The following is a 55,705-nucleotide window of genomic DNA, read 5'->3' as shown; positions in this document are numbered from 1 at the left end:
CGGCAAACGCTTTTAAGACCAATGACTAAGATTAGATTTCAAAACAATTGTTATTAAAGTGAATTTTTTTCATTTCGAATTTTATAGTTTGAAGATACTTTGCAAGCCATTGAAGTCATAACTATTTTTGCAGTTGCGTTTATAGTAATTCTATTAAAACGCGATCTTTAATATCTTTTTTTAATTACACACCCAATCTTATTTCCGCCATTGTGAAATTCTGTGAAGTTCATAGTCCGATTTAACAAACTATGACAGATAAGCTAAGTAACGAAACTAGGCAACACATACAACAGGAGCAAGTAAGTCACAAAAACCAGGTTTACTGAGACGGCAAAGATTCGCTGAAATGACTAATTACTATTTCACTGTTAAGCACGTCACATTCAGTAACCTATCGAAAAATATAAAGAACCAGAGAGGCTGTCTTATGAAGAGACAAAAACGTGATCGTTCTTCAGTACTTTTCAACCGCGGTTTTCAAGCCGGGCTCGTCGGTAAATCAAGAGACGAGTGCCCAGTCAATATTCTAGACCTACGTAGCCACTGGATGAGTGGTTGGCGAGAAGGTCGGGAAGCCCACTGGAATGGTCAATCGGGTGTCTCAGCTATAAACATTAACCCATCTCTCCACTAACAAACCCACTTTAATTTGGGAAAGAACAAAGAAGAAAGGCTCCCCAGGGAGCCTTTCTTACATTGGTAAAAGCTCCACTAAACTAAGCCTTGGCATTAAGCTCCGCAATCGCTTTAACCGATTCGGTGATCAGCTCGGGGCCTCGGTAGATAAATCCAGAATATACCTGCACCAAGGAAGCGCCAGCTTCTATCTTTTCAGCAGCATCAAAGCCATTGGTAATACCACCCACACCGATAATAGGTAGCGCACCATCCAACTCACGGGCCAACACCCGTATAGCCTTAGTCGAAGCATTTCGTACCGGCACGCCGCTCAAACCACCCGCTTCAGCGGCAACAGGAGAGTCTTCTACACCTTCACGTGACAGCGTGGTATTCGTCGCGATAACACCATCCATCTCATATGATTTAAGCGCGGAAGCGACCAGACCAAACTCATCTTCACTCATATCCGGTGCAATTTTGACCGCCACAGGAACATACTTACCGTGAAGCTGAGCCAGCTTTGCCTGCTCTGTCTTAAGTGCCGCCAACAATTCATTCAGGGAGTCCCCGAACTGCAAGGAGCGAAGTCCCGGTGTGTTAGGCGATGATACGTTAACCGTAATATAGGAAGCTTTATCGTACACTTTGCGCATACAGATCAGATAATCATCCGTAGCATTTTCAACCGGGGTATCAAAGTTCTTACCAATATTTATACCCAGAACACCCTGAAAGCGACTTTTTTCGATATTCGCCAGCAGTGTATCTACACCCTGATTATTAAAACCCATCCGATTGATAATGGCCTGATGCTCGGGAATACGAAACATTCTTGGTTTAGGGTTGCCTGGTTGAGGACGCGGTGTAACGGTACCCACCTCAACAAAACCAAATCCTAATGCCCCCATGCCATCGATGGCTATGCCATTTTTATCCAGACCCGCAGCCAGACCAACCGGATTAGGGAACTGAATCCCCATCACTTCAACCGGCGAACTGAGCTTTTTGCTTGAACAAAGAGAACTCAATCCCAGATTAGCCATCAGGTTCAGGCTATTCAAAGACAGGTCGTGGGCCGTTTCTGGATCGAGCTTAAATAACAAAGATCGGGCAGCTTGATAGAGCATGGGATTCCGTTAGTCGAATTAATGTGCGGGCATTATATGCAAAGCGGCAAGCCCTGTAAAAAAATCAGAGCCGCTCAATGCTATTGAATTTTCCAGAATCGGTAAAACTTATCCGAAAACTACCTTGAATCCCGTTATGCAGGAGGTAGGGTTGCAACAACGATGAAGGAAAGCGAACTCGCCTACCATCCCGGCTTATCGCAACAACATCACGTACCTGTTGCCGATAATGGGCCAAATATTCATCTGAAGACAAACTTATATCAACGACAATGTGCTGCATATTTTAGATCTGATTAGAATTGAAAGATGACACTAAGCCCGGGTATAACCAAAGCCCCCGGCACTTAGAAAGCAGTCGGCAGTATTCTACTGGCAGCTTCGCCCCAATTCCACCAATTCAGCAATAGTTACTGTATACATTGCATAATCCGGCTTCTCTGCAGCTTTAAGCTCACTGATAAGCTGCAGCCAGCGCGCAAGCGGTTGTTCATGCTGAGCAGCCCAACTCTCAAGAACATCATCCCCGGCGGCATATCTGAGTACAGCAGACACGATAATTCGTTGCTGGTTATCAATATCATCACGGAAGGACTCGCGCGCCAGTGACTGCCACTGATTGCCCCGTTCCAGTTCGTTCAACCGGCTATTCAACCAGTGTAGATGTAACCTTTCCCCAACCTTGAACATAGTTTCGGTTACACGATCAACCGGCTGATCGTTTGCACCTGCCACATCGATGATATTCAAAACAGTATACAAACACCGGTTTCCAGCAATCATAGCGGCCAGATCCTCAGGCACACCGGCATCCACATAACGCTCATAAGCTTCATGCCAGTCCTGCTTTGGCTGGCCACAAAGGTAGCGCCCTAACTGACCGGCAATCTCACTGATAGTCACACGATAAAGTTCGACCTCTTTCTCACAGATCGTTTCATTTTCACTGCGATTGACCACGAACCACCGTGTTGCCCTACGCACCAAATACTGAAGTTCATTCATCATCGCCAGTTGTATGTTGGCTTCCACCAAATAGTCTAACGCTTCTATCCGTAACCAAATATTCTGAAGATCAAAAACCTCCCGGGCCAGTACATACGCACGCGCAATACGATCAATTCCTGAACGGGTGGATGAGCGCAAACGATCGACAAATTTAAACCCCATGTAATTAACCATATTATTGGCTAACTGGGTCGAAATAATCTCCCGTTTCAATGGGTGCTGTTGCAGAAACTCCTGATAAGGTTTGATTAAACGTTTGGGAAAAGCGGTCGCCAACTCTCTACCCATATATGGATCATCGGGGGTCTGTGAATCCAATAACTGTTGTTTCAGCTCCCCCTTACTGTATGAGACCAGAACCGCTAACTCTGGACGGGTGAGACCTACCCCTTCAACCTGTCGCTCTGTCAGTGCCTCATCTTCAGGAAGAAATTCAAGTCGACGGTTTAACTGCCCTCGTTGCTCAAGATCCTGAATGTAGCGACGATTTTCCCCCATCCCGTTCACCGCATGGATCTGCTCCAAGCTGATTGCCTGAACCTGACGATAATTATTAATCAGTACTAACTGACTGATTTCACCGGTCATCTCGAAGAGTAATTGGTTACGCTGTTTTTGTGTAAGATCTCCATTCACAACAACATCGTTAAGCAAAATCTTGATATTGACCTCATGATCGGAACAATCAACACCTCCTGCATTATCAATAAAATCAGTATTCATCCGACCAAAAAAGCGCGCATACTCCATCCTGGCCCGCTGAGTAACACCAAGATTCCCACCCTCTCCGATAACGCGACAGTGAAGAGTCCGGGCATCGATGCGTAAACTATCATTAGCCTTATCTCCAACCATCTCATGGGTTTCATCGCTGGCTTTGATATAAGTACCGATACCACCGTTCCACAATAGATCTACCGGGGCGCTAAGCAGACAAGATATCAGTTCATTAGGGGGCAGACGATCCTCTGTAATATCAAAGACATGTTTCATCTCAGGACTAATCTGAATCGATTTAGCAGTGCGATTAAAAACACCACCGCCTTTAGCAATTAATTTCTTATCATAATCATTCCATCCTGATCTCGGCAGATTGAACAGCCGCTCGCGCTCTTGCCAGCTTTGGGCTGCATCTGGAGCAGGGTCAACAAATATATGCAGATGGTTAAAGGCAGCCAGCAAACGAATGTGCTTTGAAAGCAACATCCCATTGCCAAACACATCACCGGACATATCCCCCACACCGATGACGCTAAAATCAGTCTGCGAAATATTGACACCTAACTCCCTGAAATGGCGTTCAACTGAGACCCAGGCCCCCTTTGCCGTAATACCCATTTTCTTATGGTCGTAACCTTGGCTGCCTCCAGATGCAAACGCATCATCTAGCCAGAAGTTATACTGTCGGGCGATCTCATTAGCTATATCAGAAAATGTAGCTGTCCCTTTATCTGCAGCAACCACCAGATAAGGATCATCCTCATCGAAACGTACGACATTGACGGGTGGAATGACTTCTCCATCCACCAGATTATCGGTCAGATCCAGCAGCGCACTGATAAACTGGCGGTAACACGCAACGCCCTCTGACTGCCATTCCTCCCGGCTCATCTGTGGATGAAGGCGTTTGGCAACAAAGCCACCTTTGGCTCCCACTGGAACAATGACTGAATTTTTTACCTGCTGCGCTTTTACCAACCCCAGCACTTCTGTACGGTAATCTTCGTAACGATCGGACCAGCGCAAACCACCCCGAGCGACCTTGCCTCCCCGAAGATGAACCCCTTCAAAACGAGAAGAGAAAACAAATACTTCGAACATCGGACAAGGTTCAGGGATATTGGGGATTTCAGCCGGGCTCATTTTTAACCCAAGATAAGGTTTCGCCTTCCCTTGACTATCTAATTGATAAAAATTGGTACGCAGAGTCGCTTTAATCAACGCAATGAGCTGGCGTATAACTTTATCATCATTCAGGTTTTCAACCTGATCAAGACTCGTCAGTAACCGCTGTTCAAGCAGTAAGGAATCAGTTTCACTCTGCTTCTCAGGATTAAATTTAGCATCAAACAGTGCGATCAACTGCTCAGCAATTTCACTATGAGCTGTCAGGGTGTTACTGATCGCGCTACCTATCAGGGGAAAACGTATCTGTTTCATATAGGCGGCATAAGCCCGTAACAGATCTACCTGTCGCCAGGTGAGCCCTCCCATAAGAACTAAACGGTTAAACTTATCATTTGCGGCATTACCAGCCCAGATCTGCATAAAAGCATCCTGGAATACCTTTTTCATATCTTGTGGGGCATGTCGGATAGCCATACTGCTCTGCAAACTGAAGTCATGTATCCAGACAGTGTCCTGATGGCTATTTATTGCATAGGGATGCTCATCAATAACCCGTAATCCAAGGTTTTCCAAAATGGGTAAAATATCAGAAAGAGGTAAAGGGGCTCCAAGATTAAACAACTTACAATTGTAGCCACTGGTCTTTTTGTCTAGCGCACTGTAAAAACTAAGTGACAACTGGCGATCACTATTCAGCTTCTGCATATGTTGTATATCGACTACGGCAGTCCGGGCAGGAGAATCCTCTTTATAACTGGAAGGAAATCCCCGACCGAACTGATTAAACGCAACAATTCCCCGCTCCTCTCCCAGAGTTTCAATAAGCGAATCATACAACTCATCTGACCAGCTTCTGGCAGCCTGACGGATCTTTTGCTGCAGAGCATCCACATCAATATTCTCAGGAATCGTCTGATCACTGCGTAAAATAAAGTGAGTCCGAGCTAAAATAGATTCAGAGAAATAGGTATTAAACTCAGCACGATTACAATTCAGTTCAGCCAGAAGCATCTGTTCAGCCCGTAATCTAAACTCGGTGCTGTAAACATCACGCGGAGCGTAAACCAAACAGGAAACATACTGACCAAACTTATCCCGCCGCAGGAAAAGGCGAATCTGACGACGCTCGTGAATATGAAGAATGCTTATTGTTGTTTCATAAAGCTCATCAATGCTCGCCTGAAACAGATCATCTCTTGGATGAACTTCGAGAATCTGCTGCAGTTCCTTCCAGTCATGTCCGTTCTTATGCCGTTCAGAGCGGGATAAAACGGCTGTTACTTTCTCTCTAACGACAGGAATCTCACGTGAATTACCGAGATAGACATCTGATGTATATAGTCCGAGAAAGCGACTTTCTCCTGTCACCCTTCCCATATTATCGAAACGTTTCAGAGTAATATAGTCAGGATAGGCTGGTCGGTGAACACGGGATTTACTAGGTGATTTAGTAAATGAGAGCAGCTCGGGAATCAATGAAAACTGAGCTTTTTCGCGAAGCGAATCATCAACCAGCTCCGCCCGACAATATTCATCGCAGTATTTCAGCAGCCCCTGCTGGCTGCCCAGAACGACTTCTAACTTTTTACCGCCCTTTCGAGTGAGCTTATACTCATCATAGCCAAGAAAAGTAAAATGCAATTTAAGCCAACTAACAAACTCCCTTGTTTCCCCTAGGCCTACAGGGCGCTTTTCAGGTTGAATCTGATCATACATCTTCAACAATTCATCAAGGCTATTCTCCATTGACTCAAAATCGCTAACCACAATCCCCACCTGGTACAAAACATCATCCAGATCGATTTGTAGATCATTGAGTAACTCAGCCCCGGTATGGCGATCAATCTCCAGGGTGATAAGGGTTTCATGATGCACACTTTTCGAGCGACTGGTATTACTAAGAAAGCCAGAAAAGAGATTGCTTTCATCCCGTTTCAGACTCAATACAGAGTTATGGACTCCGTGAATACCCAGGTGTCGACGACTTAGCTCAACCCGGAGAGAATCCATCGTAAAAGGTAAATCGTCACTCAGAACCTGAACAATAGTGTGGACAGACTGCCAGCCATGCTGTTCAACATCAGGATTGAATACCCGAATTTTAGGTTGCCCAGAAGAGTATTCCTGGAGAAACTCCCAGGCAGAGAGAGTAGAACCATAGAGGTCGTCACTACGCCAATTAAAAATATCTTCATCGGCTAAGGTGGCATAAAAATGGTCTGCAAAAGCCTGCACCTGAACCGCTCGTTTACCCTGCAAACGGGTTTTAATCTGACGGGAGAGTGTTGCTAATATTGCCGTTCGTGTTTCTCGAATTCCCTGAGCCATGTATACCCCTGAATAAAGACAACCGAGTAAGTTAAAGAGATCTATTTGAGTATAGTAAAAACAACGGCTTATGAAGGCCTAAAATATATCTTTTACCCATATTGTTCAGTTATGCTAGGGTAGCAGCAATGAACACCAAGCCCTGATTCAGAGCGAAAATGTAACTGTTGCCTGTTGTTGATAGTGCTTACCAGAGAAAAACCCGCTTATGTCGTTTCAGTTTCACTCAGTCCGTACCATCACCGCCGGTTTTATTGCACTCATCGCGCTGCCGGTTTTAGCCCAGGTTAGCGTTTCTTCAGACCGTTACTCGGTGGCTGAAGGTGAAGCGCTACGCCTTACCGTTGAAGTAGACCAAAGGGCTTCAGGCCGTCCGGACTTTTCCCCCCTGACCCGCGATTTTCACTTTCTCGGCAGTAAGCAGATGACCGTTTCCAGCTTCGCTAACGGGGCAAATCAATACACAACCCGCTGGAAAATCCTCCTAAGACCTCGGCACTCAGGTGAGCTCCAAATCCCGCCCCTTCAGTTTAATAATGAGTTTAGCCAACCACTGCTAATCAGTGTTGCAGGAGATACGGGAGCGGCTGCAATCATCAGTAAGGATGCTTACTTAGAAAGTGCAGTGGACGGCTATGAGGTCTACCAGAACAGCCAGTTACTCTATAGCCAACGACTATTTCATCTCGACGACCTTCCGCCGATGGCCTCTCTCTCAGAGCCCCTGATCAGTGGAGTAGTGATTGTTCCGCTAGGCGAAAAACTCCAATACACCCGTGAGATTAACGATCAGACCTACAAGGTTGTCGAACAAAACTACGCGCTCTTTCCCGAGCAAGCAGGCCAACTGTCAATTCCAGCCGCTCATTTCAGTGCCGGACCAGGCACCCCTGAGCTAAACTCAGACCCTATCCAGATTGATGTTCTACCCCTGGTGAGTCAAAAAATTCGTGGCTACTGGCTTCCAGCAACCAGACTGACGCTCGAAGACCTGACAACAGCACCCAATAATCTTGCCTTAGGTGAAAGTCAGACCCGTACACTAAAAATCAGTGCCGAGGGTCTATTGGCAGAGCAGCTACCTTCGCTCATTTCACTTCGCAATGAATTGGCCAGCATAGAGATTGAAGATGTCAGTCTGGAACAAAAAACCACTCCCAAAGGGATAGTCAGCAGCCGCACAGAAACTATTCGTATAACACCCGCTGAGCGCGGAGAAGTAACACTCCCGGAGATCACAATTCCCTGGTGGAATATCACTTCGGATAAAAGTGAAAAAGCCAGCCTGCCTCAGATAGTGCTTCGGGTTGAGCCAGCTTCCCCGAAAGCTATCGTAGCCGTTACTCCCGCAGCTCTGGCAACAACAGAAACGACGACCATAACTGAGACAGGTCAGGCTGTGATGGAACTACCGGCAGATAAACCGGCACCGATTGAAAAGAGTGGCAGCATTCGCCTACTAGTATGGTTATTGGCATCGGTAGCCATTATCACATCCCTCGGCTGGCTCTATAGTTTTTCATCCCAACGACGTAAGCAGCTGGCGCCTAAAGTTCAGCAATCTCAACCTGAAACCACCAAAGACAACAGTCCGGTAAACGAGAGCCACAAACTTAATCAAATGATTCAGGAAGAGCAACTTGCCTTCAGTAAAGTGGTGGATGCCTGTAATAAGGATATGCCGCTGGAAGCACGGCTATTGATGCTCGACTGGGGCCGATTGTTCTGGCCCCACAACCAGTTCAACGACAGCCTCGACCTGAGCGACCTGAATAACAGTAAGACTCTGGAGCTGCTGCTGATTGATATGGAAGGTTATATCAACGGTTCTGAGGCAGGTCACTGGTCTGGTGACCTTTTGGCGTCCGCATTGATGCATATCCGGGAAAACCAACTTCAAGAGGTTGTTCAGGAGTAATCACGCCCCGAGCTTAATCCCGCTCCGTTGGTTCAAGCACCTGATGCAGAGCGGATGGCAGATCTGGGAAGGCAAACTTATAACCTGATTTTAACAACCGCTCAGGGTGGACTCTCTGACCTTTAATCAACAGTTCGCTGCCATCCCCCATCAGTAATTCCAGCATCGCAGCCGGTACACGAAACCAAGCTGGACGACTTAGCGCGGAAGCCAGCTCCCGGGTAAATTCATCGTTAGTCACAGCCCCCGGAGCGGTCAGATTATAGGCCCCGGCATACTGTTGCTGAGCCAGCATCGTACTAATAACTTCGACCTGATCATCAATATGAATCCAGGACATCCACTGCGTTCCACGGGCAATCGGCCCTCCAAGACCTAGACGGAAAGCAGGCAGCATCTTTGATAACGCTCCCCCCTCCCCCAATACAATGCCAGTTCGAATCAGACAGACCCTGACGCCGAATGCCTGAGCCTTAAGCGCTGTTGTTTCCCAGAGTTTGCATAGCTGATGAGTAAAATCATCGACGACCTTACCCCGTTCATCCAGCTGAACATCATCACTGCGACAACCGTAATAACCGATAGCAGAACCGCTGATTAGCACATCTGGATTCCGCTCCAGCCGTTTTATCAGATCCATCAGTGCTTCTGTGGTCTCAATGCGACTATTTAATATCTCTTCCTTACGTTCCACATTCCAGCGTTTATCAACCACTCCCTCACCGGCAAGATTGATAATTCCATCAATCTGATCGCCACTGTCTATCTGCTCAAGATCAGTAATAACCGTAACTGAGTCGCCGAACAATTTTCTCGCTTTACTATCAGAACGTGCCCAGATAACCAATTCATGGTTATGTTCCTGAAGCCTTGATACAAGGTGACGGCCTATAAAACCTGTTGCACCACTGATAAGAACCTTCATATTCACCTTCCTAAACATTGCAATCAACGCAATCTGCCTCTATAAACATAGCCCAGTCAGGTATTAACAGGAATAATTATGTTCACCGGTATTGTTCAAGGCACTGCAACTGTTGTTACGACAGTTATTAAAAATCAGTTCATGCAGTTAACGCTAGAGCTTCCAAAAAAGCATTGCGACAACCTCCAAACCGGCGCCAGTATCGCGGTTAATGGTACCTGCCTGACAATCACAGCCTTTACCGACAACCGGGTAAAGTTCGATCTGATTATGGAAACCCTGAAAGTGACAAATTTGGGTGTATTAAAATCCGGCGACAAGGTAAATTTTGAACGTGCGGCCCGGATTGGCGATGAGATAGGCGGACACCTTCTTTCCGGACATATTCACGGCCAGGCAGCGATCAGTAAAATTGAGCAACCTCAGGACAACCGTATCATCTGGTTTGAAGCTGAGCCAGAGCTGATGAAATATATTCTGCCTAAAGGCTTTGTCGCTCTGAACGGTTGTAGCCTGACCATCGGCGAAGTAAAAGACACTCTGTTTAATGTTTATCTGATACCGGAAACCTTAACGGTAACCACGTTCGGTGCATCTTCTCCAGGCGACATGATCAATCTGGAAGTTGATAGTCAAACACAGGCTGTCGTAGATACGGTTGAGCGTTATATGCAGCAACGAGAAAGCTGACTCGTTGCTCGTTGCTCGTTGCTCGTTGCTCGTTGCTCGTTGCTCGTTGCTCGTTGCTCGTTGCTCGTTGCTCGTTGCTCGTTGCTCGTTGCTCGTTGCTCATGATTATCAGCCCCTGCCCAACCAACTCAACAAATTCCTTACAAAGCTTTGATCTATCTGGTATTTCTACATTCAATAAAGAAGGCTTTTATCGAGCAACGAGCAAGTCATGCTCTTTGTGACGGTCGAGCTACAAGTCACGGCTGTTAAGGTTCGAACCACGAACAACGGCTCTTATACGTTCGAACCAAGAACAACGGCTTTTTAAGCTACGAACTACTGCCCTCAACAGACTTTCGTCTTTATCGTTAAGGGTTATTCTCAATACTTGACTCAGATCAGTCTGTAGCCCGTCTTATCACTTTAGAATACCTACTTTGTGATTCGTTTTTATATTAAAAATAAATATAAATGTATCGCTTTAAACAAAGTGAGGAGTTTACCCTTGAGCGCAACACAACCGATTCAGCAGGATCAGCGTCAGTTTATTTCCGGTAATGAAGCTGTGGCTCAAGCCGCACGTGATGCCGGATGTTCAGTTGCATCAGCCTATCCCGGTACTCCTTCAACTGAGATTCTCGAGTTTATTGCGGCATACCCCAATATTTATTCCGAATGGTCGATTAACGAAAAGGTATCACTCGAGGTCGCTATCGGCGCATCTCTGGCTGGAAGCCGCTCACTTTGCGCAATGAAGCATGTGGGTGTAAACGTAGCTTCCGATGCGCTGATGACTCAAACACTGATTGGGGCGGTAGGCGGCCTTGTCCTCGTTGTCGCTGACGATGTTGGCCTCTCCTCTTCCCAGAATGAACAGGATTCCCGTTACTGGGGCCGGTTTGCCCATCTCCCAATGCTAGAGCCCTCCGACGCACAGGAAACTTACGAAATGACGCGGCTCGCGTTTGGTCTGTCAGAACAGTATGAAGTCCCCGTTATAGTCCGACTCACTACCCGTATTTGCCATGTTAAAGGCGTGGTGACTTGCAGTCCCGCAGAATCCTATGAGCCTAAAGGATTCACCAAAGACCCTTCTCGCTTTGTCATGGTTCCTGGTAATGCGAAGAAGCGAATTCCGCTCATGATGGCCCGCGATCAAACGCTTAGTCTGGTCAGTGAGGCACACTCTCTTAACTATGTTGAGAGCGGTAGTGACCAAACTGTCGGTTTTGTCACATCAGGCGCTGCTTACTACCATGTAAAAGAGGCTTACCCCGACGCGCCTGTTTTTAAACTCGGTTTCAGTCACCCTGCACCGATTGAAAAAATTCGTGAATTTTCTGCCACCGTTGAGAAACTGGTTGTCGTAGAAGAGGTAGAACCACTGCTTGAGACCGAACTGAGAGCGGCTGGCGTAAAGGTCTACGGTAAGGATATTCTGCCCCGAATAGGTGAACTGGCCCCCCATGTACTGACCCCTTGCATCGACAAGCTACTTGGAAAAACCTGTAAAGGCGAACTAATTCCAGTTGATGAACTGTTTCCCCGTCCGCCAACGTTATGTGTTGCCTGCCCTCACCTGGGCATCTACTACTGCCTGTCACACATAAAAAACACCATCATTGCCGGAGACATCGGCTGCTATACCCTGGGAGCAGGACATCCCTGGAATGCGCTGGATACAACCATCAGTATGGGCGCCTCCCTCAGTGTTGCTATGGGTATCGACAAAGGGCGCAGTGCTGCAGATGAAAACAAGAATGTATTAGCAGTCATTGGCGATTCAACCTTTATGCATATGGGAATGCAGGGGTTGTTGGATATCACCTATAACAAAGGAAACGTCACTGTTCTGTTGCTGGATAACCGAGCAGTAGGTATGACCGGTGGTCAGAATGCCCCTTCTTCAGGCTTGGATCTTCATGGCGAAGCAACCATGCAAGTCGACTTCCGTAAACTCTGTGAAGCGCTGGGCGTTAAACCGGAACGAATTCACGAGGTTAACCCCTACGAGCTGCCAACCCTGTTTAAAGCGCTGCGCAGCGAAACTAAGGTTAATGAACCTTCAGTCATCATAACCAATCAGCCCTGCGTACTGACCGAACGCTACAGTCAACTTCCTCCTCTGAAAGTAGATGATGATAAGTGTACCGGATGCAGTAACTGCCTTGATGTCGGTTGCCCCGCCATTCTGGTTACCCGTAGAGAAACAGTCATCAAACCCAACGGTAAAGAAAAGGAGCTGTCATTTGTAAACATTGACACCGCCGCCTGTACCGGTTGTGATCTATGTACCAACACCTGTGCACCCGATGCGATCGTTCCGGCATTCAATGTCAACAACATCAATGCTGTTGAGGTGAAATAATGACTGTTGAAAATAAGACAGCTGAACTGAATACGGACATCGTCACCAATATTTTGGTAGTGGGTGTCGGCGGACAGGGCGTGATGACGGCCGCCGACGTATTGTCACAGGCGGCTCTGGCACTCGGGTACGACGTTAAGAAAACCGAGGTCGCAGGAATGGCTCAACGGGGTGGCGTGGTAACTTCCCATGTGCGCTTCGGTAAAAAAGTTCTTTCGCCCTCAATCAAACCCGGCGACGCCGATATGATGATCGGTTTTGAACCGGCTGAAGCGCTACGCTGGCACAGTCACCTCAAACCCGGCGCAGTCGTCATGGTAAATGACTATCCGTTGATACCACCTGTGGTTTCAATCGGCCTGTTTGATTACCCCGAAGACCCACTCGGTCAGCTAGCAAACAGTGCCGTTGAATTGCATCGCTTTAACGCTGGAGAAGCGGCAATAGAACTGGGCGACCGACGACTGGTTAACTCTATCATGCTCGGGGCTATCGCCGACCACCTACCTTTCCCTCCGGAAACCCTGGAAGCGGCATTGCTGAACCGTTTTCAACGCAAAGGAGAGTCGCTGGTAGAACTTAATCGCCAAGCGTTTGCGCTAGGGCGTCAGGCATTCAACCAGGTTGATGAATTAGAAACGGTCTGAACTGGCAGACCATCTCTTAATAAACAGCCAGGTCATTTCTGGATAAACAGAAAGGTCGTTTCGGCCTTTTTTCATAGCCCCCATTGCTTAAAAAAAACAGCGATCTACAATAGCCGCTCTTTTCCTGTCTTATGAGGTTCCATTGATGGAAACCCGAAATATCCGTGCAGATCTGACTCTACTCCTGGTCGCTGCAATCTGGGGGTTTGCCTTCGTTGCCCAGCGTCTGGGCATGGACTATCTAGGCCCGTTCGGATTTAACGGTAGCCGTTTCCTGCTAGGTGCTGTTTCACTACTACCACTACTGTTAATATTTCGCCCTAAACCTGGATCTACCGAACCCAGAGCGATGATACGGGGAAGTATAACTGCGGGTATCTTTCTATTTCTAGGGGCCTCTCTACAGCAGGCAGGCTTGCTGTGGACATCTGCCGGCAACGCAGGATTCATCACCGGACTCTACATCATTATAGTGCCGCTAATGGGGCTACTGCTGGGCCATGTGACCCGTCTCAATACCTGGCTCGGTGGCCTGTTTGCAGTAGTAGGATTATATTTTCTAACCGTAAATCAGTCTGCCGGTGAAAGCTTCAGCATTAACACCGGTGACTTGCTGGTATTGGGCAGTGCATTCTTCTGGGCCGCACACGTGATCGTTATCGGCAAGCTGGCCAGTCAGCTGGATAATCTTCGCTTGGCTATTATCCAGTTTTTTATCTGCGCGCTCCTCAGCTTTATCGTCGCTATTATGTTTGAACAAGATACGCTTTCATTAGCCAATATAGCCCTGGCCTGGCAGCCAATTGCCTATGCGGGTCTGCTCTCTGTTGGCGTTGCATATACTCTACAGGTCGTAGCCCAGCGTGATGCACCCGCATCCCATGCAGCGATCATAATGAGTCTGGAAGCGGTATTTGCCGCTATCGGCGGATGGTGGTTGTTGGCCGAAGATTTCAGCGACCGGGCTTTGATAGGCTGCAGCCTAATGCTGGCAGGTATGATTCTGTCTCAGTTGAATCTTTTTCGTGGCAAAAAGTCATCCAAAAAATCGGTTCATACAACTTCCTAGAAATCTGTCGGACTTAACCAGTCGTAGCGAGGGATAGACTGGGCCTATCAGTTTTTACAGCCGATTGAGGCGAATAGTCATTCTATTTAACGAAATGGCCTGTGAAAAATGACTGACTCAGGCTTTTCCGCAGTAGAGTAGAGTTGCGTTAAGCCCGACAGGCTCCTTCCCCCTCAGGCAATACTTCAAATAACCGACAGTAAAATATAACCGCCCAGCAGTAATAGGGCGGTAAAAAACACCTTCCTAAACAGCTGCTCTGATAAGTGGCTTCGAATGCGTTGGCCAATTAACATCCCTGCAATCGCTGGAATTAAGCCCAATGCAGAAACCATCATCTGCTTTTCTGATAGCAGCTCATTGCCACTCAGACTAACACCCAGTGCCAGCGTCGACAGAGTAAATAACATGCCCATTGCCTGAATTAACTGGGTACGATTAAGGCCTATCCCTTGCAGATAGATAACACCCGGCACAACAAAAGAACCCGTCATCCCGGTCAGTATTCCGTTTACAGCGCCACAAAGTGGTCCTGCCCAGCGCTGCTTATTCTCATCAATAATTAGCTTTAGACCGAGCAGACTTACTGCGGCATAACCAATCAAAACGACGCCCAACAGGGAGGATAGTAAAGAGGCGTCGATGAACGAAAGTGACACGCCTCCCAAGGGGATAAGAAGCGTTGCAGGTAAGAGAAATGCCCAACACCGCCGAACAACAATACCGACTGCGCCCCCACTAAAGGCTTGCCAGAGATTGGTACAAAAAGAGGGTATGAGCAAAAGGCCCATCGCCGTTGGCAGATCTAAAACGACCGTAAGAATAGCCAGAGTCACCGTCGGCAACCCCATGCCCGTAATGCCTTTAACCATTCCAGCCAGCATAAAGGTCAGGCTAATAGTTAAGAGCATCAGCGGGTCTATCGATAGCATCAGCGGGTCTGTTAATGGCATCAATCGGTCCTCTTACAGCAACATCTGTCATCGAATGAATATAAAGCCAAAAGCCTTTATTTAAAGACGCCCAGAAGCCTTCACCGTGAAGTATTGATTTACCAGTGCCACCGGCAGCTGTTTTGCCAACAGATCCATTGTCAGAGCCCCCTGATGACGTAACTGTTCATGGTGCTTGCTACGACTTTCCAGGTAATCTTGTACCCCATGAAAGCGCAGGGCTGAATCCAGGTCTGAAACCCGTGCCGCCTGGGCCTTATCCAACGCCTGCTCACGTAGATCGGCCACCACCACCAAGTGACGACGTGAGAGTAACCTCACTGCCGTTGCCAGATCATCACTGTCCTCATCCCGGGTATTAGTAACCAGTACGACCAACGCCCTGCGGCGTTGCAGTGGCATCAACTCACGGGCCGCTTCAAGATAGTCTGCCGCCTCCAAAGTCGGTTCAATATCATAAGTACCCGCGATCATCTGCCTTACTACAGTGCCCCCTTTGACCGGAGGAAACCAGCGCTGTACACCACCGAAGGTTTGAAAACCCACCGAGTCACCCTGCTCTGCTGCCACATAGGCCAGCAATAGCATCGCATTCAACGCCTGATCAAGATGCCCGGTATCGTCTTCCAGATGGCGCATCCGCCGACCACAATCCAACATAAAGAGAATCTGCTGGTCCCGTTCATCCTGATACTCACGGGAAATCAGTTTATGGTAGCGAGAGGTCGCTTTCCAATCGATTTGGCGCAGAGAGTCACCGCCCCGATACTCCCGCAACTGATGAAAGTCACTACCTTCACCCCGGCGCAAACGCTGCTTGATACCCAGTTGACTCAGATGATGATCCGTTGCCAGCAAAGTGTACTGACTGACGGTTCTAAAATTCGGGTAAACCTTCACTGTCTCCGGCAGAGATAGATACTGCTTTCGCTGCCACAGGCCGAACGGCGACACCGTTACCAGATCGACCCCCTTAAACTCACCATCACCACGCTGATTTGGACGCAGTCGATAAGTCACTCGAGCAGTCCGATCAGCCGGAATAGTTAACTGTGCAGGTAATCCTTCAACCGCATAATTCGATGGATGATGATCATGAAGACTGAGCCATTGGGGTCTGCTACCTAAATTAGTAACCTGCAGTTTCACCTCACTCCATACCCCAACAGGAACACTACCTCGTAGCTCCCGTTTAATTTCGGGCACAGGCTCACGCCGTTGCAACAACAGATCAAGTAACAGCGCGCCTATCACTATTGCGGTAATCAGATCACGCAATGGCGTCAGCGAAGGCCAGAACTGAGTCAGTAACGCCAGCAACAGAATCACTGTGGCTAACAACACTGCTCTGCGAGACGGGGTCATACCCGAGGCGCCTCCACATTACTAAGAATATCCTTTAACACATCATCCGGTTGATAACCTTCAATCTCAAGATCTGCACTGAGCTTAATCCGATGACGCAACACCGCCGGAGCCACCGCTTTAATGTCATCCGGGGTAACAAAACGACGACCCGACAAAACCGCATTAGCACGGCCTGCCCGAAGCAGAGAGATACTTCCCCGGGGACCACTGCCAGCGTCAATGCCACTCCAATCACGGGTCGCTCTGACTATGTTTACCGCATAAGCGATAATCTGCTCATCCACTTCCAGTTTAGAGGTATAGCGCTGCAGACTAAGAATCTCTTCAGGTTGCAGCACTTCTTGGACTGCGGAGACATCCAGCTTATCCGCCACCGCATCACAAGTAATCTGCTGCACCATCTGCAACTCTTCATCCATATCCGGATAATCGATAAAAACCTTTAGAAGAAAACGATCCAGCTGAGCCTGCGGCAACGGATAAGTGCCTTCCTGTTCAATAGAATTTTGCGTTGCCAATACCAGAAACGGCAGGTTCAGTTCAAATGACTGCCCCTCAATAGTTACCTGTTGCTCCTGCATCACTTCCAACATTGCCGACTGAGTTTTGGCGGGTGCCCGGTTGATCTCATCGGCCAGCAGGAAGTTACAAAAGACGGGGCCTTTACGTACCCGGAAGGAGTCAGACTTCCGGTCAAACATAATATGGCCACTAATATCACTGGGCATCAGATCAGGGGTAAACTGAACTCGATTAAACACACCGCCCACGGCAGCGGCCAGACTGCGTACCAGCAAGGTTTTACCCAGCCCGGGCACTCCTTCTACCAATACATGACCACCCGCCAGCAAGGCAATAGTGACATCCCGTATCACCTGTCGTTGACCGATGACTGCCCGGCCGATCTCCTGCTCCAGCTGCCCGAGTTTGCGCAGCACCTTCTCTGACAGCTGATCCTGTCCCTGCGAATCGTTCATCTTAATCCCCGCTGTTTTAACCCACTGGCCAGCTGCTGCAGTACCAGTGATGCTTTAATAAAATCCTGATCTTTATCGATCGAATGATAGAGGCTGCGCTCAACTGCCTGCCCAGCCATACCGGTTTTTTCGCCAATCCATTCGGCCCGCTGACTGTTATTCATCGAGTTCAGACCCGGATGGCGTTTACGCCAGGCTTGCTCAAGTGCCTGACGGTTGCTTTCAAACAAGCTGTAACCTTTATCGATGCGCCAGGCATAATGTGCCGACGCATCAATGTGTTCCATTAGGTTACGCCGCTGCTGATTCTGTAAGAAGAGTCGAGGACCGGTATAGAGAAATAATCGCCAGCCCATCAAGATTAATAACAGGGCCAAAGCCGTCACCAGAAACGGCATCCGCTGCCATAGCAACAGCGGTAGCGGTAACATATCAATACTGTATTGCAGCCAGACTTTACGACTATTACCTACGATTCGACTCAGCAGATAAGCATGATCCAGCTTACCAATACGATCGTTGGTAAACAGCTCTAAATCACTTAGCACCACCACAGAACCCAGACCTGAATTAAATTTCAGATAATGATCGCCAAACTCGGAACTTATCCGTTCTGTCGCCCAGTTATCCGTATCTACCAGGTAGCGATCTCTGCGTACAGAAGCCTTAAGCGCGTCAGTTTCACCTACGACGGATAATGAAATTTGCAGATAACCTGATTCTTCCGAGTCATCTGCGGCTGCATTCTCTGATAGACCACCTGACGCTTGACCTTCTACAACCGACTCTTCTAGTGCAGATTCATCTAGCTCTGTCTCATCAACATCAAGCGCGTACATGCGGATTCCCAGATCAGCTAGAAAACGATCCTGACTCTCCAGATTCATATCCGCTTCATCACGGCCATCAGCGTAACTGTAATGCTGAGGCGACACTATCAAGACCCCACCCGCTTCGATCCAGTCATTCAGGGTATAGAGCTGATCATCGGTGAGGTTCGGTTGCATCCGACGAAGCAGCAGTGCATCTCCCGGTGGTGGCAGATCTGAGATAAGATCGCGCGCCTGAAAGCTCTCCGCCTGATAATCCAATGCCTTCAAATAGTGTTCGGCGGCCAGAAAACGGTTGCGCAGAGCTTCCGGGGAGACCTCTACCCGCTGCTCACGAACCTGTCGTTCGTAGTTGTTAAAAAACCATACCGTATACCAGGACACCCCTGCTATCAGTAACGCCGCCAACACCCAGAGTAAGATACGGTTAGCCATCGACATTGCCGTACACCTCCTGCCATCGATCACAAAGCGAAAGCACGGGCTCTGCCTCAGGTGTTATATGCCCATACGCCATCTCTAACCAGTGTCCGGTCAGGGTGTCGAAATAATCAGCCTCTCCCATGCTACGACTGGCCTTAACTAACTCAAGACACTCCCCCTCGGTGGCACTGACCGGTATATCCAACTGCTCCTGCATCACCAGATAAACCAGTGCGCCGCGATAAAGCAAACTCAGCGCTTCACGAAAAGCGCCCTCAGAGGCTAAACGGCGCGCTTCTACAGCCAGATTTTCCGGTAACTGCTCAGGACGTAGATCCAGACCAAAGAGCTCAACCGGTTGTTTACTACCGCCACGTACAGGTCTTCGCTGGAATCGTCTAAACCATTGCGTATTGCCTGCCACCCGATATAACAGATACACCACCAACGCTATTCCGATAATCCAGATCAGTATCTTGCCAATCTCTGCCGTACCCTCAAAGAAACCTCCCAATCGCTTGAATAATCCCTCTAGCAGGTCGATAAACCAGCGGTTATCTGCATCATTTTCAGCCTCAGGTTTACCGATGTACTTCCAATATTGAGTCTGTTCATAGCGACCAAAGGCCTCATCCTCAAGCACCTTTTCGATAATAGGTTTAGCATCGCTGGCACTCACTGGCTGGGCCGCCTCAACGGGCGTACTTGGAAGCATGAAGCCCAACAGACCCACAAGCAGCAAAGCGACACTACCGTTACGGGCGTGACTTCGGGCTCTTTTTCCTGTCCGCTTTGTCCGCTTAGTGCCACCATTCTTAACTCGTTCGCTGGTTCGGCGAAAATTTATCTCTATATCCCAGCCTTCCAGTTCACTACGACGATTCAGATACAAAGCAAATCCGGCAGCCACATAAAAGGGGGCGATCAGTGACATACACAACAGCCCACCGACTAACTGAAGCCACTCACCAATCCGTCCGGGAGCAAAGATAAGATCGTTAAGATTAGTCCAGCGCAGGTCTTCTGGGACCAGCATGAAAACCACCGCCACAAACGCGGTCTCAAGAATAGTTTCAAGATGAATGCCGATGACTGTCAACCAGGTAGCCGCATGCTGATTTTTCCCCAGCGTCCGCAAACGATCCCGTCGAGGTTTGCCCCGCAGCTGTTCAAGAATAGCCACCGGCAAGGTAAATGACCGGGAAGGATTAAATCGGCGAAAAGTCAGATTAAGCAATAACTGAGGTCTGACTACCGTCCACCACTGACGTAGTACCGTTTTAACCGACAGCTGCTCACCAAATACCGCCCGGCTCATCCAAAACATCAACGGTGGTTCATAGAGGGGCTTGAACCACCACACCAGTAATATCAATAACCAAAGTTGGTCGTGCAACAACAGAAACAGCATCACCCCTAGCGGTGCAGCACTGGCCAGCCATAACAACCAGAGGGGCATGAACCAGCGGCGAGCTAGAGCAAAGCCCAGGTCAATTGCTTCCCAGGAGGTTCGCCGTCGGAGATTAATTTCGAGTTTATCGAGTTCCACCTGTCCCCCTGCCAGCAAAGATAAAATAGAGAATCATCAGGGTCCAAAGAACAGCGGCAGCCAGATATTTAATCAGATTAGGCAGATCGCTGGCAGACCAGAACGCCTCAATAAAGGCGGCCGCCAGCAGCATCAGTCCCGCCCCCATCACCAACGGAACGGCTCTACCAGCCTGCAACCGTATTGCATCGAGCCGACCGTAACGGCCCGGAGTGATAACTCCCCGCCCCAACATCAATCCAGAAGCACCACTAATCACAATAGCGGTTAGTTCCAAAGAGGAGTGACCGCAGACAAAAGGCCAGAAGGTATCGTAATAACCAAGGCTGGAGAGATAACCGGCTACGCCACCGATCACAAGACCGTTGTAAAAGAGTGTGAATACAGTCCCGACACCCGCTAAAATGCCCATCGCAAAGGTGCGAAAGCCGATACCAATATTGTTAAAGATATAAAAGCCAAACATAGCAAAATCAGATTCTGCACTACGCTCAATAGTCCGCCCGGGACGGGCATTGTCCGGTTGATACATCTCAGCCATTTTGCTGACTTCCGCATCACTCATCAGGCTGTAAATGAGACTGTTATCAACGAGACATAGCCCCCCCACCAGCAGTGCAGGCAACAGAAACAGCGCTAATGCGGTCCAGAAATAACCAATACTCAGCCGCAGACTGACTGGAAAACCAACCGCAACAAAGGAGATAAATCGCCACAACCAGGCACCACGACGGGTATAGAGCTGTTGATGGCCTCGCAATACCAACCGATGCAACAGCTCTACCAGTTGCGGGCTATAGCGTCTGGCCCGCGCCAATGCGTAATGGTTACATGCTTGGCGATATAGCCCAGGCAAGTCCGCAGGCAGCTCGTTTGATCCACGTCGAAAGCTAAACTTTTCTAATACCGCCAGTTGCTCTTCTAAACTGTCCCAGACAGATTGATAGCGCTGTTCAAACTGATCCTGCCTCATCGATGCCCTCGCGTCAGCCAGGTCGCATAGCCCAATATTTCTCGTACGCCAGCTTCGCCACGCTTTCCAGTAACAGAGTACAACTGGGCAGCTAATTCAATCTGGCGTTCAGCTGATAGCTGAGAACTACGCTCGGCAAAACTAATCAGATCACGCTGCTCATCCACACTAAGATCAACTGGAGGACGCACTCCCTCTACTTCAGGAAGCTTAACCCTTACCAACTCCTTATCCCGGTACACGACTAAGGTTCCGGCAGCCAGATCGCCAAGCCGCTGAAAGTTGCGATTCATCAGCATCGATAGCAACCCGGCGGCATACATAAAAGGAAGAAAATCAGCCGTACGTAATAGGTTACGGATGAATGAGGAGGAGAAGGAAACCGGTGTACCATTATCATGAATAACCACCAGCCCCATCGCTTTCTTTCCCGGAGAAGAGCCGTTATAGAGCTCAAAGAGCACCGGATAAAACCACTCAATCAAGAAGAACATGATCAGCATTACCGCAGTACCCACACCGCCAAAGAAAGAGAACACAGTGGCAATCAGGCCATACAGAATAATCCTGATTAGCATGTCTATGCTCCAGGCACAGGCACGCACAATAGGACCGGCTAACCGGAGCTCAAGACGAATACCTTCAGGGGTTTCGTGAGCCCTGACAGTATCCGTCAACGGGCTCAATTCATTTTCTGCCGACATCAGTTACAGCCTTAGCTGTAAAAAATATCACGGTAAGAAGCGTACATTGAGGCAACAATCATAGGTATCACCACCAACAACCCCAGACCAAATGGAATCGATCCAATAATAAATAGCAGGATCATAATTAGACCATAGAGCAAAAACGGCAGCATATTTTTCAGACAAGCACTGAAGCTCATTTTCATTGCAGTGATTGCTGATATATCGTTAAGCGCTACCAGAATCGGGGCAAACCAATAGGCCATCAAAACGGGGAAAATAAACAGACAGCCAATCAGTATCGGTACTATCATAGCCGAAGCCATATCCGGCCCCATACTATTGAGTCCATCGCCCAACATGAAGGCTGCGCCGCCTGCAAACATGGCGATAACGACAACCACAACGATCATTGATACCAGATAAAGCAAACCGACTAACACCAGCTGCCCAACATTATTACTGAAACCACTGAACAGATGGCCTATACGAAAATCCCCACCCTCTTCCTGCTCTCGACATCCGAGCATAAAACCCGCTGAGATAACGGGAGAAAGCAGCGTAACCGCCAATGAACCGATTAATGGAATAAAGCTCAGTACCGTCGAAATAATCACCCAGACAATCATCGCAACAATCCAGGCCACCGGGTTTTGCTTAAAGTGACCAAAACCTTCTTTCAGCCAGACCCAACCCCGGGATGCCGACACAGAAACCGGCCCGCTCAGATCACCCTCTTCATACTCTGGCGTCAGATCCGCTTCAGGAGCCTGATAAGGGTTATCTGAGGATTCCACAGGGGCACTGTCATCAACGCTCGCTGAAGAGGATGTGTCGGATGATGCTTCTGCGTTGTCACTGGATGTAGGAGCGGTAAATGCATGCCCGCTTTCCTGTATTGCCAGGTACTTAGAAATGATGATTTTACAATCCAGGCAACGATCATCAACGACCTGTTTAGAACCACATTTAGGACAGGCGGATACAGCAGCATCAGCGGAGTCTTCAGCATCGGAAGCGGGAGACTCACCTTCCATCTCAAAAGCAAACGAAGGTTTAACCACCGGCTGGAGTGCAACCAGCTCTACCTCTAACCCCATAGCGATCAGGATCGTTTTATACTTTTCAGCTTTAGTCTTTTCCAGATCACTCTTAATCAGGGTTTCTTTTCCTGAGGTGACCAATGCGCGTGCTTTCGCTTCACTGCATTTAAACTTCTCAGAAAATGCGGCAATGATACTTTCAAGCTCACGATCGTCTGCAAGCTTACCTGTGAAAACAACTTTATATTGATCCGACATTTGCAAAAGTCCCTGTTGCGCCCGGTTAGATAGGAAAGCTCATTCTAACGCTAACAGAATAATTAACAAGGACTCTACACAAGCAGACAAAAGCATGAAGAACTCATGAAATCAGAGAGTTACTGACTATAACCCTCAGATTCAACGCTGAAGAAGAGTTGATACAGATCACCAAAACAGGGACAAAAGAAACAATTAGTCTGCCACATATTAATCAGGCAAATTGATAGTGAAAGATTTCCCGCCATAGCCATGAACCAGATCATGTGCACGCACAGTCACCGACTCAACTCCAGACTCTATTCGCACGCCTGAAAGGCTGCGGGTAAAGGGTTGCTCTCCTACATGGGGATGATGCAATACCCGGGTACTGAGCACTTTCCCCTGAGAATCAAGAACCTCCCACTTATTGGCGTAATGATCCCAACCACTGTCTTCATGTAAAACAGTGACACGAAATCTGTAGAGGTCATTACCGCTTTTACTGACTGACACATCCACCACATCAGCCTCTCCTGCATAAGAACATAAAGAAAAGGAAAATGCAGAGAGTGTGAGCAGGGATAACAAAACGGAGGACAAAAAATTATTTTTCATAAGACTGAATATAGCGCATATACTTTGAAAATGATTTAAAAACGGATGCAGTAGAGACAAACATACGACCTTTATCAGGCCAATATAATCCGACGTCGATAGGCAACCAGTATCAACAAGACGGTGCAGGCTGCAGCGATTGACAGGGGAAATAGAACAGTGGTGACTGAGTAGGCTTCTAACGCCATAATAGCGAAGATATTTCGTAACATGAACGATAGAAAAAACAGCTGACTTTCCTGATGAGGAAAGGCATGAGCCTTACGAATTGTCGGGCCAAAGCCTAACAGATCGATAACCGTCAAAAGCACTACTGTCCATAGTGGGTCCGAGGTTAAATACCAAAACGGCAACGATGCCAGTGCGACTGAAAAGAACAGCCAATCGGTCCGGGTAATACTAATGTCAGCCCGTTTATAGAATGCCAGAACGGCGACGCCCACGGTTATAGCGCCAGAAATACCAATAGGCCAGGCACCGATACCGCCGTTAGCTTCAAGCTGAGCAAAAAATACGATGACGGTTGTGATTCCCCAGATAAACCATGAAAAAACATGGGGACGCGTCTTTCCTCTGATTATCGAACGTATATAAGGAACAAAAGCAACGAATGTCAGACCGATTGCCAGCCCGCTAAACATCAGCTTAAAACTCGTATCGATCATAAAGCTGACTTCCCCATATTATTCCTTATCACTCAAGCATCTTTGATAACTTAAGGCATTAGGTCAATGCCCATTAACGACAACATAGCCGGCGATATTGACGAACCGACCCTCAAGATCATCGGGCAAGAGATGAGTAACTATCGCTTTCGCTTATCATTACAGCAGATACAAGATACTTAGTGCGTATTCTCGACCCATAACAGGCTAATTGCTTTATAGCAGGGCCGTCCTTAAAACGACATCACTCAAATCCCTGACCTGCTTTTTAAGCATCCTTTACAGCGGATATAAAGCAACCAGAGACAAGCTATTCAGATACCAACTAACTAATGTTAAAGACTTGAGTCACTCAGCCTATATTTGTCTGGTGAATCATGCGCTCTCGTGCATCCCTTGCCGTATCAGGGTCATCCACAGACTTTACTGATTCGATGCTGCGTAAGTAGTCAGGGGATAGCCTCGCCTCTCTGGCACCGATAACAACATGATTCAGATACCAGCCATAGGGCATAAGAGCATCATCAATCTGCAGCGCGTAATAGGTGATCGCCTCAACGCTATCACCACTTTCACTCAGTAGTTGAACAACTTTTTCACCGTAACCGACACCCAGCCCTTCTGCTCGATCCAGTTCCGGCTTCTCAACCGAATCAATTTCAAACAGCACACCGTAGACCCTATCCTCTTCACCCGTATAAAAGACGTCACACTTTGCAGAATTATCCTGACCAGACTTATGGAACCGAAGTGAATGCCCATCGAGAAAATAGATACCTGAGACACGGGCGCCCGGGACTCTTTTCCTCAACCGGGTGACAGACATGTTTGAGCCGTAAGCGAAGTAGTTAATCAACATAATTAATCTCTTAAACCTCCTTCAGAAAGCCAATATCCTCATGGGAAAGTGACCTTACAGAAACATTGAAAATCAGTATAGAGGATACGAAAAGTAAACATAAACCTATGAACTGGCCAAGACCAGATGAACAAGCTTTGAGCTTTCAAAGAAGTTAAAGCGGCCAAACTAGTAGCTAAATTATTGGGGCTTAGCTTGCGACGGAGAGCAAAGCCAGCTTTATCTGTTCCGTTGAATTAGTTGTTATGTTTTTGCCATTGAGCATAGCTAGCTAACGCATCAATACTTGACGAAGATGGTTTCGATGTAAAGAAAACATCACCCTTTTCAAATGCCGCTTTCATCTCATTATTATCCATAGAGGAAAGTACATTTTCATATTCTTTCATGAACCAATCAGGTACTTCTTGAGAGTTAATTACAATCTGATATTTGTTTAATGCAAGACCACCACTTCCAGCTAGCGAAGCACCGCTCTCTTCAATCTTTTGCTTCAAACCCTCTTGGAAAGCTTTACCCGCAGCGATGACAGCCTCATCAGAAACCTCAAGCCCTTTAGTCGACCAAGCCTGGACGGCGTTGCTACCCAGTGCCATTAAACCGAGCTTGTACATACCGTTTTCACCCGTGAAATCGACTAACTCACCGCCTTTTAACTCTGCCAACATTTTTGATTTTGCGGCTTCACTGATCTGTACGCTGTCAGCGTTATCCTTCTTAACCGGTAAATCATTGCCACCTGCGACGGCAATACTTGTACCAGCATCTGCCTGCTGGCTCTGACTTACTGCGAACGATTGCCCGTAACTATGTATCATCATATACACTCCCCCCTATGCTCATCTAAGGTCAGCAATATACATGCCATAGGGAGTGCCAAAACCTAGTACATATAAGGGGTCACATAACGGAGGCAGAGTAGAATGGCGCTAAGGAAAACCTGTCTTCAGCACCTCAGCTTTAGCAGGCTCAGTTACAAGAATTTTTTAAGCGACTCACGCAACCTCTAAAGCTTCCAAGAAATCATCCCGAATAATATCAAAAGACTCTATCCCAACAGAGACTCTGATCAAGTTGTCTTCTATGCCCAATTTCAAACGTTCGCTGCTATCTAGTTCACGATGGGAAGAGACGGCAGGTACGATCAACATTGTTGCGACATCGCCAAGCGATGGTCCATAAGGGATGTTTTCGGCGGCTCTTAAGAAAGTGTTTAAGTTTTCATACCCTCCCTTCAGCACAAAACTCACCATGGTGCCAAAGCCACCATTGAGCAGCTCTTTTGCTATCGCATGATCAGGGTGTGTTGAAAGCCCAGGATAGTGAACTCTAGACACCTTTGGGTGTTCGGATAGAAGACGTGACAGTTTGCTAGCATTGTCTTGTGCTTGTTTCAGGCGTAAATCAAAGGTGTGTAACCCTCTTTCTGCCAACCAACAGTTGTGTGGGCTGGCGTTTAAACCCAATGTTGAAACCGTTTCGTCTAGCTTGTTTAAGAGCGTTTTGTCATTTGCACCGATATACCCAAGATTCAGGTCACTATGTCCCGAGAGCATTTTAGTAACCGAATGTATGACCATGTCTGCGCCATGATCAAGTGGGTTAAATCCGGTGGGCGTTGTAAATGTATTATCAATCACCAGCAATGCACCGACATCCTTGGCGGCCTTCGCCAACGCCGGGAAATCAGTCACTCTTAACATTGGGTTTGATACAATTTCAGCTAAAATAATTTTGGTACCGGGGTGTATCGCATCGGCAAAAGTACCTGAATCTGAAGCATCGAAGAAGGTAGTTTCGAACCCCAGATGCGGCAGTACCTGAGATGTCATTTTCAAAGATTGACCATACAACTGCGTTGCAGCCGCGATGCTGTCACCCGCCTCTAATAAACCCAGAAAAACGGCAGAAATGGCTGACATACCAGAAGCTGTCATCACCCCTCCTTGAGCATTTTCCATCCATGATATTTTGTCAGCCATCACCGCAGAGTTGGGGTTACCATAGCGGGCGTAAGTAAACCCCTTAGCCTTTTTCTCATACACAGCTTTTAATTGATCGACATCTGAATAGTGATAAACCACTGATGAATACAGTGGTGTAGTGAGTGGACTACCAATATTTTCAGGTTCGTTGCTTCGCCTGACTACCGAACGACGTTTATTGCTCATATGCAGATTCGCTCACCAATAATATTTCTCTAGTCATACTTAGATCGAGATTATTAATCTTGAATTAGAAGCTGCCTAATTCATTCTGGATTACGTCTTATCTCTCAAGTTTTCTAGCCTAACGCCTCCATGATGCTAGCAAACTGGTGACCGCCCTAATTGACGTGTTGTTCAGTGGGTTTATCCCGATTCCACAACAGCCATTTTAAGCATGAATACTTGATGGCGCACAGATCGATACCTCTACTCTAGTCTAAATATACGAAACAAGTATTAGAAGATTGCCATGCCTGAACTAAGGAAGCGATTGATCTCTCACGAAACAATGCCCCGCTAGTATATATATCTAAAATAACGGCCTATGAGCAAGCCACCTTATCGCCCTCCCACAATTAGCAATAATCAACGTACCGCAACCCAAACCCTTACTGCTATAATGCGTCCTACCCCCCTTATGACGACCTACCCGAGCCTCTATGCCATTTTCAAACCTTGGATTATGTAATCCGATTCTACAAGCTATCGAAGAATTGGGTTATACATCGCCTACCCCTATCCAGAAGCAAGCTATCCCCATCATTCTTTCGGGTAAAGACCTTATTGCCACCGCTCAAACCGGTACCGGCAAAACCGGTGCGTTTGTTCTGCCGATATTAGAGAGATTTAACCAAGAACGTACCTTACGTGGTAAACGTATACGCGCGCTTATTCTGACCCCTACACGGGAATTAGCCGTTCAGGTTGCTGCTAATGTTGCTGAATACAGTAAACATCTAAACCTAACCTCTATGGCTGTTTATGGCGGTGTTGATTCCGAGCCACAAAAAGAGCGTTTAATCGAAGGCGTTGATATTTTAGTGGCGACACCGGGCCGGTTGATTGACCTGGCTCATCAGCGTGCCCTGCATTTTGATGAACTTGAAGTACTGGTATTAGATGAAGCCGACCGAATGGTAGATATGGGTTTTGTGGGTGATATCAATAAGATCGTTGATCGCTTACCCGAAACTCGCCAGAACCTGCTGTTTTCGGCCACGATGTCCGACGACGTTCGCGATATCGCCGATAACTTTGCAGATAGCAAAGTAAGTAACCCAGCCGTTGAGATATCCGTTTCACCTAAAACCAAAGCGGCATCCACTATCAATCAGTGGTTAGTCACAGTCGATAAAGACACTAAATCTGCATTGCTGAGTCATCTGATTAATGAGCAACAATGGGATCAGGCGCTAATTTTTATCGAGAAAAAACACGCTGCCGCCAAACTGGTCGTCCAGCTTGCTAAGCGCGGTATTGTAGCGGAAGCCATTCACGGTGATAGAAGCCAGGTCATGCGTGAAAAGATTCTGGCCGATTTCAAATCGGGCAAGCTAAAGTATTTAGTCGCCACGGGGGTTGCTGCGCGGGGTTTAGATATTGGTGAACTAAGTCGCGTTGTGAATTACGACATGCCTTTCAAGCCAGAAGATTACATCCACCGCATCGGCCGAACCGGTCGTGCTGGCGCCACCGGTGAAGCGATATCCTTTGTCGCCATGGGCGATTTCAAAAACCTATGCGCCATTGAAAGCCGCCTAGATCAGATAATCGACCGTAAAGAGATTGAAGGCTTCCCGGTTCGAAAAGAGGTTCCGATCTCTGTTTTGAACTTTGTCCGCACCAGCAAGCCACCCATGCCTAAGGCTCGATCAAAAACAGCCTCGTCAAATACCCGAGGCAAAGCCCCCAACAAGACCTCTGCGAAGAGACCTTCAGTCGATAAAGATGAGAACAGACCGAACAAACATATTTGGGGCTAAGGGAGAGTGAGGGAGCACATTGCTCCCTTGATGGAACACGCTTCGATAATCGGCGAGAAAAAACGGCCAACGTGATGACCCTGTTCACCGGTTGTGACTTTAGAGCGTAACGCTGCTAGTAGTGTATTTCACGCGCGTAGTGCGGATCACTATGCAACGCCCAATATCTATCTTGCAACTCCTGAGTAATCGGCCCCAGGCTTCCGGTGCCAACTGTCTGACAGTCAATTCTTGTGATCGCCATTATGCCTCCCGCAGTACTTGTAGCAAACAATTCGTCAGCTGAGCGGGCCGCCTCTGGGGTGAGTTCGCCCTGTATGACTTCGTAGCCAAGCTCATTGGCAATGTCTATTGCGGTCTTGCGAGTAATCCCTTCAAGAACGCCCTCTCCCGGCGTGGTGAGAACTCTATTTTTTACAGCAAATATATTAAACCCGGGGCCTTCGGCAATATTCCCTTTTGCATTCACAACCACAGCGGTTTCACCGCCTTGGTCGTAAGCTTCAAACTGCCCCATTACCAGATCAAGCCAATGGTAATTTTTCACAGTCGGATTAACTGACTCTGGAGGTATCCGTTGCCTTTGGCTCACGATGAGATCTAACCCTTTACCAGGAGGGGTAATCCAAACGAAAGGGACCGCAAAAGCAAAAAAGTGATTTCTACAGGTTCTCGGATCTCGCGAGCCAGGTTCTGGGAGCCCTCTGGTTGTGATCATTTCAACATAGGCGTCCTGCAATCCACTCTTACTGACACAATCGCTTAAGATGCCAGACAGCTCTTCACGGGTGTACGGAATAGACATGCGAAGCGCCTTCATACCGGAAAAGAAACGATCGAGGTGATCATCGAGCCGAAAGAACTTCCCATCGCGGACATGGACCACGTCATATGTCGCATCTGAGTGAAGAAACCCCCAATCAAGCAGCGAGATCTTCGCCTCAGATATCGGCACATACTCTTCATCAATAAACGCAGATCCCTTAGAAAAATCCGGCATGATATTTCTCGATAGTTATTGTGATGGATTCAGCTAAGGGCGCTTAAGCTCTACGCATTCAGAGATTAGGCTATAGTGATCTCCACCCATCTTCCCTACTGAATCAATTAGTTGCTGATTTATTATTCCATTTTCGTACAAGTCATCCTGGACATAAATGGACTTCACATCTAAAAGAACAACGGTGCCGCCCATCGGTAAATCACTAATAGAAATAACTTCTCTTAACGTGCACTCGTAACGAATGGGAGAGTCTTTAACCGAGCGAGGCTGAACTTTATCGCTAGCACAATGGCTGACGTCAGCGAAATCAAATTCGCTTTCATCCATGTTAAGCGTGGTGCTGGTAAGGCTCATTTTTTCTAATAAAGCAGCATTGACTATGTTAACAACGCACTCACCCGTTTCAATGAGGTTTCGTAGTGTATCTTTTTGTACCCCAGTTCGCGGATTTACCTGGGTGTAAAGCAGCACAGGAGGGTTGCAGCTGGCAACGGTAAAAAATGAATACGGCGCTAAATTATCAATATTATCGCTTGAGCGTGTACTCACCCATGCAATAGGTCTGGGAGTAACTCCGCCATTCAGGAGGCGATATTTTTCTTGGTTCTCTAAGTCTGAAACATCAAAAATCATTTGTTTTCCATTTTAGTAATACTGAACGTTGCCGGTATAAACTCCACGCCTTCTTTTACAGCTAAGATCGCCAAAAGCGGCCCAGTGGAACCTAGCCAAGGGTAAAAGCCCCACTTTATTCTTTGTTGAGTATTCGGTTGTTATATTCCGGGTCAAATGCGGTAACTTTCAGCGCAATTTTGAGTATCTTAGCAGTGCCTTCAATATCGTTTTCATCAATATAAACAGTACTTCCGTCAACTAATTGAACCTGCAGTTTCCGATATGGTTTTTCTTTAAGCCATTCAAGGAATACCGACACGAGATTCGCAATCAGAATTTCACTGCTATCAGTACTGACAACTTCAACAGTCTCGTCCATAGCCACCACAAACTGTCGTGTTGCCGGCACCTTTCGGTATTCTATATGTCTCTTTTCAAACAAAGCAATCAGCGTATTTTCAGGGTCAAAAAGGGTTAACTCAAATAGCGTATTTTTATTCATGGATATGACTCGGTAACAATATGATTTAAACATAACCTGTAGAGGCACAAGGCGCGAGCGGTTCAGTTACTCGCACAACTCACTTTGATGAGTTTCACTCAAACTCTTGGTATTCCGGCAAGTCATTTATGATTGAATACCAACTGGCCTTTTGGGATACCCATATATGATTCGCTTCCCTGCTCATAGGGTCGGTATCCAGAGAACCCAAACGCAATATCAGATGTTCGGTACCTTCTCGCTTGGCATAAACCTGAGTACCACAGCAAGAACAAAAGTGACGCACTTTACCAGGAGACGACTCATATGAACTTAGTGACGCCTGACCGGACAAATTGAAGTCACAGTCTTTAACCGCTGCCACACTTGAAAACGCCGCCCCATGTGCTTTTCGACAGGTTTTACAATGGCAATGAACAATATCGCCAACCTCCCCTGTGATCTCATATTTAACCTTACCGCATAGACAACTACCGGAAATCATATACACCTCGACTGGGGTAACTCACACTCATAACAATCAATAACAAGCCGGGCCGCAACCAGCTTGCTTGCAGAGGCTCAGGCCCGAAGAACCTAAGTTGAATGATTTGTTATACCTCTACATAGCAGACTGCCTGTAATTTATTGCCGTCTGGGTCTCTCACATAGGCTGCGTAATAGTTTTCAGCATAATTGTCTCTGATGCCAGGCGCACCTTCATCGATACCTGAATTTGCCATAGCGGCTGCATAGAATGCATCTACTTCAGTGCAAGACTCCGCCAGGAATGCGACATGTGTTCCGTTACCCCAGGTTGCAGGGCGGCCATCATACGGTTGATAAAGATAGATGTAAGGCATTTCACCATCCTTCGCATACGTTGGTGGTTTACCTTCGGGCTTACAAACACGAGAAAAGCCTAGCGTAGCCAATACAGCATCATAGAACAGTGCGGCTTTACTCACATCGTTTGTTCCTAGCGTAATGTGACTAAGTGCGGGGGAATGACTTGCCATAGATCACCTCTGATTTTTGGATGCATAACGCCACCTTATGCGGCAAATTGTAGCGGGCTAAAATAATGAGTGAAGCGAACACAGACTACTGTAATTTATCCGTTTCAAAATCTTGTTATATGTCATCTTCAAAGTGAACTAAAGAGCGTAAAAAAACAATCGATAAAAAAATCCCTCAAGGTACCTATAGTTGCACAATACAAGACCCTAGGCGTCCGAAGCATTTAACGTACAATACCTGAACGAATTATTTATGAAGTGTAATTATGAGTTTTGTAGAGCATTTGATTATCGGTGGCGGTATTAGCGGGTGTGTTATGGCCCGTCAGCTAGCTAAGCACCAGTTGAACTTTAAGTTGGTTGAAGCTCAAGCCACTTTAGGTGGTCGCATTCAAAGCACTGAACAGGGCTTAGATTTAGGCCCGACTTGGTTTTGGCCTCACCAGCACAGTGTCGAATCACTATTGGCAGAATTGCATATCGGTTTTTTTGAGCAATATACCCAAGGAGATTATGTCTACCAAACAGAACCCAATAGCCCTATAACACGAGGTCGAGATCAACAAGGCATGCTGTCTTACCGAGTCAATGGTGGCATGGGCACTGTGATTACCGCATTAAGCAATACCATTCCTGATGAGAATATTTTATTAAACTCTCCTGTTAATCAAATTTCTAAACGAGATAATATTTGGCGGGTGACACTTATCAACGGCGGTGAATTATCTTGCGATCATTTATGGCTAGCCATGCCACCTCGTAAGATAGCGCCTTTATTTCTAGCAGCTGACAACCGTGTATTAAGCGAAGCCCTAGTGGCACACTTGCAAGCGCAGCAGACCTGGATGTCGGCACAAGCTAAATTTGTGGCGGTGTATGCAAAAGCCTTTTGGCGTGACGCGGGTTTATCGGGCCAGGGCTTTAGCCGAGTTGGCCCTATGGTTGAAATCAACGATGCCTGTGGTGCCGATAGTAATGCGCCAGCGGCGTTGTTTGGATTTGTGGGTATACCTGCAGTCAATAGACAACCTTTAGATGAACAGCAGGTTATTAATGCCTGTGTGACTCAGTTAGGCAAGTTGTTTGGCGACGCCGCGCTGTCACCCATCAGCACCCATTATGTTGATTGGGCAAGCAACTCACTAATAGCCAGTGCCGCCGATATATCTGAACCCTCACAGCATGCGCATTTCAATGAAGCTAAGTATAAAGCTGAGTTAAAGAAATTGAATTTGGGGTTGATTGGCGCAGAGTTTTCACAAACCGAACCGGGCTATATAGCCGGGGCTATTGATCATGTAAACAAGCAAGTGTCAGAGTTGTGATGTCTTGTTTTAGGCATAATGCCTACTTAAGCAGAAAAATATAGTTGGCTAAAATATTGAACGGAGTGAAAACAGCCAACTGTATTTTTTCCGTTTGAAGTTCTTGTTATAGGTTAATATCTTTCCCTATGATTGATAGCTAATTAAGTCAACATTTGCCGCTTGTTCACGGATTGGAATTAATGCTTGATAGGCATCAGAATTAAACCAATTATTTAATGCTTCAATACTTGGAAAGCGTATCACTACAGTATCGGAATGCTGATATTTACCACCAGGTACTTCTAGTTGTTTTCCACGAAAGACTAGCTCTCCTTTCCATGGACTTAACGTTACAGGAACTTTGCAACAATATTCAGACCACTTCTCTTGATCTATAACCGTAATATTTCCTATCACATATGCAGCGTTCATCTTAACTCCTAATCGGTTTGACCTATAACGCCGCGTTCAGCGGCTTGTCCCCTGCAATGTATTGTTATGCAAAGTATCCCACTGATCACGGGGCATTCGATACACTCTGACTTCCCGCTCATGAAACTTCTTACTCTGGAAGCTACTAAATCCCGCTTTCTTCGCGACCCGCAAGGATGCAATATGCTCAGGCTCTATTATCACTACTACCGACTTGAACGCCCGCTTATTAAATGCATAGGCCAAGACTGCACGTACCGACTCAGTCGCTAGGCCAAGCCCCCAATAACGTCTAGCAAGGCGATACCCTAGATTCATTTCTTCAGTTCCCCCGACAGATTCAGGACCAACACCACAGAAGCCAATAAGTTCTTTCGACTCTTTATCGATAAGTGCCAAAGGGCCAATGCTATGGGATTCGTAGCACGACAAGCACCATTTAATGAAAGTAGAAGTAGCCGCCTCATCACAAGCACCCCGGACGGAATATTTCATGACTTCAGCGTCGCTCAGAATCGCGGTCAAAGCCGGCGTATCATCCAATGACAGCGGTCGGATTAACATCCTTTCAGTTTCGCAATTGAGCACTATTGTCTCCAAGTGTATAACGCCTGAATATGGAGTTTCGTACCAGCGGCGCGTAACCTCATGCATTCATTTGTTATGTCTTCTTTACAAAGCTCTTAGGCCTTGCCAATCTTCCAAGTCCAGTTCAGGTTTTTCGGAGCGATATCGAGCATAAAGTTCAATACCCCACTTATCCTCCAAAATATCAACTTGAACCCCTTTTTCCTGCAAAAGCACTTCGTTGCCGGAGGCATTAGCTACGTCCCCTACAACCACGCGATTAAATCCTCTCATATAAATTAATGTTGCGCAGATATCGCACGGACTCAGGCTGGTAAAAAGAGTTGTTTGGCTAAAGTCTTTTCGACCAGCATCCCGAATAGCGGAAGTTTCACCATGATTATATGGATGATTTTCCTGAACTAGCGTGTTGTGTCCCTTACCTAATATCTGCCTTGTCGAGTTATCAATTATAACTGCGCCAATTGGACAGCCTCCCTCATCATAGCTTTTTTCCGCGAGAAACACGGCGACACGCATAAAGTCATCATCCGTGAGCCCTCGTACAAAGTTATTATCTATTAGAATAGGCAAGCTTTTGGTCGGCATGTGAGCTATCGCTCTTAATGCCTCTTCACTTTTGTCTGTCTGTTTATCTAAGAGAGCTTTCATATCCCATCCTCAAGAAATTTTCCTTATGTTGGTTAGATATAATAGGAAAATGGGGTCAGAGTACATTTTTCTCTTAACGCCCTGTTAAGGGGCAAATTGTAGTTGGCTAAAATGCGTAGCGAAGCGGAACCAGCCAACTGTTATTTGTCCCGCTTGAACAGCTTGTTATGTGTAAACTTTTAACTGAACTTTGCCGTTTATAATTTCTAAGTTACCAAACTCACCAACTGCCTTAAAGCCTTGATTTGTTTTAATTAACGAATCTATATTGCCATAATCAAATGAACCATTTATATCTTTGTTTGGTTTAACATCACTTTGTTCGGCAAGCCCTGAATATGAAGTAAACCCCGTAAATTGAATTTCACATTTACGGTAGCAAGTATATTCATCAGGTTTTGGATTTAGGTAATGAGGTGAATCAGGCCAAATGCTAGCCTCAATTTTGAATGTGATTTCAGTTGCATTTGAACTCCAACCGAGAACAAACGAGTCATTGAAATCTATACCTTTGAAAGTATCCATATACACGACGATATCCGTTTTACACATAACGCCCAACATAAAGGGCCGGAGCGTAGCGACGGTCCAAGCCCGCAGGGCGGCCTTTGATGTTTTTGTTAGATGGCATTACTGCCATGCCTTCCTTACTTCAATCAAATGGTTTTGTTCTGTAAAAACAAAACCTAAACGTCCAACCCAAATAGCCCCGTCTTTTTTGAACGGTTCATTTGTCAGGTAGGGATGTTTAGCAGCATTAAGGATTTCGGCCTTGGAGCTGTCTTTTTTAGTTAATACGGGAACGACTGCAAGTATTTGATCCAGAGCTTCCCTATTTTCTCTTAGCGTTACTTCTTGGTAAGTTGCCGTAACGCCTGAATCAACAATGGTGTAAACCCAAAAAGCATTACTAGAAAGAAGTGCAAACAAAAGCGAAGTTATGACTATCCGTGATGCTTTCATAGTAGTTCCATCTAACGCTTACATAAAGGGCTGACGCGTAGCGGCAGTCCTAGCCCGTAGGGCGTTCTTTGATGTTTTTGTTAGGCGTTGAACCCAACGACTTTACTGAAAATAAAAAACTAATAGCTAAAGCTAAGATTAAAAAAGAAGGCACAAAAAACTCAGTTGATAAGTAAAGCCAGTTTAAAGCTTGTTGGTTTTCTGAGATATCATAATTCTGAGTAACGTAATTTTCAGTTACCAAAGCTATCGGAAGCCACAATGCATTAAAAAGCATTGCGACTAACATGACAGTGCTTGATCGGTTTTTGAGCTTCCAATGTAAGATGAAAGCTCCAATACAAAAAAGCAAAATAGCTATCAGTGTCGCTATTGCCAAAATGGATTCTGGATCATTCATCATCTGGTACACCTAACGCTTTTGTAATGGGGCGCGTTGCTGCGAAGCAGCGCATTTAGCGATCCAGCCCGAAGGGCGATTATTCACAAACTTGTTAGTAGTCATTTAGACATGCCTCCAACCGCTCTTTCCAGTGAGGCTGAGACCTACTGTTTAATTTTGCACCTGACCAACTTAATTTACGGACAATGTTGTTATTTGCGTGATGCAACGCTATTTCTAGTGGGACGATACCATATGAATTCTCACCATTTACGTCAGCGCCATTATCGATTAAAAACTGAAGGATAACTTCATCACCGTTGTTGATGGCAGATACCAACGCAGAACCATGCTTGGAATCTTGATAGTTAAGATCACCGCCAGCTTCAATACGTTCCTTCACTAATTCAAGGTTTCCAGCTCGAACTGCAAAGATAATTTGTTGGTCTAATGTAAACGCCATGGTTTGACTACTAACGCAAAGCTCACCGGCAAGCATTGCGGAGAGCGTTTTTGTGTAAAATGGAGCTACGCGACATACACAAAAACGAGCGTAGCAATGTTTGTCCGGTGCAGCGCCTTGTTATGCATTTTTGATATTTAAAAAAGACTACTTCCATTTTTTGTTTTAAAATACAGCAAGCCGTTATATTTTCTTTCGATTCTTATGGTTTCTTCGTATTTTCGACTGTGAGAGTAATTAACCCTAAGAGTAAATTCCTGCTCACCCAAGAAGTGGGTATTCTCATCTGGAACTTTTGGTGTTTTGTCTTGGCGCGATGTCGGCTGATAAACAAAATAACGTTCATCATCGCTCTTTCTACAAAAAAGCATGAGGCTAGCGTTTTTGCCAGATTCAATAGTAACTTTATCGTCTACTTCATTCCCATGTGTGTCCCACCAAAGATGACCAACACTCTCACCTGTACTCTTTAAATATAAAATTGCTCTACAGTCTCGCGCAGGATGCTTGTAAAACGTTAATCCTTTCCTGAAACTGGGATGAATTGGTAAACCTAGGATCCGTGATTCAGGAAGATTGATACCGAACCAGCCCACTTTATTCGTAAAGGTGAGTCTATTTTGCTTGAATGGTGTTCCCCCTGATCCAGAGCCATTCCTTTGTAACTTCGGTTGTTTAATAAAGAAGTCAAGCCATAAGCCAATCAAGGCACTAAAAACAGCACCAATTAGTATTGAAGTTGGGTCTAGTCCGGAAAAAAAGTTTGTAACGAATTCCATGTTATTACTCAAGAAAAATCATAAGGTTTACTATCTGCATAACGCTTTGCTAAGCGGCAATAAAATAGCTGGCTAAACTTAGCGAGGAACGAGCTAAAGCCAGCTGTTTTTTGTCCGTTTAAGCAACTTGTTAACTCTTGTACCACGAGTAATATTGAGTGACTACAACCAATAGAACTAGCACAGCATTTAACGCATTTTTACCCCACATTTTTTCTAATGCATTACAAAATTTAAGAACGCCATAAGAAACTGAAAACACAGGAACAAAATATAATGCCATTAACAAACTTGTGACTGCCCACATTATTGTCATAGCAATAAGCATATAAAGACTCATGATTACACCCATAATGATCACGTGAGGACTTTCTGGTAGTGGTAAACCCATCAGTGATGAGTGCATATAAATGTATTGATATGGCAAGGAGGTATATTCAATACCAAGAAATATATCAATCAATGGCATAGCCAAAGCTAGAGCGGATATTTGAGCCATATCCTTTAGGAAAGACAAGGAAAATTTATGTGGTTTTGTGTACCATTTTATTGAGAAAAAGCCTATAAATGAATAAACAAAAGCTTTAGCAAACATAACGTTATGAGATAATTCATAACTAAATACGTATTTCGAAATAATTGTAGCTGCGAGTAATATCCCAGCTGTTACCCCTAAAAGGTTTGCCAAATAATCAACCCCATCAATTGTTTTCAATTTGGCTAATTTCCCAAATTGTTTGCTAAATGATTCATCAACAATCAGAATTTTTTCTTGGTATTGAGGTTTGAGACCTAATGATGATCTTGCTAGAGCTAATGGGATTAATACATAAAGGGTTGCGAGAATAAAATCCATTTAGAGATTACACCTTACTTTGATAAGAGAGTTAACGCCGCGTTAAGCGGACAAAAATTGTGGGTTATAATGTGTAGCGAAGCGAAACGTAACTCACTGTTTTTGTTCCGTTTAAACGCCTTGTTAGTTGTATTTTATAAAAAGTGTAGTATTAACCGCCCAATGGAGTTCACTAGATCTCGGCTATAACTTGCTAACCATTTATTTGACTCATTATCGAAATGTGAATCACTAAAGCCATTTCTTGAATTTCCGATGGCACTTGTAAGTGTGGAGATACTAGTAACCATGTTCTGAGGGAATGGACCGATAGCGTTTAACTTTGCAGTAATGTCATCACGTACAGCTTTTGATAAAGGGATCAATTCACTTAGTTGAGCACTTTGCGGTAAATGCTTATGCACGTAAGCTTTATATAAGCCCTCTAGACATGTGTACGATAGTGTCATCGAATGATTATAATTGTGCTGGTCGATAGCATTATCTATTTTTCTAAGTAGAGTATTTAGCTTTTCTGAGTTCCAATTATCTTGAGGTATCACTGCTTGCGGGACAGGATTACCAGAACCAAATAAATATGATTTGAGTTCATCAGTTTCAGTAGGGAAATGAGGCGAAATAATATCAATAAAGGTTCTAAAAACCTCCAGTCGAATTGACTCATCTAAGCCGTTTAAAATATCCCAATAAAAGTCTTTTCTTGATGTGCTGAGGCGTCGATTATTTCTTTCTTGAATATAAAGAGAATAACCAGGCTGACCTAAGTCGTATTGTTGAATAACTTTGATAAAGTCTCCACCGCTATGGTATGCAGGTGTACCACTTTTATCTAAAAGCAAAAAAAGCCGACTAAATGCGGCGAGCCAATTCACGATAAACCTCCTTATACACCTAACATTTTAATTATGTGCGTGCGTGTTTTGACACCGCAAGACTGCGGAGGGGGAAGCTGTATCTATTTGAACTGAAAGAGTAATTCTGAAGCACATCGTTTTTCATCCCCTGAAAACACGCAAGCACGGTTTGCTATTTTGTGATGGCACGCTTTGTTACCGGCCATATTTCCTATCTGACTGATAATGCACCACTTTTAAGAGTTATTCCAGTACCAAACTGTGCCAGCTTATCAACAGAAAAGTTGTAAACCGTGCCAAGATTCTGGACTTATGCCAATTAACTGTACAAATACGCAGTTAATTCGCTTTTATTATCCACAAGAATTTGAGGTAAAAATACGAGAGCAGGAAAATGAATTCCCCTGCCTTTCTGCAACGAGGTTAGTTATAAAAAAACGCGCCATCAGGCGCGTTTCTATGATTCAAAATCGAATCAGGATTTCTTTACGAACTTAGTCAGAATCACAAGGCGTGTACCGTTGACTCGGCCTTCAATCTGTTCTTGGTTATCCTGTACTAGAGAAATACCCCGAACTGTTGTGCCACGCTTCGCGGTGAAGCCTACACCTTTAACGTCGAGGTCTTTGGTCAGTACGACGTTGTCCCCGGCTTCAAGCACTGCGCCGTTGCTATCGCGATGAATCACTTTCTCAGAGTCATCCAGATGGTCACCGGTGGCTTGCGCCCAGAGCGATGTTTCATCGTCCAGATACAACATATCCAGCAGGTCTTGTGGCCAGCCTTCACTGCGCAGACGGTTCAGCATACGCCATGCCATCACCTGAACTGCTGGTACCTGGCTCCACATGCTGTCATTCAGACAACGCCAATGGTTAGCATCGATGGTGTCTGGGTTTTCAATCTGGCCCTTACAGGTGTCACATACCAATATAGAGTCATCCACACTGCCTTTAGAGCCTGGCGGTACTTCATAAACACTCAGGTTGTCAGTCGCGCTACACAGTTCACATTTAGATTCGCTGCGGTCACGTAAGGCTTGCTCTGTACTCATGATTACTCCGATAGTTGGTCAGGACGCCGCTGTCTGAAAGTTTAGTGCAACTAACGAATACAGGCAGGCAGTGGATCAAAGTCGCGCATTGTATCAGAACAGAGGAAAGCTGCGAACCAGTCCTTCCCAGGCATCAAGGTCAGGTAAGCAGGCCACGGTAGAACGCTAGTTCCGCTTCGAGACTATGAATCTGGTTCTCTGCCTGTCGAAAACCGTGCTGTTCGTCTGGATAGAGATGATATTCAACCGGTATATTTTGACGCTTCAGAGCGTTCACCATAACTTCGGTTTGTTGAGGCACCACCACCCGGTCTTTGCCCCCCTGAAAGAAGATCATCGGACAGTTAACCCGGTCAGCATGTTCTAACGGGCTGCGCTGCAGATAGAGTTCTGCTTCCTGTTCAGGGTCACCGATCAGCCAGTCCAGGTAATGACTTTCAAATTTATGGGTATCCCGGGTTAACGCGACAGGGTCACTCACCCCGTAATAACTAGCGCCCCCCTTAAAGTGTTCGCTATAAACCAGCGCACAGAGGGTTGTATAACCGCCTGCACTGCCGCCGCGAATGAAAACATTGTCGGGATCTATCAGTTCACGCTTGGCAAGATAATCAACTGCCGCCACCGCATCCTGCCAGTCAGTCTCGCCCCAACTACCGGCTAACCTCAACCGGTAATCCCGACCATAACCGGTGCTGCCCCGATAGTTTAGATCAACCACCGCAAAGCCCCGACTGACCCAGAACTGAATCTTGGGGTTATATACCGGATAGGTCGCACCTGTCGGCCCCCCGTGGGTGAATACAATCAGCGGAGGTTTACTACCTGGCCCTTCTGACTCAGATTGCGCTAGCGGTTGTGGCAGATAGAGAAATCCGTAGGCAGATTCATCACCAACCGGATAAGTAATCGGCTGCGGCAGATCAACTTTTATAGCCGGTAACTGTCCACCCGCAATCACTTGAATTGCCTCATGGGAAGGACTGTCGGGTGTTATCTCAATGATCGCGGCGGCATGATCGTTTGAAGCAGCGATGCAGTAAACCTTTTCGTTAAAACTACAGACATGGCGGAACAAACTGTACTCTTCAGCGACTAGCTGTTCCTGCATTGAAGCTGAGCCTATTACCAGCCGCCCTTCACCCCGCTCCATATAACAGGCAACCCAACGCTTTTCAGCCGGTTGGTCTCCTGCCTGCTGAGTTTTTGTCAGTTCATCCCAGGTATATACACCCAATTGCCATTGGGGAATGCCGAAATCGTTTTCACGGGGCCAGAGAGACTCTGTTCGAACGCTCTGCTCACTTAGCTCTCCTGTTCCTGATCCTGAATAACTAGTCCGGCCTCCAGGCTCTCCGCTCGTTGTAAACTTCTCCTCGCATAGATAACGGTATAAATTCCACCAGCCGGTTTTATCACTCAATGCCACCAGACTGTTGTCACTTATAAAACGGGGTTGTTGAATCGCTTCAGGAGATGAACTTCCTGCTAGTATTTTCCGATCGGTCAGCTTGCTGTCAGCGTTAATGCGCGCGCTGTTAAGGCGAGTACTCACCCAGGGCATATGGGGATGGTCCCAGCTTATCCAGGCAAACCGATGGCCATCAGCGCTGAGCGTTGGCGCAGCATAAAAATCATCGCCGCTTGCCAGTTGCGTTACTTTTCCGGTCTTAATTGAGATCGACACCAGAGAATGTCGAGGCTGGGTAGGGTCTGCCATCGCTTGCTCTTGCACCGCAATAATGCGCTGGCGAAAGCGATCATACAGAAGGTCTCCGTAGCGACAATCAGCCTGATGAGTCAGTTGCTGTGGCTTTGAACTAGAGAGAGTCTCAGGGACTGATGTCGATAGTGGTGGATGCTGTTGGTTTGGTTTTTGGCCTGGCTGTTCGTCATTCAACAGCCAGATCTGTTGATCTGCCGCGTTAACAAAAGCTGTCTGCAGCGCCAACCTGCACCAGCTTTTACCGCCGTATTCATACACCCCACTACGTACGTTGAAGCCGGGTGGAATCAGACAGGCTATTTCACCCTGCCAGTTACGGTGAACTAAGACATTTCGACCGCTCTCTAAGGGTCTGAACTCAACCCAATACAGGCCCTGCTCACAGGCATGCAGCTGGCCATATTCCAACCCAGCTGTTACCGCATCCGCAGCTGAGAGTGGGGAATCAAAAAAACCATATCTGGGCATATTCCAGGCCTATCCTTTGTGACTAAAGACTGTGGTAGGTGATCACTTCAGCCTAGCATATCAGCCTTTACAGAATACCTTGGAGTTACGCTCGTTACGGTAGATGGGCTCTTTGTGCGAGGGTAGCTCTGCTTCTTCACGGGCCTTCACAATCAGATCATGATGGGAGGATTTGCTGCACACCGGGTCGGCATTATTGGCATCGCCGGTCATCATAAAGGCCTGGCAGCGACAACCACCAAAGTCTTTCTCTTTCTCATCGCAGGAAGCGCAAGGTTCCTTCATCCACTCGTAACCACGGTAGTGATTAAAACCATTCGACTTGTTCCAGATCGCCTCAATACTCTGTTCGCGCACATTGGGGAACTCTATCGGCAACATACGGGCGCTGTGGCAGGGTAACGCTGTGCCATCGGGGGTCACGGTAAGAAACACCTGCCCCCAACCGTTCATACACCCCTTCGGGCGCTCTTCATAGTAATCCGGCGTCACGAAGATGATCTTGATCTGGTTACCTTCAGCAGCAAGACGATCACGATACTCATTGGTAATTCGCTCGGCTCTTTCCAGCTGCGCCTGAGTCGGCAGCAGATCATTACGGTTTTCATAGGCCCAACCGTAGTACTGACAGGTTGCCAGCTCAACGTAATCGGCTTGCAGTTCAACACAGAGTTCAATGATACGATCAATCTGATCGATGTTATGACGATGGGTTACAAAGTTAAGCACCATCGGATAACCCTGGGCTTTAACCTCTTTGGCCATCGCCATTTTTTGATTAAAGGCTTTTTTAGAACCCGCCAGAAGGTTATTTACTTCCGGGTCTGCCGCCTGAAAACTGACCTGAATATGGTCTAGCCCTGCTTCGCGAAAATCAGCAATCTTACGCTCATTGAGGCCAACACCGGAGGTGATCAGGTTTGAATAGTAGCCTAACTGACGCGCTTCACGGATAAGTTCTATCAGATCCTGACGGACTAACGGCTCACCACCAGAGAAACCTAATTGTGCCGCCCCCAGTTCCCGAGCCTGGGTAAAGACGTCGATCCACTCGGCCGTTGTCAGCTCACCTGTCTTGCTGGCAAAATCCACCGGGTTAGCACAGTAAGGACACTGTAACGGACACTTGTAGGTTAACTCGGCCAGCAACCAAAGTGGCTGGCCGTGGGTTGGGACATTACTTAAGGTCGGTGCCATTGAAGGCTGACCGTTACAGGCTGATCCAGAGTTGCTCACGAGCGTCTCCTAAGAAATCAAGAATATCCCGGTCGATCCCTTCGGCATCGGGGAATTTAGACTGCAGAGCCTGGACAATATCTGCTGCAGTACGCTGCCCATCGACCAAGGCCAATACCTCACCGGCAGGGCCATTCAGTTTCACCATCCCTTCGGGATAGAGCAGCACATAACAGTCCTGCGCCTTCTCCCACTGGAAGCGAAACATGCTGTTGAGGGTGGGCGTCTGGTCCAGAGTAATCTCCGTCACTTCAGCTGGGCCACTCATGAAAACAACCCTTTGTGATAGACCTTTTTATCGGTCACCGTATGGTAAGGAGGACGTTCCATCTCATAGGCCATGGTCATTGCATCCAGCATACTCCAGAGCACATCCAGCTTAAATTGAAGGATATTCAGCATCCGTTCCTGCTGCTCCCGGGTAGTGTAATGCTCCAGGGTAATTTCTAACCCATGAACCACATCACGACGCGCTTCGGTCAGACGATTACGGAAGTACTGATAGCCATCCTCTTTGATCCAGGGATAGTGCCCAGGCCAGCTGTCCAAACGATTCTGGTGGATAGTTGGCGCAAACAGTTCAGTCAGAGAGGAGCTGGCCGCTTCCTGCCAGGTCGCCCGACGGGCGAAGTTTACATAAGCATCCACAGCGAAACGCACACCCGGCAATACATGCTCCTGGGAGAGAATCTCTTCGCGGGTCAAGCCAACCGCTTCACCCAGCTGTAACCAGGCTTCGATCCCCCCGACAGCACCATCATAGCCATCATGATCCAGTACTCGCTGCACCCAGTGACGGCGTACATCGCGATCAGGACAGTTGGCCATAATGGCCGCATCTTTAACCGGTATCGAGATCTGATAGTAAAACCGATTAGCAACCCAGCCCTGAATCTGCTCTTTCGTACAGCTGCCGTTATACATAGCGACATGGTACGGGTGCTGGGTATGATAGAAAGCACTTTTAGCCCGCAGTGCCTGTTCAAATTCATCCCGGTTCATTGGTGGCAGGGGCTTGTTTTTACCTGCTTCGTTAACTTGTGCGTTCATAGCTAACCTCTTACAGCTCTATACTCATTCCGTCATGGGAGATTTCGATACCGTGGACGAAAACTTCAGCCCGTTCCGGTGAATCTTCATCCAGAATCGGATTGGTATTGTTTATGTGGATCAGAACTTTCCGGGGCTTTTCCAGCGTATCCAGAAATTCAATCATGCCACCCTCTCCCGACTGAGCCAGATGACCCATAGTGACACCGAGCTTATCGCCAACACCGGTGGTGAGCAGCTCATCGTCACGCCAGATAGTGCCATCAACCAGCAAACAATCCGCGTCTTTCATAATCGGTTTCAGGTGGGGTTCAATCTGGCCAAGGCCAGGTGCATAGAACAGTTTTTTCCCGCTGCGGGTATCTTCTATCAGGATACCTATGTTGTCCCCTGGGTGGGGATCGTTACGATGCGGTGAATAAGGGGGCGCACTACTAAGCAGCGCAACCGCTGTCAGCTTAAATTCGGGGACCTGAGGAATCACGAAGCTGTTGTTTCCCTCTTCTACCGGGATAGCGTTACGTTTAATGCCGCCGTTCCAGTGTTCCAGCATTTTAAAAACAGGAAAACCGGTGGTCAGATCCTGATAGACCATATCGGTACACCAGACCTCATGGGGACAACCTTCCCGCAACATCAGCAGGCCGGTGGTATGGTCAATCTGGCTATCCATGTAGACAATTGCCGCTATACCGGTATCACGGATCTTACGATTAGGCTGCATCGGCGAGAAGTCTGCCAGCTGCTGACGTATATCAGGTGAGGTATTAAATAGAATCCAGTCTTCACCGTTTGCGCTTATCGCGATGGATGACTGAGTGCGAGCCTTTGCATTGAGCGTTCCGGCACGATAGCCGGCACAGTTGCGGCAGTTACAATTCCACTGAGGGAACCCGCCACCGGCTGCGGAACCTAGAATCTGAATTTTCATTGTTATTATCTTGTCGGCAATTCTGAAGGGGCAAAAACTAAAAAGCTCCACCCTAGGGCGGAGCTTGATAGATTGCTTAGCGGTTAGCGAAGTACATTGTTACTTCAAAACCGATGCGCAGATCTGTGTAAGCTGGTTTAGTCCACATATGCATTACCTCTATTGTTATTAGATTTTCCAGTCTTATGACTGTTATTAATAATATGAAGTGAACGGCCAAACCCATATGGTACTTTGGAACTAAACTCCCTCCTGTTTTAGTCTATAAAAAAACCGCCATAAGGCGGTTTTCTATACTTACTGATTTTCAGAAAAGACAACTTTTAGCAAAGTCTTTGGCCTCATTAGCGGACCAGTCACCTTTAGGCTTCTCTTTCAGCTCTGCACACCATTCTTTCGACCCCACTTCAGGAGAACAGCCCTGCAATGACACTACAGCAACGCCCATAGCGGCGAGCAGACCCAGCTGTTTAATCAGTTTCATATCGTTTTTTCCTTGTTTTTTCCAATAAGAATTTAATCTGTTACCCGTCCCCGCATAACCTTGACCTTACCCCGTTTAGTCTTACTATCCACCCGCTTTCGCTTAGCTGAACGGCTCGGTTTAGTCGCTTTACGCGCTTTTTGCACAACGGTAACCGTTTTTATCAGCAACTGAAGACGATTGAATGCATCATCCCGGTTTTTTTCCTGGGTTCGAAATTGCTGCGCCTTGATAACAATCACGCCCTCCTTGGTGATACGGGAGTCTTTCAGTTGCAATAGACGCTCTTTATAAACTTCAGGCAGTGATGAGGCAGCAATATCAAAACGCAGGTGGATCGCAGACGAGACTTTATTAACATTCTGCCCACCACTACCCTGAGCACGAATCGCACTCAATTCAATCTCATCATCCGGGATAGATACAGTATTGGAAATTTTCAGCACAACTCAACCCATGTTAATCAGCGTAATCCATTATAACAGTCTCAGCTGTTTCAACTCAGATCCTGTGGATGTTTGCGCAGAAATACCGCCATTTTACCATCAGTCTTGATCAGGTGATCGATTATCCATTCCCGCGCCAGACTAATAATCTCATTATTTAACTTAGCGCTAATCTCCTCTGGGGCAGTCTTAGCATCACCGGAGCCAACCAACGTCTGAACCTCAAGATAAAGTTTTTCCAGATGTTCAACAATCTGCTGATGCTCAATCTTATGTTCAGCATAGTGAGGGTAGCGAATCTTTAACTGGATCTTTTCTTCCCGGTCAAAGTGCTCTCGGGTGTAGTCCACCAGCTGACGAAAGAAAACCGGCAGAAATTTTAAATTTTCAGGCTTACTAATCGCTAATTCAACAGAATTAAACAGCGCAATCAGATATTTGTGATCCAGGTCTATCAGGTCATTTCCAGTAGAAATCTTTGGCATCCAAACAACAGGCATTAGGCAAGGTCCTTAAAAACTTATTACAAATAACAACCATAAAACTTAATTATTAATCGACATTATTTAAGCACATTTCAAGCATTTTCTCTGTCATTTATTCCCCTGATCTCTTTGTTCCTGCTGCTTTTCAGCCATCCAGAGGGCAAACAGTTTATAGTTATTACGTCCTTGCCGCTTTGCCTGGTACAGCGCCAGATCAGCATATTCCAGCAATTGGCTCTCATCGCTACTATCACCTGGCGCCAAAGAGATCCCAAGACTCGCTGTTAATGAAAAGCTCTCCCCGGCAATCATAATAGGCTCAGATACAACCTGAATAATTCGTTCAGCCAGCTTGATCGCTGTCTGCTGCATATCACCAGGCTGGTTACCCAGCATAATAACGAATTCATCTCCCCCTACCCGGCTAACCATATCAATACTACGGACGGTTTCATTCAACCGACGGGCAATGGTAATCAATACCTGGTCGCCCACCCCATGGCCATAGGTATCATTAATCGGTTTGAAATTATCAAGATCCATAAAGATGATACCCAGCTGCCGCCCAGGGTTTCGCCCAATAATGGCCAGTTCGTGTTGCAAGCGGGCGGTGAGTGTTCGACGATTGGGAAGGTCGGTCAAAGAGTCACTTTGCGCCATATGTTCCAACTGCTCTTCGAAGGCTTTTCGCTGGCTTATATCGGTAAAGGTACCAATATAGTTCTCCACGTTCCCCGCATCATTACGAAGACATGTAATCGACAGAGCCTGAGGATAGAGAGAGCCATTCTTACGGCGATTCCAAACCTCTCCATGCCATACACCCTTACGCTTCAGAACATCCCATAGTGCTCGATAGAAATCACTGTCCTGGCGGAAAGATTTTAATAACTTAGGGTCTTTCCCAATGACTTCGTCCAGTTCATAACCCGTAATTCGAGTGAATGATTCGTTAATACTGATAATTCGGTTATTCGTATCCGTTACCATTATGCCTTCATGGGCCGCCTGGACGATGCGGGCGCTGATCTCCAAGGAGTGAGCATTTTCTATCAGCACTTTGTTCTGCTGATCGAGGTCTGTTTGATAGCCGCTAAAAACTCGCTGAAACCCGCGAGCGAAGTACCTCATTGTGAGTAAAGCGATAGCCATTATCAGGCCCAGCATAGCCATCAGCTGTAAGCTATCACTTCGCTCTTGCTGACTAATGGCTTGTCGCTGCGTTTCCAACAGCGCCAAACTTGAGTCCGTATAAGCCCCTGCCAATAAAACCCAGTTCCACATAGGTAATGGTTTTGCATATATCAGCTGATCACTAACCGGAGTACCGTCGGCCTGATACCAGTCACTGCGAAAGAAGCCTTCCGTGCCTACGTGATAAGCAACCGCTGCAAGGCGCTTTCGGTCTTCTGCTGATTCCAGCAAAGAGGAGTATTTCCCGACTAATCGACTCACCCCTTTGCCAGCGATGATACCCCCTTTGCTATCCAGCACTGAGATATAACCATCTTCGCCAAACTGAATATTTTGAAGATATTCAATAATGTCATGTTGCAGGTCGTTCTGAATTCTAAAAACATAATCCCCCGCGCCAATCATCCAGTTGAAAGGTTCAAAGCGAGCAATATAGGTGATTTTATCCTGCATATTTTGCTGATCGCCGGGGGGATACCAGCGATAGCGAACATAACCTCTGCCTTCATCCGAAGCGATCACCTGAGTAAAGCGGCGAACGAAATAATTACCTTTGTCATCTTTAAGATCTATTAACGATGTTCCCTCCAGTTCCGGCTGAGTCGGTAGAAGCAGACTTTGCCCCTGAGAGTCACCGACAAAATAGTATCCGCGCCCATTAAAAAAACGAACGCCGCGCAAAGATTCGAGCATAATCTGTTTTAGTTGAGCCTCTGAAATTATGTTTTTGTTCTGCTGATAAATGCCTTCCATCACCTCTAACGCTTGCAACACCTCATCCTGAGCGCGCGCCATGAGTACCTGCTCTGCGCGCTGATACTTAGCTTCGGCATAACCACTGGCAGCCAATACTTCACCCTTCAACCTACGGCTTATTTGCATCTCAATTGATTGTTGGAAGGTATTAAGACGGGCCTCACTATGTTGATGACTGATCGTAAAGAAATACGCCAACAATGCGGCCAGAGAGAGAACGATCAGCGCCATTACCGACCAGAGCGTTCGCATCTGTGATTTATAAATTTTTTTTGTAAATTCCATTCCTGCTCCAGCAAGAAAACAGATCGACTCTAATGATAGAGGCGTTTATATCAGCTTAGTTGGAGTTGAATAGCCTATACAAGGCGGTTCAGGCGTGGACTACTCAAGATGGCATGTTAAGAACGAAAAAGGGCGGCCAAGGGCCGCCAAAGAACACCGACAAATCCCGGTACAAAGTGCTATACCAGTTGCGGAATGCAACCAGCCCATGAATAGCTGGTTACGGTGCGAAGTCTCCAAAACGACGGTAGGAGATTTGCAAACGGGGCAGCATGGCTACCCCGGGAATTGCGTCAGCTATATCGCTATAGCTTCAACAGATCGGCTTAGAAAAAACCTAATGGATTGATATCGTAGCTAACCAACAAGTTCTTGGTCTGCTGGTAGTGATCCAACATCATTTTATGAGTCTCTCGGCCTACACCAGACTTCTTGTAACCACCGAATGCTGCGTGTGCAGGATATAGGTGATAACAGTTAGTCCAAACACGACCAGACTGGATTCCACGACCCATACGATAAGAAAGGTTCATATCACGGGTCCAGACACCGGCACCCAAACCAAACTCAGTATCGTTCGCGATTTCAAGCGCTTCAGCTTCATCTTTAAAGGTAGTTACTGCAACAACAGGACCGAAAATCTCTTCCTGGAAAACGCGCATTTTGTTATGACCTTTCATCAGCGTAGGCTGGACGTAGTAGCCAGAACCAAACTCACCATCGTTTACATGAGCATCACCACCGATCAGGAATTCAGCGCCTTCTTCTCTACCGATATCCATATAAGACATGATCTTATCGAATTGCTGTTCAGAAGCCTGAGCACCCACCATAGTGTCGGTATCCAGTGGATTACCACGCTTGATCTGCTTAGCACGCTCGACAACCTTAGCGATAAACTCATCATACATACTTTCTTGAATCAGCAAACGGGAAGGACAGGTACACACCTCACCCTGGTTAAAGAATGCCAGCACTGCACCCTCTACCGCTTTACTGACAAACTCATCTTCCTGATTCATTACGTCAGCAAAGAAGATGTTTGGTGACTTACCGCCCAGCTCTACCGTAGACGGAATGATATTTTCAGCAGCACACTTAAGAATGTGCGAACCTACAGGCGTAGAACCGGTAAATGCGATCTTCGCGATACGAGTACTGGTCGCCAGCGCTTCACCGGCTTCTTTACCAAAACCGTTAACTACGTTCAGTACACCCGGTGGTAACAGGTCACCAATCACTTCCATCAGTTTCAGGATAGATACCGGCGTCTGCTCGGCAGGCTTCAGAACAACACAGTTGCCTGTTACTAGTGCTGGTGCCAGTTTCCAGGCAGCCATCAGCAATGGGAAGTTCCAAGGAATAATCTGACCCACTACACCTAGTGGCTCATGGAACTGGTAAGAAACAGTATTCTGATCGATATCACCGATTGAACCTTCCTGGGCACGGATACAACCGGCATAGTAACGGAAGTGGTCAACACAAAGTGGCACGTCAGCGGCCATCGTTTCACGTACTGCTTTACCGTTGTCCCAAGTTTCGGCAACAGCCAGCAGTTCAAGATTTTGTTCGATGCGATCTGCAATTTTAAGCAGTAAATTAGAGCGTTCGGTTACTGAGGTAGTACCCCAGGCATCCTTAGCTGCATGCGCTGCATCTAGCGCCAGATTAATATCTTCTTCTGTTGAACGTGGAATTTCACAAAACACTTCACCGGTAACTGGGGTAACATTCTGGAAGTACTGACCTTTAACAGGCGCAACCCACTCACCACCAATATAGTTAGCGTAACGGTCTTTAAAAGAAACAACTGAACCTTCGGTTCCTGGCTGTGCGTAAATCATTTTCTAAGCCTCTTTTTTGTTATACAGCGCACTTCGCGGTGCTGTTTTGAGTACCTGTTAATAGTAATCAGTAGACCCGATACCCAGCCATGCTCCCTTGGCACTGAAAAATTAGTTATTTAGTAGTAATTCTTGAGCTGAAGCACGGAGCCCCCACCCAAACTGAGCACCTTTTCATAAGCAATTGCAGCAGAACAAAGCTATATTCACATCATCGACTTAAAGCCATAACAGGCTTAAGACAACGACCAGTGTCAGTGAGTCAGGATATGAGCATCTAACGGCTCAGTAAGAGGAAATAATGTCTACATACCAGAAGCAGAATGAACAGCTTGTCCCAGAAGGATGCCGTTTAATTTCTACAACAACTCTCACTGGATGTATTACCTACGCCAATAAAAACTTCATTGATATCGCCGGTTACAGCAACGATGAGCTTATAGGCCAGAACCATAATATTGTCCGACACCCTGATATGCCTGCAGCCGCCTTTGAAGACCTGTGGAAGAATCTTAAGATTGATGAGCCCTGGTTAGGGGCTGTAAAGAACCGCTGTAAGAATGGTGACTTCTACTGGGTATTAGCCTATGTCACGCCACTGTACGATGAAGCAGGGAAAAAGATAGGCTATCAGTCGGTCCGCACAAGGCTTCCCGATGAGATAAAAGAGTCCGCTCAACGACTCTACGATCAAGTTAATACCAAGCCCAAACGGGTATCGTTTTCACGGGTTCAGCTTAGTAATAGAATTGTAGCCTCTGCTTTCTGCGGCCTGCTCGGCGTCACACTGGTTAATGTCGCCCCACTGGACAACGCGTTGAAGCTTATTCTGTCCAGCTTGATGACTCTGTCGTTTACCGGGCTTATCTATTGGCTACTATCGCCACTGAGCAACCGTTCAGCGCAAGCACTCAAGATTTTTAACAACCCAATTGCACAAAAGGCGTTGACCGGTCGAATGGATGAGATTGGAACTTTCCAGTTATCAAACCTGGTGCTTGAAGCACGCCTGAGAACAGTTACCGGGCGTGTTGAAGACGCTATTGTAACGGTGAGAAACGTGATGGGAGTGACTCATCAAAGCCTTGACCAGACAACCTCAGGCATTGAACAGCAAAACCTTGAAAGCGATATGCTCGCGTCTGTCAGTACCGAGATGGCCTCATCATCCCACCATGTGGCAGAAAACACCTCTCGAACCTCAGAAGTCACACTTCAAGCCGCTCAGGATGCACTGATCGGCCGTACTTCGGTTAATGACATGATGAAGACAATCGAGCTCCTGGTGGTAGAAGTAGCCCAGGCTGCTGAGTTATCAGATCAGCTGCACAGCCAGACCGAAGAGATCGGCAACATTACCACCATGATCAACGACATTGCCGATCAAACCAACCTACTGGCACTGAATGCTGCAATCGAAGCCGCTCGGGCCGGTGACAATGGCCGCGGGTTTGCCGTCGTCGCCGACGAGGTTCGGACCCTTGCAACCCGAACTCAGGAAGCCACTAATCAGATTAAAACCAGCATCGATGCTATTCAACATCAGGTCGAGCAAACCGCCAGCAGTATGAATAAAACCCATACTCAGGCAAAAGAAAGTATTAGCCGTGCGGAAACCGCAGGCAAGGCTTTTGACCAACTAAGCCAGTCACTGGACCTCATCTCTCAACAAAGCCAACAGATAGCGGTATCTGCAGAAGAACAGAGCGGCACCGCTGAAAGCCTGAGTCGCTCTGTCATTTCAATCCGTGATATTTCCGACAGCAATAAAGACTCCATTGCCCGGACAAACAGTGCCACGGATAAACTCGAGAAGCTGGTGACCGATCTGTCTCAAATTGTAAACCGCACACTGAAACGTTAAACGGCTTGCGGGAAACTGATAGCGATCAGTCAGGTGTAATAAGTCGCTCTACACCAGATTGTCGCTAAGCAGTAACCCGGCAAGCGCCCACATCATCAGGCAGACAAGCCCATCCAACACACGCCAACTAACTGGCCTGCGGAACAGCGGGGCCAGCCAGCGGGCACCTAAGCTGAGTGAAAAGAACCAAAGAAAAGAAAACAACGCCGCTCCAGCCCCAAACCAGTAACGATCATATTCAGGATATTGCCCCCCTATTCCACCGAGTAAAACCACCGTATCCAGATACACGTGGGGATTCAGTAAACTCAACGCCAAAGTAGTCAACAATGCTGAACGGAGGCCAGAAAACTGATTCTCAGACAGATCAAGGACTTCGTCACGAAATGCGGACCTGAGCGCATTCGCGCCATACCAAAACAGAAACAGAGCACCGCCCCAGGTGATTAGTTGAAGTGTCACCTCTGATTGCCCTATTAGTACTCCCATGCCTGCAATGCCTAATGTAATAAGCACCGCATCGATAAAGCTGCACAGAGCCGCTATAGGCCAGTGATGCTCACGTCTGACGCCCTGGCTCAATACAAATGCATTCTGAGCGCCTATCGCAATAATGAGTCCGGCACTGGTCGCTAATCCGGTAAAGAACGGTGTAGGTAAAGAAAACAACATAGAGACTCTTTTTCACATCTATATACAAGTGATAGCAGCATAATAAGTCGACTAACGTTAGTAAAACTAATAATATTTATATTTCATTAGCAAAACTAATATGGTGTGCCATGCTGGATTATCGTCAACTTCAGGCTTTAGCCACAGTGATGGAGGAACAAAGTTTTGATCGTGCAGCTAAACGACTATTTCTGACTCAATCTGCTATTTCTCAACGTATTAAACAGCTTGAAGAAACAACCGGACAGCTTTTATTAATACGAAGCCAACCCCTACAACTGACGTCCGTAGGGCAAAAGCTTCTACGTCATTATCATCAGGTCAGTCTGCTCCAGAACGAGTTATTAAACAGCCTCTATGACGCCCGTGAACAAGGGTTTACCAGACTTACTATTGGTCTCAACGCTGATTCTCTTGCCACCTGGTTTATGGCAGCGATGCAGCCATTACTAGAACAAAGCCCGATACTGTTAGACCTTAGGGTCGATGATCAGGATCAGACTCATCAACTGTTGCGACAAGGCGATGTCTTAGGCTGTATCAGTGCAAGTAGTAAGTCGTTACAAGGGGGCAACGCTGTACCACTAGGTATCAGTCGATATCTTGCTTTGGCCAGCCCAGAATATATTGATCGCTACTTTCCTATGGGCGTAACCGCTGAAACACTGTCAAATGCGCCGGCGGTGGAATACAACGAAAAAGACGACCTCCAGGACACCTTCATCAATAAGTTTTTTCCAGGGGTTCAGGACTACCAGCGCCACCGGGTTCCATCGTCTGAAGCCTTTACTGAACTAATACAACGAGGGTTTGCCTGGGGAATGGTGCCTGATCTTCAGATGAAAGCTCAAATTAAAAGCGGGCAGGTAAAAGAGATTGCGGCCGGTAAGAGTCTTGAAGTACCTCTTTATTGGCACAGTTGGAATTTATCCACTGAACTCGGTCAGCAACTAAAGCAACAACTGGTGAAATACTGCCATGTGCAGTTAGAACAACCTAAAACCTAACCCTGATAACGTATTTTTAAGGCTCTATACTTATCTGGTTTCGGCCATTATCTTTAGCCCAGTAAAGTCGTTTATCCGCCAGACCGAGCATGTCAGTAGAGAGCTCCATACTAGATGCATAC

The 55,705-nt window shown here is 46.8% G+C and carries 56 protein-coding genes (1 of these 56 only partly in view); 10 read left to right on the top strand and 46 right to left on the bottom strand.

Annotated features, from left to right (window positions below):
• Positions 1-430 precede the first annotated feature (430 nt).
• The gene (locus QZZ54_RS03670; RefSeq protein WP_290698742.1) at positions 431-637 is read left to right on the top strand and encodes a ribosome modulation factor; all 207 of its coding nucleotides are present in this window, start codon (positions 431-433) and stop codon (positions 635-637) included.
• 82 nt (positions 638-719) lie between these two features.
• Here the strand turns inward: QZZ54_RS03670 and QZZ54_RS03665 are convergent, their stop codons facing one another.
• From QZZ54_RS03665 to QZZ54_RS03655, 3 genes are all read right to left on the bottom strand, one after another.
• Positions 720-1,751 (bottom strand): quinone-dependent dihydroorotate dehydrogenase, encoded by a 1,032-nt coding sequence (locus QZZ54_RS03665; protein ID WP_290698739.1) that lies wholly within the window; start codon positions 1,749-1,751, stop codon positions 720-722.
• A 64-nt stretch (positions 1,752-1,815) separates the two neighbouring features.
• The gene (locus tag QZZ54_RS03660) at positions 1,816-2,034 is read right to left on the bottom strand and encodes a DUF2835 domain-containing protein (protein WP_290698736.1); all 219 of its coding nucleotides are present in this window, start codon (positions 2,032-2,034) and stop codon (positions 1,816-1,818) included.
• Between the two features lie 86 nt (positions 2,035-2,120).
• Entirely contained in the window at positions 2,121-6,935 is a 4,815-nt protein-coding gene (locus tag QZZ54_RS03655) for an NAD-glutamate dehydrogenase (RefSeq protein ID WP_290698733.1), read from the bottom strand.
• Between the two features lie 208 nt (positions 6,936-7,143).
• On the opposite strand from QZZ54_RS03655, the gene QZZ54_RS03650 reads away from it, so the two are divergent.
• Entirely contained in the window at positions 7,144-8,853 is a 1,710-nt protein-coding gene (locus QZZ54_RS03650) for a BatD family protein (protein ID WP_290698730.1), read from the top strand.
• Between the two features lie 13 nt (positions 8,854-8,866).
• Here QZZ54_RS03650 and QZZ54_RS03645 read toward each other — a convergent pair whose 3' ends face one another.
• Positions 8,867-9,778: a TIGR01777 family oxidoreductase gene (locus QZZ54_RS03645; RefSeq protein WP_290698727.1), complete on the bottom strand. Its 912-nt coding sequence runs from the start codon at positions 9,776-9,778 to the stop codon at positions 8,867-8,869.
• Between the two features lie 78 nt (positions 9,779-9,856).
• On the opposite strand from QZZ54_RS03645, the gene QZZ54_RS03640 reads away from it, so the two are divergent.
• From QZZ54_RS03640 to QZZ54_RS03625, 4 genes are all read left to right on the top strand, one after another.
• Positions 9,857-10,468 carry a riboflavin synthase subunit alpha gene (locus QZZ54_RS03640; protein ID WP_290698724.1) on the top strand — a complete coding sequence of 204 codons (612 nt, stop codon included), beginning with the start codon at positions 9,857-9,859 and terminating at the stop codon, positions 10,466-10,468.
• Positions 10,469-10,955: 487 nt separating this feature from the next.
• Positions 10,956-12,818, top strand: coding sequence for a thiamine pyrophosphate-dependent enzyme (locus QZZ54_RS03635; RefSeq protein WP_290698721.1), 1,863 nt, complete (start codon positions 10,956-10,958; stop codon positions 12,816-12,818).
• Positions 12,818-13,465 carry an indolepyruvate oxidoreductase subunit beta gene (locus tag QZZ54_RS03630; protein WP_290698718.1) on the top strand — a complete coding sequence of 216 codons (648 nt, stop codon included), beginning with the start codon at positions 12,818-12,820 and terminating at the stop codon, positions 13,463-13,465. The genes QZZ54_RS03635 and QZZ54_RS03630 overlap by 1 nt, the downstream gene beginning before the upstream one ends.
• 145 nt (positions 13,466-13,610) lie before the next feature.
• Positions 13,611-14,534, top strand: coding sequence for a DMT family transporter (locus QZZ54_RS03625; protein WP_290698715.1), 924 nt, complete (start codon positions 13,611-13,613; stop codon positions 14,532-14,534).
• A gap of 185 nt (positions 14,535-14,719) precedes the next feature.
• Here QZZ54_RS03625 and QZZ54_RS03620 read toward each other — a convergent pair whose 3' ends face one another.
• From QZZ54_RS03620 to QZZ54_RS03560, 13 genes are all read right to left on the bottom strand, one after another.
• Entirely contained in the window at positions 14,720-15,487 is a 768-nt protein-coding gene (locus QZZ54_RS03620; RefSeq protein ID WP_290698712.1) for a sulfite exporter TauE/SafE family protein, read from the bottom strand.
• Between the two features lie 60 nt (positions 15,488-15,547).
• Positions 15,548-16,852 carry a DUF58 domain-containing protein gene (locus QZZ54_RS03615; protein ID WP_290698709.1) on the bottom strand — a complete coding sequence of 435 codons (1,305 nt, stop codon included), beginning with the start codon at positions 16,850-16,852 and terminating at the stop codon, positions 15,548-15,550.
• Complete coding sequence (locus QZZ54_RS03610; RefSeq protein WP_290698706.1) at positions 16,849-17,832, bottom strand: MoxR family ATPase; 984 nt, start codon at positions 17,830-17,832, stop codon at positions 16,849-16,851. The genes QZZ54_RS03615 and QZZ54_RS03610 overlap by 4 nt, the downstream gene beginning before the upstream one ends.
• Positions 17,829-19,103 carry a DUF4350 domain-containing protein gene (locus tag QZZ54_RS03605; protein ID WP_290698703.1) on the bottom strand — a complete coding sequence of 425 codons (1,275 nt, stop codon included), beginning with the start codon at positions 19,101-19,103 and terminating at the stop codon, positions 17,829-17,831. Before QZZ54_RS03605 ends, QZZ54_RS03610 begins: the two co-directional genes overlap by 4 nt.
• Positions 19,090-20,634 carry a hypothetical protein gene (locus QZZ54_RS03600; protein WP_290698700.1) on the bottom strand — a complete coding sequence of 515 codons (1,545 nt, stop codon included), beginning with the start codon at positions 20,632-20,634 and terminating at the stop codon, positions 19,090-19,092. Before QZZ54_RS03600 ends, QZZ54_RS03605 begins: the two co-directional genes overlap by 14 nt.
• Positions 20,621-21,607: a stage II sporulation protein M gene (locus QZZ54_RS03595; protein WP_290698697.1), complete on the bottom strand. Its 987-nt coding sequence runs from the start codon at positions 21,605-21,607 to the stop codon at positions 20,621-20,623. The genes QZZ54_RS03600 and QZZ54_RS03595 overlap by 14 nt, the downstream gene beginning before the upstream one ends.
• Positions 21,604-22,311 (bottom strand): RDD family protein, encoded by a 708-nt coding sequence (locus QZZ54_RS03590; protein ID WP_290698694.1) that lies wholly within the window; start codon positions 22,309-22,311, stop codon positions 21,604-21,606. The genes QZZ54_RS03595 and QZZ54_RS03590 overlap by 4 nt, the downstream gene beginning before the upstream one ends.
• A gap of 11 nt (positions 22,312-22,322) precedes the next feature.
• Positions 22,323-23,594 carry a BPSS1780 family membrane protein gene (locus QZZ54_RS03585; protein ID WP_290698691.1) on the bottom strand — a complete coding sequence of 424 codons (1,272 nt, stop codon included), beginning with the start codon at positions 23,592-23,594 and terminating at the stop codon, positions 22,323-22,325.
• Positions 23,595-23,804: 210 nt separating this feature from the next.
• Positions 23,805-24,098 carry a hypothetical protein gene (locus QZZ54_RS03580; RefSeq protein ID WP_290698687.1) on the bottom strand — a complete coding sequence of 98 codons (294 nt, stop codon included), beginning with the start codon at positions 24,096-24,098 and terminating at the stop codon, positions 23,805-23,807.
• Positions 24,099-24,265: 167 nt separating this feature from the next.
• Complete coding sequence (locus tag QZZ54_RS03575; protein ID WP_290698684.1) at positions 24,266-24,856, bottom strand: hypothetical protein; 591 nt, start codon at positions 24,854-24,856, stop codon at positions 24,266-24,268.
• Between the two features lie 352 nt (positions 24,857-25,208).
• Positions 25,209-25,715 carry a gamma-glutamylcyclotransferase family protein gene (locus tag QZZ54_RS03570; protein WP_290698681.1) on the bottom strand — a complete coding sequence of 169 codons (507 nt, stop codon included), beginning with the start codon at positions 25,713-25,715 and terminating at the stop codon, positions 25,209-25,211.
• A gap of 236 nt (positions 25,716-25,951) precedes the next feature.
• Positions 25,952-26,536 (bottom strand): hypothetical protein, encoded by a 585-nt coding sequence (locus tag QZZ54_RS03565; protein ID WP_290698679.1) that lies wholly within the window; start codon positions 26,534-26,536, stop codon positions 25,952-25,954.
• 174 nt (positions 26,537-26,710) lie between these two features.
• On the bottom strand, positions 26,711-27,886 hold the full coding sequence (locus tag QZZ54_RS03560) for an aminotransferase class I/II-fold pyridoxal phosphate-dependent enzyme (protein WP_290698676.1): 1,176 nt from the start codon (positions 27,884-27,886) through the stop codon (positions 26,711-26,713).
• A 476-nt stretch (positions 27,887-28,362) separates the two neighbouring features.
• Between QZZ54_RS03560 and QZZ54_RS03555 the strand changes: the two genes are divergently transcribed.
• Positions 28,363-29,685, top strand: coding sequence for a DEAD/DEAH box helicase (locus QZZ54_RS03555; RefSeq protein WP_290698673.1), 1,323 nt, complete (start codon positions 28,363-28,365; stop codon positions 29,683-29,685).
• Between the two features lie 115 nt (positions 29,686-29,800).
• Here QZZ54_RS03555 and QZZ54_RS03550 read toward each other — a convergent pair whose 3' ends face one another.
• From QZZ54_RS03550 to QZZ54_RS03530, 5 genes are all read right to left on the bottom strand, one after another.
• Entirely contained in the window at positions 29,801-30,685 is an 885-nt protein-coding gene (locus QZZ54_RS03550; RefSeq protein ID WP_290698670.1) for an aminotransferase class IV, read from the bottom strand.
• Between the two features lie 33 nt (positions 30,686-30,718).
• Positions 30,719-31,321: a flavin reductase family protein gene (locus tag QZZ54_RS03545; protein WP_290698668.1), complete on the bottom strand. Its 603-nt coding sequence runs from the start codon at positions 31,319-31,321 to the stop codon at positions 30,719-30,721.
• Between the two features lie 115 nt (positions 31,322-31,436).
• Positions 31,437-31,805: a hypothetical protein gene (locus QZZ54_RS03540; protein WP_290698665.1), complete on the bottom strand. Its 369-nt coding sequence runs from the start codon at positions 31,803-31,805 to the stop codon at positions 31,437-31,439.
• 94 nt (positions 31,806-31,899) lie between these two features.
• The gene (locus QZZ54_RS03535; protein WP_290698663.1) at positions 31,900-32,289 is read right to left on the bottom strand and encodes a GFA family protein; all 390 of its coding nucleotides are present in this window, start codon (positions 32,287-32,289) and stop codon (positions 31,900-31,902) included.
• Between the two features lie 109 nt (positions 32,290-32,398).
• The gene (locus QZZ54_RS03530) at positions 32,399-32,803 is read right to left on the bottom strand and encodes a VOC family protein (RefSeq protein WP_290698660.1); all 405 of its coding nucleotides are present in this window, start codon (positions 32,801-32,803) and stop codon (positions 32,399-32,401) included.
• A gap of 266 nt (positions 32,804-33,069) precedes the next feature.
• Between QZZ54_RS03530 and QZZ54_RS03525 the strand changes: the two genes are divergently transcribed.
• On the top strand, positions 33,070-34,128 hold the full coding sequence (locus QZZ54_RS03525; protein ID WP_290698657.1) for an FAD-dependent oxidoreductase: 1,059 nt from the start codon (positions 33,070-33,072) through the stop codon (positions 34,126-34,128).
• Between the two features lie 126 nt (positions 34,129-34,254).
• Here the strand turns inward: QZZ54_RS03525 and QZZ54_RS03520 are convergent, their stop codons facing one another.
• The 22 genes from QZZ54_RS03520 to QZZ54_RS03415 form a co-directional block, all read right to left on the bottom strand.
• On the bottom strand, positions 34,255-34,542 hold the full coding sequence (locus QZZ54_RS03520; RefSeq protein WP_290698654.1) for a DUF1330 domain-containing protein: 288 nt from the start codon (positions 34,540-34,542) through the stop codon (positions 34,255-34,257).
• A gap of 36 nt (positions 34,543-34,578) precedes the next feature.
• On the bottom strand, positions 34,579-35,106 hold the full coding sequence (locus QZZ54_RS03515) for a GNAT family N-acetyltransferase (RefSeq protein WP_290698651.1): 528 nt from the start codon (positions 35,104-35,106) through the stop codon (positions 34,579-34,581).
• Between the two features lie 108 nt (positions 35,107-35,214).
• Positions 35,215-35,781 (bottom strand): nucleoside deaminase, encoded by a 567-nt coding sequence (locus tag QZZ54_RS03510; protein ID WP_290698648.1) that lies wholly within the window; start codon positions 35,779-35,781, stop codon positions 35,215-35,217.
• A 165-nt stretch (positions 35,782-35,946) separates the two neighbouring features.
• Complete coding sequence (locus QZZ54_RS03505) at positions 35,947-36,306, bottom strand: hypothetical protein (protein ID WP_290698645.1); 360 nt, start codon at positions 36,304-36,306, stop codon at positions 35,947-35,949.
• Between the two features lie 105 nt (positions 36,307-36,411).
• Positions 36,412-36,744, bottom strand: a complete 333-nt coding sequence (locus QZZ54_RS03500; protein ID WP_290698642.1) for a hypothetical protein — start codon at positions 36,742-36,744, stop codon at positions 36,412-36,414.
• 49 nt (positions 36,745-36,793) lie between these two features.
• Entirely contained in the window at positions 36,794-37,147 is a 354-nt protein-coding gene (locus QZZ54_RS03495; protein WP_290698639.1) for a hypothetical protein, read from the bottom strand.
• 91 nt (positions 37,148-37,238) lie between these two features.
• Positions 37,239-37,589, bottom strand: a complete 351-nt coding sequence (locus tag QZZ54_RS03490) for an ankyrin repeat domain-containing protein (RefSeq protein WP_290698636.1) — start codon at positions 37,587-37,589, stop codon at positions 37,239-37,241.
• Positions 37,590-37,726: 137 nt separating this feature from the next.
• Entirely contained in the window at positions 37,727-38,368 is a 642-nt protein-coding gene (locus QZZ54_RS03485; RefSeq protein ID WP_290698634.1) for a hypothetical protein, read from the bottom strand.
• Positions 38,369-38,498: 130 nt separating this feature from the next.
• On the bottom strand, positions 38,499-39,224 hold the full coding sequence (locus QZZ54_RS03480) for a hypothetical protein (RefSeq protein WP_290698632.1): 726 nt from the start codon (positions 39,222-39,224) through the stop codon (positions 38,499-38,501).
• Positions 39,225-39,358: 134 nt separating this feature from the next.
• A complete protein-coding gene (locus QZZ54_RS03475) occupies positions 39,359-40,096 on the bottom strand; it encodes a hypothetical protein (RefSeq protein ID WP_290698630.1) in 738 nt (245 codons plus the stop codon).
• Between the two features lie 457 nt (positions 40,097-40,553).
• Complete coding sequence (locus tag QZZ54_RS03470) at positions 40,554-41,132, bottom strand: alkylphosphonate utilization protein (protein ID WP_290698628.1); 579 nt, start codon at positions 41,130-41,132, stop codon at positions 40,554-40,556.
• Between the two features lie 139 nt (positions 41,133-41,271).
• Positions 41,272-43,326 (bottom strand): S9 family peptidase, encoded by a 2,055-nt coding sequence (locus QZZ54_RS03465; RefSeq protein ID WP_290698625.1) that lies wholly within the window; start codon positions 43,324-43,326, stop codon positions 41,272-41,274.
• Positions 43,327-43,386: 60 nt separating this feature from the next.
• On the bottom strand, positions 43,387-44,523 hold the full coding sequence (pqqE, locus tag QZZ54_RS03460; protein ID WP_290699019.1) for a pyrroloquinoline quinone biosynthesis protein PqqE: 1,137 nt from the start codon (positions 44,521-44,523) through the stop codon (positions 43,387-43,389).
• Positions 44,524-44,536: 13 nt separating this feature from the next.
• Entirely contained in the window at positions 44,537-44,830 is a 294-nt protein-coding gene (gene pqqD / locus QZZ54_RS03455; protein WP_290698622.1) for a pyrroloquinoline quinone biosynthesis peptide chaperone PqqD, read from the bottom strand.
• Positions 44,827-45,612, bottom strand: a complete 786-nt coding sequence (gene pqqC / locus QZZ54_RS03450; protein WP_290698619.1) for a pyrroloquinoline-quinone synthase PqqC — start codon at positions 45,610-45,612, stop codon at positions 44,827-44,829. The genes pqqD and pqqC overlap by 4 nt, the downstream gene beginning before the upstream one ends.
• A gap of 10 nt (positions 45,613-45,622) precedes the next feature.
• Positions 45,623-46,543 carry a pyrroloquinoline quinone biosynthesis protein PqqB gene (gene pqqB / locus QZZ54_RS03445; RefSeq protein WP_290698616.1) on the bottom strand — a complete coding sequence of 307 codons (921 nt, stop codon included), beginning with the start codon at positions 46,541-46,543 and terminating at the stop codon, positions 45,623-45,625.
• 76 nt (positions 46,544-46,619) lie between these two features.
• Complete coding sequence (gene pqqA / locus QZZ54_RS03440; RefSeq protein ID WP_003243383.1) at positions 46,620-46,691, bottom strand: pyrroloquinoline quinone precursor peptide PqqA; 72 nt, start codon at positions 46,689-46,691, stop codon at positions 46,620-46,622.
• 159 nt (positions 46,692-46,850) lie between these two features.
• Positions 46,851-47,027: a DUF3012 domain-containing protein gene (locus QZZ54_RS03435; RefSeq protein ID WP_290698613.1), complete on the bottom strand. Its 177-nt coding sequence runs from the start codon at positions 47,025-47,027 to the stop codon at positions 46,851-46,853.
• Positions 47,028-47,059: 32 nt separating this feature from the next.
• Positions 47,060-47,473, bottom strand: coding sequence for an alternative ribosome rescue aminoacyl-tRNA hydrolase ArfB (gene arfB, locus QZZ54_RS03430; RefSeq protein WP_290698609.1), 414 nt, complete (start codon positions 47,471-47,473; stop codon positions 47,060-47,062).
• A 50-nt stretch (positions 47,474-47,523) separates the two neighbouring features.
• A complete protein-coding gene (locus QZZ54_RS03425; protein WP_290698605.1) occupies positions 47,524-47,973 on the bottom strand; it encodes a hemerythrin family protein in 450 nt (149 codons plus the stop codon).
• A 93-nt stretch (positions 47,974-48,066) separates the two neighbouring features.
• A complete protein-coding gene (locus QZZ54_RS03420; protein WP_290698603.1) occupies positions 48,067-50,193 on the bottom strand; it encodes a cache domain-containing protein in 2,127 nt (708 codons plus the stop codon).
• A gap of 326 nt (positions 50,194-50,519) precedes the next feature.
• Positions 50,520-52,040 carry an aldehyde dehydrogenase family protein gene (locus QZZ54_RS03415; protein ID WP_290698599.1) on the bottom strand — a complete coding sequence of 507 codons (1,521 nt, stop codon included), beginning with the start codon at positions 52,038-52,040 and terminating at the stop codon, positions 50,520-50,522.
• 301 nt (positions 52,041-52,341) lie between these two features.
• Here QZZ54_RS03415 and QZZ54_RS03410 point away from each other — a divergent pair, with 301 nt between their 5' ends.
• On the top strand, positions 52,342-53,904 hold the full coding sequence (locus QZZ54_RS03410) for a PAS domain-containing methyl-accepting chemotaxis protein (RefSeq protein WP_290698596.1): 1,563 nt from the start codon (positions 52,342-52,344) through the stop codon (positions 53,902-53,904).
• Between the two features lie 48 nt (positions 53,905-53,952).
• Here the strand turns inward: QZZ54_RS03410 and QZZ54_RS03405 are convergent, their stop codons facing one another.
• On the bottom strand, positions 53,953-54,576 hold the full coding sequence (locus QZZ54_RS03405) for a LysE/ArgO family amino acid transporter (RefSeq protein ID WP_290698593.1): 624 nt from the start codon (positions 54,574-54,576) through the stop codon (positions 53,953-53,955).
• A 110-nt stretch (positions 54,577-54,686) separates the two neighbouring features.
• On the opposite strand from QZZ54_RS03405, the gene QZZ54_RS03400 reads away from it, so the two are divergent.
• Positions 54,687-55,583, top strand: coding sequence for a LysR family transcriptional regulator ArgP (locus tag QZZ54_RS03400; RefSeq protein ID WP_290698590.1), 897 nt, complete (start codon positions 54,687-54,689; stop codon positions 55,581-55,583).
• A 16-nt stretch (positions 55,584-55,599) separates the two neighbouring features.
• Here QZZ54_RS03400 and QZZ54_RS03395 read toward each other — a convergent pair whose 3' ends face one another.
• Positions 55,600-55,705, bottom strand: the 3' portion of a protein-coding gene (locus QZZ54_RS03395) for a diguanylate cyclase (RefSeq protein ID WP_290698586.1). 2,270 nt of this gene lie beyond the right edge of the window; 106 of the gene's 2,376 nt are visible here — the last part of the coding sequence; the start codon falls outside the window, past its right edge; its stop codon occupies positions 55,600-55,602.

Source organism: Amphritea sp., from assembly GCF_016744155.1.
Lineage (GTDB): Bacteria > Pseudomonadota > Gammaproteobacteria > Pseudomonadales > Balneatricaceae > Amphritea.
This window is presented reverse-complemented; position numbering and strand designations above follow the sequence as displayed.

What these genes read in the sequence shown, in the direction of transcription:
- QZZ54_RS03670 (WP_290698742.1), top strand. Translation starts at nt 431, where the DNA reads ATGAAGAGACAAAAACGTGATCGTTCTTCAGTACTTTTCAACCGCGGT.
- QZZ54_RS03665 (WP_290698739.1), bottom strand. Translation starts at nt 1,751, where the DNA reads ATGCTCTATCAAGCTGCCCGATCTTTGTTATTTAAGCTCGATCCAGAA.
- QZZ54_RS03660 (WP_290698736.1), bottom strand. Translation starts at nt 2,034, where the DNA reads ATGCAGCACATTGTCGTTGATATAAGTTTGTCTTCAGATGAATATTTG.
- QZZ54_RS03655 (WP_290698733.1), bottom strand. Translation starts at nt 6,935, where the DNA reads ATGGCTCAGGGAATTCGAGAAACACGAACGGCAATATTAGCAACACTC.
- QZZ54_RS03650 (WP_290698730.1), top strand. Translation starts at nt 7,144, where the DNA reads ATGTCGTTTCAGTTTCACTCAGTCCGTACCATCACCGCCGGTTTTATT.
- QZZ54_RS03645 (WP_290698727.1), bottom strand. Translation starts at nt 9,778, where the DNA reads ATGAAGGTTCTTATCAGTGGTGCAACAGGTTTTATAGGCCGTCACCTT.
- QZZ54_RS03640 (WP_290698724.1), top strand. Translation starts at nt 9,857, where the DNA reads ATGTTCACCGGTATTGTTCAAGGCACTGCAACTGTTGTTACGACAGTT.
- QZZ54_RS03630 (WP_290698718.1), top strand. Translation starts at nt 12,818, where the DNA reads ATGACTGTTGAAAATAAGACAGCTGAACTGAATACGGACATCGTCACC.
- QZZ54_RS03625 (WP_290698715.1), top strand. Translation starts at nt 13,611, where the DNA reads ATGGAAACCCGAAATATCCGTGCAGATCTGACTCTACTCCTGGTCGCT.
- QZZ54_RS03620 (WP_290698712.1), bottom strand. Translation starts at nt 15,487, where the DNA reads ATGCCATTAACAGACCCGCTGATGCTATCGATAGACCCGCTGATGCTC.
- QZZ54_RS03615 (WP_290698709.1), bottom strand. Translation starts at nt 16,852, where the DNA reads ATGACCCCGTCTCGCAGAGCAGTGTTGTTAGCCACAGTGATTCTGTTG.
- QZZ54_RS03610 (WP_290698706.1), bottom strand. Translation starts at nt 17,832, where the DNA reads ATGAACGATTCGCAGGGACAGGATCAGCTGTCAGAGAAGGTGCTGCGC.
- QZZ54_RS03605 (WP_290698703.1), bottom strand. Translation starts at nt 19,103, where the DNA reads ATGTCGATGGCTAACCGTATCTTACTCTGGGTGTTGGCGGCGTTACTG.
- QZZ54_RS03595 (WP_290698697.1), bottom strand. Translation starts at nt 21,607, where the DNA reads ATGAGGCAGGATCAGTTTGAACAGCGCTATCAATCTGTCTGGGACAGT.
- QZZ54_RS03590 (WP_290698694.1), bottom strand. Translation starts at nt 22,311, where the DNA reads ATGTCGGCAGAAAATGAATTGAGCCCGTTGACGGATACTGTCAGGGCT.
- QZZ54_RS03585 (WP_290698691.1), bottom strand. Translation starts at nt 23,594, where the DNA reads ATGTCGGATCAATATAAAGTTGTTTTCACAGGTAAGCTTGCAGACGAT.
- QZZ54_RS03575 (WP_290698684.1), bottom strand. Translation starts at nt 24,856, where the DNA reads ATGATCGATACGAGTTTTAAGCTGATGTTTAGCGGGCTGGCAATCGGT.
- QZZ54_RS03570 (WP_290698681.1), bottom strand. Translation starts at nt 25,715, where the DNA reads ATGTTGATTAACTACTTCGCTTACGGCTCAAACATGTCTGTCACCCGG.
- QZZ54_RS03565 (WP_290698679.1), bottom strand. Translation starts at nt 26,536, where the DNA reads ATGATGATACATAGTTACGGGCAATCGTTCGCAGTAAGTCAGAGCCAG.
- QZZ54_RS03560 (WP_290698676.1), bottom strand. Translation starts at nt 27,886, where the DNA reads ATGAGCAATAAACGTCGTTCGGTAGTCAGGCGAAGCAACGAACCTGAA.
- QZZ54_RS03555 (WP_290698673.1), top strand. Translation starts at nt 28,363, where the DNA reads ATGCCATTTTCAAACCTTGGATTATGTAATCCGATTCTACAAGCTATC.
- QZZ54_RS03550 (WP_290698670.1), bottom strand. Translation starts at nt 30,685, where the DNA reads ATGCCGGATTTTTCTAAGGGATCTGCGTTTATTGATGAAGAGTATGTG.
- QZZ54_RS03545 (WP_290698668.1), bottom strand. Translation starts at nt 31,321, where the DNA reads ATGATTTTTGATGTTTCAGACTTAGAGAACCAAGAAAAATATCGCCTC.
- QZZ54_RS03540 (WP_290698665.1), bottom strand. Translation starts at nt 31,805, where the DNA reads ATGAATAAAAATACGCTATTTGAGTTAACCCTTTTTGACCCTGAAAAT.
- QZZ54_RS03535 (WP_290698663.1), bottom strand. Translation starts at nt 32,289, where the DNA reads ATGATTTCCGGTAGTTGTCTATGCGGTAAGGTTAAATATGAGATCACA.
- QZZ54_RS03530 (WP_290698660.1), bottom strand. Translation starts at nt 32,803, where the DNA reads ATGGCAAGTCATTCCCCCGCACTTAGTCACATTACGCTAGGAACAAAC.
- QZZ54_RS03525 (WP_290698657.1), top strand. Translation starts at nt 33,070, where the DNA reads ATGAGTTTTGTAGAGCATTTGATTATCGGTGGCGGTATTAGCGGGTGT.
- QZZ54_RS03520 (WP_290698654.1), bottom strand. Translation starts at nt 34,542, where the DNA reads ATGAACGCTGCATATGTGATAGGAAATATTACGGTTATAGATCAAGAG.
- QZZ54_RS03515 (WP_290698651.1), bottom strand. Translation starts at nt 35,106, where the DNA reads ATGTTAATCCGACCGCTGTCATTGGATGATACGCCGGCTTTGACCGCG.
- QZZ54_RS03510 (WP_290698648.1), bottom strand. Translation starts at nt 35,781, where the DNA reads ATGAAAGCTCTCTTAGATAAACAGACAGACAAAAGTGAAGAGGCATTA.
- QZZ54_RS03505 (WP_290698645.1), bottom strand. Translation starts at nt 36,306, where the DNA reads ATGGATACTTTCAAAGGTATAGATTTCAATGACTCGTTTGTTCTCGGT.
- QZZ54_RS03500 (WP_290698642.1), bottom strand. Translation starts at nt 36,744, where the DNA reads ATGAAAGCATCACGGATAGTCATAACTTCGCTTTTGTTTGCACTTCTT.
- QZZ54_RS03495 (WP_290698639.1), bottom strand. Translation starts at nt 37,147, where the DNA reads ATGATGAATGATCCAGAATCCATTTTGGCAATAGCGACACTGATAGCT.
- QZZ54_RS03490 (WP_290698636.1), bottom strand. Translation starts at nt 37,589, where the DNA reads ATGGCGTTTACATTAGACCAACAAATTATCTTTGCAGTTCGAGCTGGA.
- QZZ54_RS03485 (WP_290698634.1), bottom strand. Translation starts at nt 38,368, where the DNA reads ATGGAATTCGTTACAAACTTTTTTTCCGGACTAGACCCAACTTCAATA.
- QZZ54_RS03480 (WP_290698632.1), bottom strand. Translation starts at nt 39,224, where the DNA reads ATGGATTTTATTCTCGCAACCCTTTATGTATTAATCCCATTAGCTCTA.
- QZZ54_RS03470 (WP_290698628.1), bottom strand. Translation starts at nt 41,132, where the DNA reads ATGAGTACAGAGCAAGCCTTACGTGACCGCAGCGAATCTAAATGTGAA.
- QZZ54_RS03465 (WP_290698625.1), bottom strand. Translation starts at nt 43,326, where the DNA reads ATGCCCAGATATGGTTTTTTTGATTCCCCACTCTCAGCTGCGGATGCG.
- pqqE (WP_290699019.1), bottom strand. Translation starts at nt 44,523, where the DNA reads ATGGCACCGACCTTAAGTAATGTCCCAACCCACGGCCAGCCACTTTGG.
- pqqD (WP_290698622.1), bottom strand. Translation starts at nt 44,830, where the DNA reads ATGAGTGGCCCAGCTGAAGTGACGGAGATTACTCTGGACCAGACGCCC.
- pqqC (WP_290698619.1), bottom strand. Translation starts at nt 45,612, where the DNA reads ATGAACGCACAAGTTAACGAAGCAGGTAAAAACAAGCCCCTGCCACCA.
- pqqB (WP_290698616.1), bottom strand. Translation starts at nt 46,543, where the DNA reads ATGAAAATTCAGATTCTAGGTTCCGCAGCCGGTGGCGGGTTCCCTCAG.
- QZZ54_RS03435 (WP_290698613.1), bottom strand. Translation starts at nt 47,027, where the DNA reads ATGAAACTGATTAAACAGCTGGGTCTGCTCGCCGCTATGGGCGTTGCT.
- QZZ54_RS03425 (WP_290698605.1), bottom strand. Translation starts at nt 47,973, where the DNA reads ATGCCTGTTGTTTGGATGCCAAAGATTTCTACTGGAAATGACCTGATA.
- QZZ54_RS03420 (WP_290698603.1), bottom strand. Translation starts at nt 50,193, where the DNA reads ATGGAATTTACAAAAAAAATTTATAAATCACAGATGCGAACGCTCTGG.
- QZZ54_RS03415 (WP_290698599.1), bottom strand. Translation starts at nt 52,040, where the DNA reads ATGATTTACGCACAGCCAGGAACCGAAGGTTCAGTTGTTTCTTTTAAA.
- QZZ54_RS03410 (WP_290698596.1), top strand. Translation starts at nt 52,342, where the DNA reads ATGTCTACATACCAGAAGCAGAATGAACAGCTTGTCCCAGAAGGATGC.
- QZZ54_RS03405 (WP_290698593.1), bottom strand. Translation starts at nt 54,576, where the DNA reads ATGTTGTTTTCTTTACCTACACCGTTCTTTACCGGATTAGCGACCAGT.
- QZZ54_RS03400 (WP_290698590.1), top strand. Translation starts at nt 54,687, where the DNA reads ATGCTGGATTATCGTCAACTTCAGGCTTTAGCCACAGTGATGGAGGAA.